Origin of the sequence: Corynebacterium sp. HMSC30G07 (assembly GCF_001806945.1) — a bacterium.
GTDB classification, from domain to species: domain Bacteria; phylum Actinomycetota; class Actinomycetes; order Mycobacteriales; family Mycobacteriaceae; genus Corynebacterium; species Corynebacterium riegelii.
In genome coordinates, this window is sequence record NZ_KV786460.1 from 1 (window position 1) to 57,671 (window position 57,671).

General features: G+C 59.9%; 49 protein-coding genes and 1 tRNA gene (1 of these 50 running past the window's edge). 30 read left to right on the top strand and 20 right to left on the bottom strand.

Translation table 11 applies throughout. The annotated features are described in order from the left end of the window. The first annotated feature begins 851 nt into the window (after positions 1–851). Positions 852–4,493, top strand: coding sequence for a hypothetical protein (locus HMPREF3104_RS12585; protein WP_141738136.1), 3,642 nt, complete (start codon positions 852–854; stop codon positions 4,491–4,493). A 900-nt stretch (positions 4,494–5,393) separates the two neighbouring features. Then, positions 5,394–6,071: a hypothetical protein gene (locus HMPREF3104_RS04920; RefSeq protein ID WP_070494637.1), complete on the top strand. Its 678-nt coding sequence runs from the start codon at positions 5,394–5,396 to the stop codon at positions 6,069–6,071. 200 nt (positions 6,072–6,271) lie between these two features. Here the strand turns inward: HMPREF3104_RS04920 and HMPREF3104_RS04925 are convergent, their stop codons facing one another. Both HMPREF3104_RS04925 and HMPREF3104_RS04930 read right to left on the bottom strand, forming a co-directional pair. Beyond that, positions 6,272–8,365, bottom strand: coding sequence for a YhgE/Pip domain-containing protein (locus HMPREF3104_RS04925; RefSeq protein WP_070494638.1), 2,094 nt, complete (start codon positions 8,363–8,365; stop codon positions 6,272–6,274). Next, positions 8,362–8,940 carry a hypothetical protein gene (locus HMPREF3104_RS04930; RefSeq protein WP_246816360.1) on the bottom strand — a complete coding sequence of 193 codons (579 nt, stop codon included), beginning with the start codon at positions 8,938–8,940 and terminating at the stop codon, positions 8,362–8,364. The genes HMPREF3104_RS04925 and HMPREF3104_RS04930 overlap by 4 nt, the downstream gene beginning before the upstream one ends. A gap of 46 nt (positions 8,941–8,986) precedes the next feature. Between HMPREF3104_RS04930 and HMPREF3104_RS04935 the strand changes: the two genes are divergently transcribed. Continuing rightward, entirely contained in the window at positions 8,987–9,610 is a 624-nt protein-coding gene (locus tag HMPREF3104_RS04935; RefSeq protein WP_246816361.1) for a TetR/AcrR family transcriptional regulator, read from the top strand. A gap of 7 nt (positions 9,611–9,617) precedes the next feature. On the opposite strand, the gene HMPREF3104_RS04940 is transcribed toward HMPREF3104_RS04935, so the two are convergent. Further along, positions 9,618–10,349: a hypothetical protein gene (locus HMPREF3104_RS04940; protein WP_070494639.1), complete on the bottom strand. Its 732-nt coding sequence runs from the start codon at positions 10,347–10,349 to the stop codon at positions 9,618–9,620. Positions 10,350–10,621: 272 nt separating this feature from the next. On the opposite strand from HMPREF3104_RS04940, the gene HMPREF3104_RS04945 reads away from it, so the two are divergent. Both HMPREF3104_RS04945 and metE read left to right on the top strand, forming a co-directional pair. Beyond that, entirely contained in the window at positions 10,622–11,611 is a 990-nt protein-coding gene (locus tag HMPREF3104_RS04945) for a methylenetetrahydrofolate reductase (protein WP_070494683.1), read from the top strand. A 1-nt stretch (position 11,612) separates the two neighbouring features. Then, on the top strand, positions 11,613–13,865 hold the full coding sequence (metE, locus tag HMPREF3104_RS04950) for a 5-methyltetrahydropteroyltriglutamate--homocysteine S-methyltransferase (RefSeq protein ID WP_070494640.1): 2,253 nt from the start codon (positions 11,613–11,615) through the stop codon (positions 13,863–13,865). A gap of 477 nt (positions 13,866–14,342) precedes the next feature. Here metE and HMPREF3104_RS04955 read toward each other — a convergent pair whose 3' ends face one another. From HMPREF3104_RS04955 to HMPREF3104_RS04965, 3 genes are all read right to left on the bottom strand, one after another. After that, a complete protein-coding gene (locus HMPREF3104_RS04955) occupies positions 14,343–16,172 on the bottom strand; it encodes a BCCT family transporter (protein WP_070494684.1) in 1,830 nt (609 codons plus the stop codon). A gap of 83 nt (positions 16,173–16,255) precedes the next feature. Next, positions 16,256–17,722, bottom strand: a complete 1,467-nt coding sequence (locus HMPREF3104_RS04960; RefSeq protein ID WP_070494641.1) for an NAD-dependent succinate-semialdehyde dehydrogenase — start codon at positions 17,720–17,722, stop codon at positions 16,256–16,258. A gap of 21 nt (positions 17,723–17,743) precedes the next feature. Beyond that, positions 17,744–18,700: a flavin reductase gene (locus tag HMPREF3104_RS04965; RefSeq protein WP_070494642.1), complete on the bottom strand. Its 957-nt coding sequence runs from the start codon at positions 18,698–18,700 to the stop codon at positions 17,744–17,746. A gap of 193 nt (positions 18,701–18,893) precedes the next feature. On the opposite strand from HMPREF3104_RS04965, the gene HMPREF3104_RS04970 reads away from it, so the two are divergent. From HMPREF3104_RS04970 to HMPREF3104_RS05005, 8 genes are read left to right on the top strand one after another with little or no spacing between them, the layout of a single operon-like run. Further along, the gene (locus HMPREF3104_RS04970; protein ID WP_210386486.1) at positions 18,894–19,574 is read left to right on the top strand and encodes a GntR family transcriptional regulator; all 681 of its coding nucleotides are present in this window, start codon (positions 18,894–18,896) and stop codon (positions 19,572–19,574) included. 1 nt (position 19,575) lies between these two features. Further along, positions 19,576–20,205: an amino acid synthesis family protein gene (locus HMPREF3104_RS04975; RefSeq protein ID WP_246816362.1), complete on the top strand. Its 630-nt coding sequence runs from the start codon at positions 19,576–19,578 to the stop codon at positions 20,203–20,205. Positions 20,206–20,207: 2 nt separating this feature from the next. Then, positions 20,208–20,759, top strand: a complete 552-nt coding sequence (locus tag HMPREF3104_RS04980) for an amino acid synthesis family protein (RefSeq protein WP_070494643.1) — start codon at positions 20,208–20,210, stop codon at positions 20,757–20,759. A gap of 18 nt (positions 20,760–20,777) precedes the next feature. Further along, positions 20,778–21,509: an alpha/beta fold hydrolase gene (locus HMPREF3104_RS04985; protein WP_070494644.1), complete on the top strand. Its 732-nt coding sequence runs from the start codon at positions 20,778–20,780 to the stop codon at positions 21,507–21,509. Continuing rightward, positions 21,509–22,990: an aldehyde dehydrogenase gene (locus HMPREF3104_RS04990; RefSeq protein WP_070494645.1), complete on the top strand. Its 1,482-nt coding sequence runs from the start codon at positions 21,509–21,511 to the stop codon at positions 22,988–22,990. The genes HMPREF3104_RS04985 and HMPREF3104_RS04990 overlap by 1 nt, the downstream gene beginning before the upstream one ends. A 25-nt stretch (positions 22,991–23,015) precedes the next feature. After that, a complete protein-coding gene (locus HMPREF3104_RS04995) occupies positions 23,016–23,210 on the top strand; it encodes a tautomerase family protein (RefSeq protein ID WP_070494646.1) in 195 nt (64 codons plus the stop codon). 25 nt (positions 23,211–23,235) lie between these two features. Then, positions 23,236–24,282, top strand: a complete 1,047-nt coding sequence (locus tag HMPREF3104_RS05000) for an LLM class flavin-dependent oxidoreductase (RefSeq protein ID WP_070494647.1) — start codon at positions 23,236–23,238, stop codon at positions 24,280–24,282. 3 nt (positions 24,283–24,285) lie between these two features. Next, positions 24,286–24,669 (top strand): riboflavin kinase, encoded by a 384-nt coding sequence (locus tag HMPREF3104_RS05005; RefSeq protein ID WP_070494648.1) that lies wholly within the window; start codon positions 24,286–24,288, stop codon positions 24,667–24,669. A 98-nt stretch (positions 24,670–24,767) separates the two neighbouring features. Here the strand turns inward: HMPREF3104_RS05005 and HMPREF3104_RS05010 are convergent, their stop codons facing one another. Continuing rightward, positions 24,768–26,279 carry a SulP family inorganic anion transporter gene (locus HMPREF3104_RS05010; RefSeq protein WP_070494649.1) on the bottom strand — a complete coding sequence of 504 codons (1,512 nt, stop codon included), beginning with the start codon at positions 26,277–26,279 and terminating at the stop codon, positions 24,768–24,770. A gap of 143 nt (positions 26,280–26,422) precedes the next feature. On the opposite strand from HMPREF3104_RS05010, the gene HMPREF3104_RS05015 reads away from it, so the two are divergent. Together HMPREF3104_RS05015 and HMPREF3104_RS05020 are read left to right on the top strand one after the other, a co-directional pair. Continuing rightward, entirely contained in the window at positions 26,423–26,944 is a 522-nt protein-coding gene (locus HMPREF3104_RS05015) for a peptidylprolyl isomerase (protein WP_070494650.1), read from the top strand. A gap of 99 nt (positions 26,945–27,043) precedes the next feature. Then, positions 27,044–27,634 carry a rhomboid family intramembrane serine protease gene (locus HMPREF3104_RS05020; protein ID WP_246816363.1) on the top strand — a complete coding sequence of 197 codons (591 nt, stop codon included), beginning with the start codon at positions 27,044–27,046 and terminating at the stop codon, positions 27,632–27,634. A gap of 53 nt (positions 27,635–27,687) precedes the next feature. Here the strand turns inward: HMPREF3104_RS05020 and crgA are convergent, their stop codons facing one another. The 8 genes from crgA to HMPREF3104_RS05060 are packed head-to-tail and all read right to left on the bottom strand — an operon-like array spanning position 27,688 to position 37,338. After that, entirely contained in the window at positions 27,688–27,963 is a 276-nt protein-coding gene (gene crgA, locus HMPREF3104_RS05025) for a cell division protein CrgA (RefSeq protein WP_052205656.1), read from the bottom strand. Positions 27,964–28,023: 60 nt separating this feature from the next. Next, a complete protein-coding gene (gene pknB, locus HMPREF3104_RS05030; RefSeq protein ID WP_070494687.1) occupies positions 28,024–30,024 on the bottom strand; it encodes a Stk1 family PASTA domain-containing Ser/Thr kinase in 2,001 nt (666 codons plus the stop codon). Positions 30,025–30,030: 6 nt separating this feature from the next. Continuing rightward, complete coding sequence (locus tag HMPREF3104_RS05035) at positions 30,031–31,653, bottom strand: serine/threonine-protein kinase (protein ID WP_070494652.1); 1,623 nt, start codon at positions 31,651–31,653, stop codon at positions 30,031–30,033. 14 nt (positions 31,654–31,667) lie between these two features. Continuing rightward, entirely contained in the window at positions 31,668–33,146 is a 1,479-nt protein-coding gene (locus HMPREF3104_RS05040; protein WP_070494653.1) for a penicillin-binding transpeptidase domain-containing protein, read from the bottom strand. Then, positions 33,147–34,514, bottom strand: a complete 1,368-nt coding sequence (locus tag HMPREF3104_RS05045) for an FtsW/RodA/SpoVE family cell cycle protein (protein ID WP_246816364.1) — start codon at positions 34,512–34,514, stop codon at positions 33,147–33,149. It lies immediately after the preceding gene. Beyond that, complete coding sequence (locus HMPREF3104_RS05050; RefSeq protein WP_070494654.1) at positions 34,514–35,890, bottom strand: PP2C family protein-serine/threonine phosphatase; 1,377 nt, start codon at positions 35,888–35,890, stop codon at positions 34,514–34,516. Before HMPREF3104_RS05050 ends, HMPREF3104_RS05045 begins: the two co-directional genes overlap by 1 nt. Then, on the bottom strand, positions 35,890–36,339 hold the full coding sequence (locus HMPREF3104_RS05055) for an FHA domain-containing protein FhaB/FipA (RefSeq protein WP_052205652.1): 450 nt from the start codon (positions 36,337–36,339) through the stop codon (positions 35,890–35,892). Before HMPREF3104_RS05055 ends, HMPREF3104_RS05050 begins: the two co-directional genes overlap by 1 nt. A gap of 21 nt (positions 36,340–36,360) precedes the next feature. Continuing rightward, a complete protein-coding gene (locus tag HMPREF3104_RS05060; protein ID WP_070494655.1) occupies positions 36,361–37,338 on the bottom strand; it encodes a DUF3662 and FHA domain-containing protein in 978 nt (325 codons plus the stop codon). A 232-nt stretch (positions 37,339–37,570) separates the two neighbouring features. Between HMPREF3104_RS05060 and HMPREF3104_RS05065 the strand changes: the two genes are divergently transcribed. The 9 genes from HMPREF3104_RS05065 (at position 37,571) to HMPREF3104_RS05100 (ending at position 46,025) form a co-directional block, all read left to right on the top strand. Then, positions 37,571–37,654 (top strand) — tRNA-Leu (locus HMPREF3104_RS05065). A 269-nt stretch (positions 37,655–37,923) separates the two neighbouring features. Continuing rightward, complete coding sequence (locus HMPREF3104_RS12460) at positions 37,924–38,082, top strand: hypothetical protein (RefSeq protein ID WP_157045345.1); 159 nt, start codon at positions 37,924–37,926, stop codon at positions 38,080–38,082. Between the two features lie 95 nt (positions 38,083–38,177). Further along, positions 38,178–39,620: an MFS transporter gene (locus HMPREF3104_RS05070; protein WP_070494656.1), complete on the top strand. Its 1,443-nt coding sequence runs from the start codon at positions 38,178–38,180 to the stop codon at positions 39,618–39,620. Further along, positions 39,617–41,236: a glutaminase gene (locus tag HMPREF3104_RS05075; RefSeq protein ID WP_070494657.1), complete on the top strand. Its 1,620-nt coding sequence runs from the start codon at positions 39,617–39,619 to the stop codon at positions 41,234–41,236. The genes HMPREF3104_RS05070 and HMPREF3104_RS05075 overlap by 4 nt, the downstream gene beginning before the upstream one ends. Before the next feature lie 5 nt (positions 41,237–41,241). After that, positions 41,242–41,913 carry a hypothetical protein gene (locus tag HMPREF3104_RS05080; protein ID WP_141738137.1) on the top strand — a complete coding sequence of 224 codons (672 nt, stop codon included), beginning with the start codon at positions 41,242–41,244 and terminating at the stop codon, positions 41,911–41,913. 34 nt (positions 41,914–41,947) lie between these two features. Beyond that, positions 41,948–42,652, top strand: coding sequence for a hypothetical protein (locus tag HMPREF3104_RS05085; RefSeq protein WP_070494659.1), 705 nt, complete (start codon positions 41,948–41,950; stop codon positions 42,650–42,652). A 45-nt stretch (positions 42,653–42,697) separates the two neighbouring features. Beyond that, a complete protein-coding gene (locus tag HMPREF3104_RS05090) occupies positions 42,698–43,459 on the top strand; it encodes a hypothetical protein (protein ID WP_070494660.1) in 762 nt (253 codons plus the stop codon). A gap of 123 nt (positions 43,460–43,582) precedes the next feature. Continuing rightward, complete coding sequence (locus tag HMPREF3104_RS05095; RefSeq protein WP_052205646.1) at positions 43,583–44,824, top strand: ATP-binding protein; 1,242 nt, start codon at positions 43,583–43,585, stop codon at positions 44,822–44,824. Between the two features lie 10 nt (positions 44,825–44,834). After that, on the top strand, positions 44,835–46,025 hold the full coding sequence (locus HMPREF3104_RS05100) for an alpha-amylase family protein (RefSeq protein ID WP_070494661.1): 1,191 nt from the start codon (positions 44,835–44,837) through the stop codon (positions 46,023–46,025). Positions 46,026–46,347: 322 nt separating this feature from the next. Here HMPREF3104_RS05100 and HMPREF3104_RS05105 read toward each other — a convergent pair whose 3' ends face one another. Both HMPREF3104_RS05105 and HMPREF3104_RS05110 read right to left on the bottom strand, forming a co-directional pair. Next, positions 46,348–46,974, bottom strand: coding sequence for a hypothetical protein (locus tag HMPREF3104_RS05105; RefSeq protein WP_070494662.1), 627 nt, complete (start codon positions 46,972–46,974; stop codon positions 46,348–46,350). An 86-nt stretch (positions 46,975–47,060) separates the two neighbouring features. After that, positions 47,061–48,431: a M20/M25/M40 family metallo-hydrolase gene (locus HMPREF3104_RS05110; RefSeq protein ID WP_070494663.1), complete on the bottom strand. Its 1,371-nt coding sequence runs from the start codon at positions 48,429–48,431 to the stop codon at positions 47,061–47,063. Between HMPREF3104_RS05110 and amn the strand changes: the two genes are divergently transcribed. Beyond that, positions 48,430–49,803, top strand: a complete 1,374-nt coding sequence (gene amn / locus HMPREF3104_RS05115) for an AMP nucleosidase (RefSeq protein ID WP_070494664.1) — start codon at positions 48,430–48,432, stop codon at positions 49,801–49,803. The genes HMPREF3104_RS05110 and amn overlap by 2 nt on opposite strands. 272 nt (positions 49,804–50,075) lie before the next feature. Here amn and HMPREF3104_RS05120 read toward each other — a convergent pair whose 3' ends face one another. Next, positions 50,076–50,996 carry a hypothetical protein gene (locus HMPREF3104_RS05120; RefSeq protein WP_141738138.1) on the bottom strand — a complete coding sequence of 307 codons (921 nt, stop codon included), beginning with the start codon at positions 50,994–50,996 and terminating at the stop codon, positions 50,076–50,078. 25 nt (positions 50,997–51,021) lie between these two features. Between HMPREF3104_RS05120 and HMPREF3104_RS05125 the strand changes: the two genes are divergently transcribed. Genes HMPREF3104_RS05125 through HMPREF3104_RS05135 form a run of 3 tightly spaced genes read left to right on the top strand, consistent with a single transcriptional unit; the run spans position 51,022 to position 53,937 of the window. Continuing rightward, positions 51,022–51,972 carry a Sir2 family NAD-dependent protein deacetylase gene (locus HMPREF3104_RS05125; protein WP_070494666.1) on the top strand — a complete coding sequence of 317 codons (951 nt, stop codon included), beginning with the start codon at positions 51,022–51,024 and terminating at the stop codon, positions 51,970–51,972. A gap of 5 nt (positions 51,973–51,977) precedes the next feature. Beyond that, on the top strand, positions 51,978–53,117 hold the full coding sequence (locus HMPREF3104_RS05130; RefSeq protein WP_168156358.1) for a glycosyltransferase 87 family protein: 1,140 nt from the start codon (positions 51,978–51,980) through the stop codon (positions 53,115–53,117). After that, positions 53,050–53,937, top strand: a complete 888-nt coding sequence (locus HMPREF3104_RS05135) for a CAP domain-containing protein (RefSeq protein ID WP_141738139.1) — start codon at positions 53,050–53,052, stop codon at positions 53,935–53,937. Before HMPREF3104_RS05130 ends, HMPREF3104_RS05135 begins: the two co-directional genes overlap by 68 nt. Before the next feature lie 381 nt (positions 53,938–54,318). Here the strand turns inward: HMPREF3104_RS05135 and HMPREF3104_RS05140 are convergent, their stop codons facing one another. Further along, positions 54,319–55,665, bottom strand: a complete 1,347-nt coding sequence (locus HMPREF3104_RS05140; RefSeq protein ID WP_070494669.1) for a dicarboxylate/amino acid:cation symporter — start codon at positions 55,663–55,665, stop codon at positions 54,319–54,321. Between the two features lie 115 nt (positions 55,666–55,780). Here HMPREF3104_RS05140 and HMPREF3104_RS05145 point away from each other — a divergent pair, with 115 nt between their 5' ends. After that, positions 55,781–56,302 (top strand): gamma carbonic anhydrase family protein, encoded by a 522-nt coding sequence (locus HMPREF3104_RS05145; RefSeq protein ID WP_070494670.1) that lies wholly within the window; start codon positions 55,781–55,783, stop codon positions 56,300–56,302. Here the strand turns inward: HMPREF3104_RS05145 and HMPREF3104_RS05150 are convergent. Continuing rightward, positions 56,286–57,347, bottom strand: coding sequence for an ROK family transcriptional regulator (locus HMPREF3104_RS05150; protein WP_141738140.1), 1,062 nt, complete (start codon positions 57,345–57,347; stop codon positions 56,286–56,288). The genes HMPREF3104_RS05145 and HMPREF3104_RS05150 overlap by 17 nt on opposite strands. 107 nt (positions 57,348–57,454) lie before the next feature. On the opposite strand from HMPREF3104_RS05150, the gene HMPREF3104_RS05155 reads away from it, so the two are divergent. Continuing rightward, on the top strand, positions 57,455–57,671 hold the beginning of the coding sequence (locus tag HMPREF3104_RS05155) for a DUF885 domain-containing protein (protein WP_052205634.1). The gene runs 1,454 nt beyond the window's last position; 217 of the gene's 1,671 nt are visible here — the first part of the coding sequence; its start codon is at positions 57,455–57,457; its stop codon lies off the right edge, out of view.

Genomic DNA, 57,671 nt, shown 5'->3' on the forward strand with positions numbered 1-57,671 from the left:
TCCAAAAAAGCACACATTTTGTCGCTTAACCCGCTGCAGAGCCGTTAGGGCATTCTTCGGCGCCACTGTACGTGATTGCACACAAACATCGGATAAGGCCCGCCGAGCGGCTATCCGATCTTTATCGTTATCGGACAACTCCACCACCCCGCCGCTCGGCCAGCGTTCCCTTCAGCCCATTGTTTCTGCAGGTAGAAGCGTTACAAAAACAGGCTGCTCGCTAAACCTCGTGGAGGCGGCTCACGGCGATACCTAAAGATCGGATAGCAAACATCGGATAGCGCCCATGCCCTTGCGGCAAGCCAGCTTCGTTTTCAACAAATATGCAGGGGAAGATATGCAGGTCTGCAGGTCACGGGCTATTTTCATTAACAGGCGTCTTATTGAAAAAACGCTCTGACCATTACTCCTGCATATCTTCCCCTGCATATTTGCGTTCGGGTACTGTTCGGGTACTGTTCGGGCACTGTTCGGTGGTCGGCCGTCGTCAAGGTCAAGCAGGCGATGCAAACGCTCAGGACACCCCCAAGACACCAACATCTAAGAATCCAGCAGCCAGAACCCCATGAAGTCTTAAGCTTAGTGCCAGATTACCCCCGTTATAGGGGAGATTTTGTTGATACGACCCCTATTTCTGAGAGTTTAATATGACGCATCACCATTCTGTTTAGCCAGAATATAGGGCTTTTTGCGTACCTTTAGGTTTGATTAGTTCTCCGGGGCTAAATTCTGGTCGCAAGCCTCGAGTCAGATAAGAGCAACCTTACTGTAGAGTTACTGACTGATATTTGAATGACGTGTTACAGAGTATTTTCTTAATGTTCTGTAACCCCAACACGGAGTAATCAGTCTTGTCTCAGAATTTGAAGAAGAAGATTCTCGCCGCAACCGTGGCGGGTGTCACTGCATTGAGCACGGTAACCGTTGCACCGTCCGCTCAAGCGTTTAGCTTTACCTCTACCTCTACTGTCACCCAGAAGCAGCAGCGGGGCGAAACCAGCCAGATTCTGTCCTACTACGAGAAATTCCCTCGAGAAGAAGAGCAGAAGATCCGTCAGGAGATTCAAAGCGCTGACGTGTTTGCCCCGGGTCTCATGCAGTCCGACATCGGTTTCGGCTGGTGCGTCGACCTTGGCCTGCACGCTCCTCAAAACTCACAGGTAAAAAACCACAGCTATGAGGTTCGAAAGCTCACCGGTCAGTCCGGTGCCTACGGCGATGGCCTAGGTCTGCACGACGATATCCGTGTAGCTGCAGTCAACGTGACCAAGGAGCTCCTGAAGGCTGCTGAAGCAGGCAATGATGGCCGCGTACAGAAGCTGAACCTGGTTCTCCAGGCGCTGCTGGGCAACAACCTGGGTCACTTGAACGGTGTTCGCGAGAACTTCTACTACAACAAGGGTGGACTGACCAACCGCGAATTTGAGTACCTGACCGGTTTCAAGGTTGATCATCGCCAGCAGGCAAAGCCTGGCAACCTGGAGACCAACTACTACTTTGTTAAGACCTCGCGTCACAACGAGATCAAGCGCACCGTGAAGTCTTACGAGTACATCACGGTTCTGGTGCCCACGAGCTACAACACCAAGTCCGCTGCGGTGAACTTCAAGGCTCCGCAGCGTCTGATCACGATTTACCAGCCGGGCCTGGAGATCACCCCGAAGCCGAAGCCGGAGCCGACCCCTGAGGTCACCCCGGATCCGAAGCCGACCCCAGAGCAGCCGACGCCGGATCCGAAGCCGACGCCGACCACTGAGACTGCAACTGAGACCACGACCAAGACGACCACTCAGACCACCACCGCCACCACGACGGTGACGCATGAGCCGTCCACCACCACGGTTGTTGTTCCGGGCGAGAAGGAAACCCGGATTGAGAAGCACTACTTCTACTCCTACTTCTGGTCCTTCGAGTCCTGGAACAACCAGTCCCGCAAGATCACGGTAGAGAACAACTCCAACGTCAAGGTCATTGGTGAGGAGTGGGTTGAGTGGCGCCGCGAGGGCAACACCATCATCATCACCCCGAAGCCGGGCTCCAACGGCAAGACTGTCAAGGTCATCGTGACCAACCCGGATGGTTCCCAGTCTGAGCACGTGATCAACATTGAGTACAAGACCCAGATCACCACTGGCGGCTCGATCGAGATCGTTTCCAACCAGCAGGCCGAGATCACCATTGAATCTGGTGATTCCTACCGCGTGATTGGTGGCGACAGCCTGATCCGCGTTGTGGAGCGCAACGGCAAGCTGATCATCGTTGGCGTTGAGGGTGCAAGCGGCACCGACACCATTGTTGTTACGGACAAGTACGGCAATGAGATCCACTACAAGATCACGGTGACCACCCCGTCCATCAAGAACAACACGTTCACTCTGGAGAACGGCTCCAGCAGCCGTATCACCATCGAGAACTCCAATTGGGAGTACAGGGTTGTTCAGGGCCAGGATCTTATCGACGTTTCCCGTAACGGCAACCAGCTGATCATCACCGGCAAGGAAGGCGCCAATGGTGCTGCGATCGTTGAGGTTGTAGACGCTCACGGCAACGTGATCTACCGCTACTCCATCAACGTCGTGTGGAACCAGCAGGATGCTGACGCTCCGGAGTTCTCCTACCGCGTTTCCAACCTGGGCAACCTGAAGGTCAATACCGAGTCCGGCCACAAGCTGACCATCACTGAGAATGGCCACCTTGTTGAGCTGACCCAGAACGGCACCCAGTGGATCATCGTTCCGAAGCAGGATGCTGAGGGCGTTGTGGTGGTTGAGGAGCGTGACGGTCAGGATCGCCTCGTCGCTACGCACAAGATCACCATCTTCAAGGCGCAGGTTCAGACCAGCTACCTGGAGATCTACAACACCCAGGAGATCAACGGCCTGCCGGGCAAGGACCTGACCATCGTCAGCGGTTCTGAGCACGCCGACCTGAACAAGAACGGTTCTACCTGGACCCTGACCCCGAAGAAGGGCGCTGAAGGCACCGTCGTCATCGAGGACCGTGATGAGCACGGCCGCGTGATTGGCAAGATCCAGGTCACCATCAAGGCACAGCCGGTTGTGGTGCAGGAGCTGAACAAGGACATCTTCAACAACGTTGAGCACAAGCTGACCTTCTCCGAGGGCTGGAGCTTCAACATTGTTGAGAACCAGGCTGACGTCACGGTTGAGCGCCAGGGCGACAAGCTTGTTGTTAAGCCGAAGCCGGGCAAGACTGGCCGCGTCTACATCGAGCTGAAGAACGAGCACGGCCAGCTGGTTGGCAAGGTCACCCTGAACGTGAAGAACCCGCCAGCAGGCAACCGGACCCGCGTGATTGAGAACTACTCCGTCATCGTGATCAACGTTCGCGGCAACAACAAGCTCGTTGTCCGCGAGGGTGGCGACCTGGTTGTTATCGACGGAAACAAGGTCACCCCGACCGGCAAGCCGGGCACCGTGATCATTGAAGAGCGTGACGCCAACGGCAACGTGGTCAACGTCCACACGATTGAGATCAAGCCGGGCAAGACCACGACCGAGACCAACACCAACACGGTTGTTGAGATCGAGATCACCGAGGGCAACACGCTGACCCCGAAGCCGGGTCAGGGCGGCGACCTGGTCATCATCGACGGCAAGGAAGTCAAGCCGAAGGGCAAGCCGGGCACCGTGATCATCGAAGAGCGCGATGGCAACGGCAACGTGGTCAACACCCACGAGATCGTGATCACCGACAATAACCCAGCTCCGAAGCCGGGCACCGTTGAGACCGATGACCGCGACGGCAAGACGCCGAACGACTACAACTCCGGCAACACCACGATCGAGATCACCGATTCCAACGTCAAGCGCAACCCGGACGGTTCCATCACCGTGACGGTTCCGGGCGGCAACAAGGGCAACGGCAAGATCGAGATCACCGACGGCAATGCGGATGACTACAACATCGTGCAGAACCCGGACGGCACCTGGACCATCACCCGCAAGGATGGCAAGCGGGTTGACGGTGTCAGAATGATCTGGGTCAGCAACAAGACCACCAACGTCAACATCAACGGTCTGTCTTCCCGTGAAGACGGTGAGGGTGGCTCCAGCAAGCTGGATGATAAGTGCATCTGGTCCATCGTTGGCCTGACCGCACCGCTGGCGCTGCTGATCCCGCTGGGCATCCTGTCCCAGGTCAGCATCCCGGGCCTGGAGCCGGTTCACCAGCAGCTGAACATGGCAGTCCAGCGTGCGAACACCTCGCTGCAGCGTGGCCTGGGTATCTACGACGAGGACAAGGCTGGACGCGCAGCTGGCGTTGACGCTGCACTGCGCGGCATTGACGCAAGCCAGCTGGCTCTCGCCGGCGGCGCCCTGGCTGCCGTGGCCGTAGGCCTGGCCATCCTGGACGGTGTGCTGCGTGCATGCGGCAAGGAAGAGGCAACCTCCTCCTACGCCATCCAGCAGGCAGTGGGCAAGGCCAAGGACAAGAAGGCCGAGAAAGAGGCAAAGCGCGAAGAAAACTAGCGCCTTAGCCCCTTGCAGTAGTACTTAGCGGGACCCCAACCGGATTCGTCCGGTTGGGGTTTCGCGTTTTCATACCCGCTCAAAGTCCCGTGCGCGTAGTTTTGTCGTAGTGATTCTGGAAACCAGGCGCATATCCAACCGTGGCACCTCAACCGCCGCCGAGACGAACTGGTCTCTTTTACCCTTGAGGTAGCCGATACTTCGCCGTTTCAGCCTGGAGTTCGACATCGTAAACGTTCCCTGATCCACAACACATCAAAGACCAACAGCGTGCAACGAGGATCCTGCGCCCCTCCCCGACCTTGGTGCCCCATCAGACGGAAAGGTCCTTTGCCCCAGATGCCAACAGCCAGTAATGCCGAACTTTCGTGCATCCACGATTCAAAAACACAAGCGCAAGTGGCCCAAAAGCAAAAGCGTCTGGGCCATCAGCTCCAGCTTGCCCGGACAAGGCAAGAAACGTTAACCCTTTAGCCCGGAAACCCACCCCCTCCCACCTGCGCATTTTGCGTTTTGAAATTTCGGGGGCACCCGCAGGCCCAGCCCCGCTCCAGCCCTGGCCTCGCCGCAACTGCACGCTGGGAGTAGCTCCGATTGAAGGAACCCGTTTGGAGGATCCCGTTTTCGCCGTCTTTTCGGGGTCTAAACGGGGTCCCGAAAACGGGATCTAGCCCACGATCTAGCCCACGAGGCGCATTTGGGCGCTCGCCCCACACTCTCGGAAACCCCGAACGCACAATCCCCGAGCGGAACACTACGGATACGCCGTGTTTTTGGGGCCTACACGTAGTGTTCCGCTCGGGGTTTAGCGCAAAGAGGCGCTTTCCGGGCCGGTTCATCCAACTTTCAGTACTATGACGCAACTAAGTACTAGCGATAGATGCGAGAGGACACGCCCTCATGAGCAAACACGCAAGGAACGTAGCGACAATCGCAGTCGTCGGGGCACTGGCCCTGGGGCTAGCCGGTTGCGCGGAGACAGAGTCAGCGCCAGAAGCGTCCCCTGAGACAACGCAGGAGACAACTGCGGAAGCAAGCCCAGAAAAGACCACCGAAGAAACCACCGCGCAGGCTTCCGACTTGGTGGAGGTCAGCTCCGGCCCGTTGACAATCAAGGTGCCGAAGAGCTGGGAAGTGTACGACCGATCTACTGATCCGGATGAGTTGCCAGACCCGTGGGTTGTTGGCGTGTTGGATGTTGAGACGGTGACGCAGATCCGCATGTCAGAGGACAGTGGTCAGGCTCCGCTTGCCGACGCCACGAATTACATCATCCTCGGCGGCAACGCGATCGCCCAGGCGGGCAAGGTTGAAGAGCGCGGTTCCGATGACGTGGACATCCAGGGTGCTGACAACGCGATGGTGTCCTTCTTCGAGTACACCGACAATGACGGTGACTTGTGGAATGGCCTGCTGCTTTCCGCAGGCACGCGTGCCACGGGCAACGTGGCCACCATGGAGCTGCTCAGCATCAGGGACGGCGGCCTGAGCCAGGATGAGGTGATGGAGATTGTTAACAGCGCCACCTATGACGTGTCGAAGGCCCCCGAAGTCGACGCCGTAGACCTCACGCAGTAGACCTCACGCCGTAAACGCTTAGCCAACCGCAACGCTAGACCCCGAACGGAAGACTACGGATAGGCCGGGTTTTGGGTATCTATCCGTACTCTTGTATTCGGGGTTTAGCGCAAAGAGGCGCGGTTCGGGCTGGTGGAAAGCCGCCAGCCGACGCCGTAGCCAGCCGACGCCGTAGCCAGCCGACGCAGCCAACCCAGCCGTTAGACGGCGATTTCGGGGTGGATGTCTTTTTCGCGGATGTTGCGTCGTAAACGAAGCGCCAGACACGACGCCACCCAAGCGCCGACGGCCAGGCACACGAGCACGATGATGCCGCGCATGAGGCGGGGGTCGGTACTCGTGGTGCCGAACATGGCGATGCGGGTGAGGTCCACCACGTACGTCATGGGGTCCAGCTTGTGGATCCATTGGATGAACTCCGGCTGCACCTCGGGCGGGTACAGGCCGTTCGATGCCACCAGCTGCAGGGACATCAGGGCCATAGTGGTCAGTCTGCCTATGGACGGCCCAAACAACGCATTCAACGCAAAAATCGTGGTGATGAAGGACCAGGAAGAAATCAGCAACACCGCGAACATCCAGACCGGGTGGACTGGTTCCACCTTCAGCACCAGCACCTGCACGACCCACAGCGCCACTACCTGGGCAAGGCCGATGAGGTAGGAGGGGATAAGGGTGTTGAGGGCGACTCGGTACGCACGCGCCCCGGAGTCGATGGCGCGCCGGGAAAGCGGCGGGAAGATCATGTAGGCGATCAGGCCGCCGAACCAGAGCGACAGGGCCAGGAAGAAGGGGGAGAGGCCGCGGCCGAAGTAGGTCACGGAGTCGCCAACCTGGTTGACCACCACGGGGCGCGAGGCGGCGTCCACAGCCTTGTTCAGGCGGTCGCCTTCCCAGCGGGGGGCTTGCTGGGCGCCGTCGGAAAGTTTGACGGAGAGTTCACCGGTGCCGTCGGAGAGTTGCACGAGGCCGTCGTTAAGCGAACCAAGCCCCACAACCAGCTGGTTGGAGCCGGCCGCAAGCTGGGAGGATGCGTCGGCTGCGGTGTTGGCGGCGACGACGAGCTGGCTGGTGCCGTCCTTCAGGCGCGTGATGCCGGCCATGAGGGTGCCGGAGCCGTTTTCAAGCTGCGCGAGGCCGTCGGCAAGCTGCTGCGCAGCAACGGCCGCGCGGTCCATGCCGGAGCGGAACTGGGCGGTCGGGTCCTGCAGCTGGTTCGCCAGGTCATGGGCGCCCTGCTGCAGCTGGTTCATCTGGGCGACCAGGTCAACGCCGGCAACGGTGGTCAGCGCCCCCGAGTTGAGCTGCGCGCGGGTGGCGCGAGCCTGGTTGGCAATGATCTCAGAGCCGGGGACGGGGGAGGCGTCCAGGTCGGCGATGACCTGGGCAAGGCCTGCGTCGATGTCGTTGAGTGCGGCCTGCGCGGAGCCTAGAGAATTAGCAAAGCCGGTGATCTGGTCCACGCCGCCGGCGATCTGGGCCGCGCCCGCGCCCAGGCGGTCCGTGCCTTGCTTTAGCTGGTTCAAACCATTCGACAACTGCTGCGAGCCGCCGGTTGCGGAGGTAAGGCCGGTGGAGAGGCGCTGCGCGCCGCTATAAAGCTGGCCCATGCCGTCGTCCAGCTGGCGTGCCGCGGGCGGCAACTCCTGGAGCTTGGAGTTGAACTCCTGCATGCCGCTGTCCAACTTGCCCGCGCCCGCGCCGAGCTGACCTGCGCCATCCTCGGCCTTTTTGGCGCCGGCGTCGAGCTGGCTGGCGCCATCGGCGGCCTTATCCATGCCTTCGCCGACCGTGTTGAAGCCGACGAAGAGCTGTTCAACCACCTCCGCGCCAACCGTGCTGGAGACGGCCTCAGCCACTTGGCCACTGGCCACGTTGCCCAGCATGGTTGGGATAAAGCCGTTGGTTTCATTCAGCGTGACGTTGATCTTGGCCTGGTGCGGGTTCTCATCGCGCACGCTGGTGGCGGCGGCGGTGAAGTCCTTGGGAATCTCCATGGCCATGTAATAGGTGCCGTTGTCCACGCCCTCGCGGGCTTCGTCGGCGCTGATCAGGTGGAAGTCCATCGGGGACTGCGCGAGCAGCTCATCGACCACCTGTTGGCCGGCGTCGCCCTCGTCAGAGTTGACCAGGGCCACGGGCACTTTGTGGAAGTTGCCCAGCGGGTCGTAGTAGCTCCAAACAAAGAGGCCGCCAAAAAGCAGCGGCAGCAACATGATGGCAATCAGCGCCAGTGGGGGAAGCTTGCCGTGAAAGAACTTCCGGAAGTTTGTTCCAATGTGTAGTCCGCTCATAGCTCCTCATTCACTGTGGTCACGATGACCGGTACGCGCGCCGCCACCTTGGTTAGGTCCTGCAGGATTTCGTGGCGTAGCGCCATCTTTTTCAGCTGGTCAATGTCGTCGACTACCAGCAGCTCCGCGTCCGGGCGCGAGATCAGTGCCAGCAGGATGCGAAGCCGGAAGCGGTCCATCACGCCAAGATCACCGACTGCTTTGTCTACGTCCAAGTTTTCTAGCCGCAGCGGTTCGAGCCAGGGTGCAACCAGCTTGTGTTCCATGATGTTTTTGGGCACGCGCGCGAAGAAGGGTTGCGCCCAGGCAACTTGTTCGCGGATGCATTCGCGTGCGCTGACCATGCGTTCGAGTTCGTCGATAAAATTCACCCCGGCAAGCGCGGTGCGCTTGAAGCCGGGGCCGTCGACTGAGCCGGACTGCGGTTTGTGCCGGCCGGCGAGTGCCATGGCGAGTTTTGTGCCGCCTACCTCGCGTTTGGTTTGGATGATGGTCATGCCTTCACCCGCTTCGAGGTTGATGGGGTTACCCCCGTCGTGCACCACTAGATCGTGTGCTGTGAGTACTGTTTTCATAATTCTCCAAGCGGAGGGTTTACTATCACTTATAGATGGTGATATCATGCTCGCGAAAACTAAAGCTGTCAAGAAGGGGGAGCCCTTGCGTGCCGACGCCCGTTTGAAACGCGCACAAATCATCACCACGGCCATGGAGCACTACCGCACAAAGCCGGCTTCTCAAGTGACGTTGGAGAGTATCGCTGCTGATGCCGGTGTGGGTATTGCCACACTGTACCGTCACTTTCCTTCGCGCGCGGCACTGCGTGAAGCCTGCGCAATAGGCTTCATCGAGCTTCTAGAGGAATACCTGCAGAAAACCGTGCAGGAGTTTGACTCGAACCCCGAAGAGAAGTGGGAAACCTTCGTACTCACGCTGATGGATTACGGCGTAGGCATGCTGGTGGGCGCGTTGGTGGCTGACCTGCCAAGCACCGATGACTGCGAGATGGAATCGGAGTACGAGGAGTTCTTCCAGCGCCTAGGCGAGCTGCTGCACAAAGCCGCCGCACACAAGCTGATTGACCCGGACCTGACGCCCATTGAGTTCGCCACCGAACTGATCGTGGTTACCCGTCCGATGGATGAGCAGTTCACGGCGCTGTTTCCTGACGTACGCCAGCGCCTCGTGCGCCACCTGCTGACCGCGTGGCGGGCAGCAGGTGCAGCGCAGGGCGCTGCGAACTAGTCGCGGATTAGTCCTCTTCGCGCAGCTGGTGGCGTGGGGCGGTGGCTTCACGCTGATCATCATCAAGCGCGTCGAGGGTGGTCAGCTGCTCATCAATAGAGGAGAGCAGCTCCTCGTCGCGGACTGTCGGCTCCTCACCAAGCGGGCCGGCAGCGTGCTTGCCGTAGTCATCCTTTTCGTAGTCATCTTCCGTGCGGGTGGAGTACACCAGCGTGGCGGTGCCAGCGGTGCCGGTTTCCGTGCGCGTGGGCTCCGGGGTGTAAGCGTGCTTGCCGGCAGCCTGCCTGTCCAGCTTTTCTGCTAGGACGAACTCCCACAGCGCCCAGCCCGCGGCGGCAAGACCCGCGGCACCCAGCAGGCCGCCGACAACCTTGCCGGCCTTGCCCTTCTTCTTTGCAGGCTTTTTGCCAACCTTCTCGGCAGCCGCGCTCTTGATGTTGTTGAGCGCCTCGCGCCGCGCCTTGCGGTCCGGGGCAGCCGCGGCGAAGGCGGCGCGGCGGCGGTCGAGGCGGTCGTGAATGTCCCGGGTGACGTCGCCAGCCTCAGCGCGCGCGTCAGTAAACAACTCTTCTAGCTGATCGATGTTGGCCTTTTCCGCGACCTCGCCAATCCGGCCGTTCTTCACGGCCTCCAACAGCGCGTCATACACTTCGCGCTCCCGTTTGTCCGCGCTGTTGCGCAGGTAGTTGTAGGCGTCCGTTGCGCCGCGCACGGCAAGCCTCAGCAGTGTGCTGTTCATGGGGGTGCTCCTTCTCATTGCAAATTTCTGTGACACAACAAGCGTAGCTAATTTGCACACGCATGAAATGAACCAAGCGGTTCATTTCGCCGAATATTATTCACCCGAGAAACCCCCGATAGCCTGCACGGACACAAAGTAGACCAAGAGGTACATTGTGTCGGTTATGAACGCGGAATAACTTTTCAAACCACCGTTGAAAAACGGTGCAGAGCGCAAGTGCCCTACCCGGCCAGCCGCCCCAATTGAGATCCGAAAGGCAGATGTTTTCCATGCGTGGAACTATTGCTTCGACGCGGCTGTCCGCCTCAGCGCCACTGGACACCGCAGAAGAAGCACTTGGCACAGGCCTCGAGACAGGCCCCGGTGCAGACCAGGGTGTGTCGCGGCGCAGCCGCACGGCGCTCAGCTTTGAGCTGATCCCGCCGCGCAACACCGCTGACACCGAGAAGCTCGACGAGCTGATCGGTGGCCTTGCCGCGTACCACCCGGATTACGTCTCCGTCACCAGCTCCATGCGCAGCGATTGGCTGGAGGGAACCTCCGCGCTGATCGCGCGCATCGCCAGCACCACCGATCTGCGCCCGATCGCTCACCTCGCCTGCACTGCCGGCACCAAGGTTGAGCTTGAGGGCTGGATCCGCCAGCTTATCGACGCCGGCGTGCGCGGCTTCCTCGCCCTGCGAGGAGACCTGCAGCCAGGCCAAAAGGCGCTGCCGGAAGGCTACCTGCCGTATGCCACCGACCTGTTGAACCTGATCAATGAGGTCCAGGAGGAAGAGGCGTTTCGCCTGGCAGCAGGCAAGTTGGCGCTGTCTGTGGCCTGCTACCCAAGCGGGCACGCGGAGAGCAAGAACTTCGACCATGACTTAGACGTGCTGTTGGCAAAGCAGCGTCTCGGGGCAGACTTCGCCATCACGCAGCTGTTCTTCGACGCCGCCGACTACCTGGAGTTCGTCGAGGTAGCGCGCATGGCAGGCGTGCGGATTCCCTTGATCCCCGGCATCATGCCGATCACTTCGCTCGCCAGGGCGAAGAGGATGGGTGAGTTGAGTGGGTTGGAGGTTCCGCGTGGCGTCGAAAAGCAACTGAGCTCCGCCGCAACCGGCGAAGAGGAGTATGAGCTGGGCATGGAGCTTTCGGCGGACCTGGCGCGCACGATTCTGAACGCGGGCACGGGCGGTCTGCACATTTATACACACAACAATCTCGCCGTAACGCGCGACCTTTTGCAGCGCATTGGCATCGAACACAAGGATTAACATGACGTTTCCCAAGGCAACCATCGAAGGCTACCCGCGTATCGGCGCGAACCGTGAGCTCAAGCGCGCGCTAGAAAGCTACTGGGCCGGGCGTATCGACGCTGATACGTTCCGCTCCACCACCCGCGCCCTGCGCATTGATACCTACAACCACCTGCGCGACCTTGGCCTGGACGAGGATTACGCAATCCCGGCGGATGTGGCGTACTACGACCAGGTGCTTGAAACCGCACTCACCGTAGGCCTGGTGCCGGGCGGCACCGACCTGGACGAGGAATTCGCCCTGGCCCGCGGCAACGATGAGCGCGTGCCGCTGGAGATGACCAAGTGGTTCGACACCAACTACCACTACCTGGTGCCGGAGATTTCCGCAGGCCAGGAGATTAAGGCCGTGCCGGAGCGCGTGCTTCGGCTTGTGGAGGAGGCCCGCGAGGCTGGCCACACCGTGCGCCCGTACCTGGTTGGCCCGGTCACGCTGATCGCCCTGTCCAAGCCGGCCGAGTGGTCGCTGTTGCCGGCTCTTGTGAACGCCTACGCTGAGGTTTTCAGCGCCCTGAAGGACGCCGGCGTGGAGTGGGTCCAGGTGGCAGAGCCCGCCGTGGTGGCAGACCTGTCCACCCCGGACGCTGAGATCGCCGGCTACCTGCGCGAGGCCTGGACTAAGCTGCTGGCTGCCGATGCTCGCCCGAACGTCTACCTGACCACCCCGTACGGCGCTGCCCGCGAGGCGCTGCCGGTACTCGGCTCCCTTGGCGTTGAGGCGCTCCAGGTGGATCTCGCGCCGTGGACCCTGGACGTGGACCCGGATTACGCAAAGCACGTCCGCGAGGCTGTTGGCGCTGGTACCACCCTGGTTGCTGGTGTTATCGACGGCCGCAACGTCTGGGCCGCCGACCTGCGCAAGAAGGTTGCGTTGCTGGAGGAGCTGGGCGTGGCCGACAACCTCCACGTGACCACCTCGACCTCGCTGCAGCACGTGCCGCACACGCTCAAGGCAGAGAAGAACCTGCCGGTGGACGTGGCCAACTGGCTCTCGTTTGCGGACGAGAAGATCGCCGAGATCAAGGCGCTCGTTGCAGGTGAAGAGGCCGCCGCTGAAGCCTTCAGCCGCTCCGACCGCGCAGTGCGCACCCGCGCCGAATCCGAGCGCACCCACAACGCCGCCGTTCAGGAGCGCGTCGCCGCCCTGCCGGAAGGTTCCGTGCAGCGCCAGCCGGTGTTTGAGGAGCGCATCAAGGTCCAGCACGAGGAGCTTGGCCTGCCGAAGCTGCCGATCACCACGATCGGTTCCTTCCCGCAGACCCCGGAAATCCGCAAGGCCCGCGCCGACCACAAGGCCGGTACGCTCACCGATGAGCAGTACAAGGACGCCCTGAAAGCCGAAATCAAGCAGGTCATCGAGCTGCAGGAAGAGATCGGCATCGACGTACTCGTCCACGGTGAGGCCGAGCGCAACGACATGGTCCAGTACTTCGCCGAGCTTCTGGACGGCTTCGTGGTCACCGAAAACGGCTGGGTCCAGTCCTACGGTTCCCGCTGCACCCGCCCGCCAATCGTGGTCGGTGACATCTCCCGCCCGAACGCGATGACGGTGGAGTGGGCCTCCTACGCCCAGTCCCTTTCCGACAAGCCGGTCAAGGGCATGCTCACCGGCCCGGTCACGATCCTGGCCTGGAGCTTCAAGCGCGACGATGTGCCTTTGTCTGTCTCCGCCGACCAGCTCGGCGTTGCCCTTGCAGACGAGGTTCGCGACCTTGAAGACGCCGGCATCAACGTCATCCAGATCGACGAGCCCGCACTGCGCGAGCTTCTGCCGCTGCGTGCCGACGACCGCGCCTCCTACCTCGACTGGGCCGTCCGCTCCTTCCGCCTAGTAGCCCTGGACGCCAAGCCGGCAACCCAGATCCACACCCACCTGTGCTACTCCGAGTTCGGCCAGATCATCGAGGCCGTCGCCGCGCTTGACGCGGACGTCACCTCCATCGAAGCCGCTCGCTCGCGCATGGAACTGCTTGAGGACCTGGATGAGACCTTCCACTCCGAAATCGGCCCCGGCGTGTGGGACATTCACTCCCCGCGCGTGCCTTCCAAGGACGAGGTTGCGGACCTCCTGCGCGCTGCGTTGCAGAACGTTCCGACCGAGCGCCTGTGGGTCAACCCGGACTGCGGCCTGAAGACCCGCGGCTACAAGGAAGTCGATCCGTCCCTGCGTAACCTGGTCGCTGCCCGCGACGAGGTCGTCGCTGGTCTCTAGTCCGGCTGGGGCGTTGTTGCCTGGCCGTTGGCTGGTGGCCTTCGGCGCTCGGCCCTTGCCCGTTAACCCCGTGACCTGGTGTTATTTGCCCAGGCCACGGGGTTTTCTTGAGCTCTTGCCCTGTTGCCCTAGCCCTGTTGCCTTAGCCCGTAGCTAATCCCACGCGCCACACCAGCCTCATTGCAACCAAGGCCGTTTGTTACGGATGTGACGAACGCGACCTGGGTTTTTGTAAACGACCCCCGGGTCGCTTACAGCCCAATGGCGTCAGCGCCAACTAACCCGCTGCAGTAATTTCCAAATTGCAGCATTCCGGCCCCTAAACGCCCAGGTGGCGACACGAGCTCCCCGAATTGCTGCATGTTGAATCCAGCTTGAAAGGTTTGCTTGTGACTGGTTGCTAACTAGATACAGATGAAGGTTGGATGGAGAACAGAGATTCTCCATCCAACCTTCATAGTTTCTTGAGGTTTGTAGCTAACGTTCCTCGTCGGCCCAAGTTCGGGTTTCTACGTCGAAGTCGATTTCCGACCCTTCAGAGTCAGTTCGTTTATACCAATCGGTGACCTTGCTGCTGGTGGAATCAAATCCCGTGCCTGCGCCTTTGCCCGAAGGTGCGACAGAAACTGCAATCTGGAAGTCGTCACCATGCTCTTTCAGGCCTTCTTGAACGGCCTGCTCGATGGCTCTTACCGCGTAGTCTTTTCTGATTACCGCTGGGTCTGTTCGGAGGTCAAGGACAAAACTCACTGCAATACCGATGAGGACTACAGCAAATGGAATTGCGACCAGGATAGTGAGGTTCTGGAGTGCGGTTAGTGTGGTTTTGCCGCCTGCAAGGAGCATTACGATTGCGATTCCCATCATGCAAAGGCCCCAGAACGCAACCACGAGCTTATTCGGAGCAGGGTCGCCCTTGGTGGAAAGTGTGCCCATGACCACAGAGGCGGAGTCGGCCGCCGTGATAAAGAACACTGCCAAAATCAGAATCAACAGAACTGGCATGATGCTGTTCAGCGGAAGCTGCTCGATCATTGCGAATAGCACCTGTTCGTTGGATGCAGTGCCGTCGAAACCCGCGACACCGTCACGGTGGAACTGGATCGCAGTTCCGCCAAAGACCGTGAATGCAAGGATCAGGAGTGAAGCGGGGACGATCGTGGTCACGAGGATAAACTCACGGAGGGTGCGACCGCGCGAGATACGGGCAATGAACATTCCTACAAACGGTGTCCATGCGATCCACCAAGCCCAGTAGAAGGCAGTCCACCATCCCTGGAACTCAATAGTTTCGGGGCCCCAGGACAAGGACTTGCTTGCCATGCTCAGGAAGTTATCAAAGAAGGCGATACCGCCCGACGGGATTAGGTTCAGCAGGAACAGCGTTGGTCCTGTGAAGAAAACGAATGCGATGACGCCGAGTGTTAGCGTGATGTTGATATTTGATAGGTAACGAATGCCACGCGCCACGCCGGAGACGGCACTGAGCACCACGCAAACTCCGAGAATGGCAATGACAATGACGATGAGGTTGTTGCCTGCAGGTCCAAGTCCGGCAACAATTTCGACGCCCCTGGTGATCTGGATCGCCGATAGTCCGAGGGTAGCTGCTGTACCAAACAGAGTTGCTGCGATAGCAAGCATGTCAATGATTCGGCCCAAGACAGTTTCCCCTGGCTCGGGACCGAGGAGTGGGCGGAAAACAGAGCTAATCAACGTCCGACGACCGCGGCGGTAAGTGGAATAGGCGATTGCGCCTCCCACCATTGCGTATAGACCCCAAATGAGAAACGCCCAGTGGTAGTGAGACTGCGCCATAGCTAGGTGGAGAGCTTCGGGAGTTTCGGGTTCTACAGTGTGTGGCGGGGGAGAGATGAAATAGGCGAGGGGTTCGGAAGGACCGAAGAAAAACACACCTACGCCAATACCTGCAGCAAACATCATCGCGACCCAGGAAAAGCGGGAGAACTCTGGTTTGTCGCCGTCCCTTCCCAAAGGCACGCTCCCGTATCGGGAAAAGGCGAGGTAGAGCATAAGAAATACGCCACTGACCATGACGGCGTTTAAGAGCCAAACAGCGTTCTCCATAGCCCAGCCGAATGCCGTTGTGGAGGCTGAAGAAACACCTTCAGGATTCGTAATTCCCCAGATAATGAAGGAAACGATGAGGATGCCCGTGACGAAGAAAATCACTCGATCTAGTCTGAACGAGCGGTAGTTTTGCTCAACACTGATTCCCGGGACTAAGCCCGGATGAAGATTGTGAGGGTACAGTCCGACTGCGGTACCTCGATGTCCTCCGAGTATCCGGGAGGGACCATTTCTGTTGTCGTTTTGTGTCGTCACTTGGTTTCCTTTCTTGAAGAGCCAAGTTTTGGCGGCGAACGTAGCTAACTCGTTGGTAGGCGGGTTCCGATGTACTGGAGGGTCGTGTAATCTTCGATTCCTTCGATTCCACCCTCGCGTCCAGTACCTGATTGCTTCACTCCGCCAAAGGGCGCAGCGGCGTTAGAGACGACGCCGGAATTCCAGCCCATGATGCCCGCTTCAATTTGGTCGGAAGCGGTCAGAAGTCGATCAAGGCTCTCTGTGTAGACGTAGGAAGCAAGCCCGTATTCAGTCTGATTCGCGATCTGCCAAGCCTCTGCATCATTTTCAAAGCTGACAATCGGAGCGACTGGCCCGAAGATTTCTTCATTGATAATTCGGGACTCTGGGGCGACGTTTGTGAGTAGCGTTGGCCGCATGAAGTGGCCTGGGCCATCGAACTGCTCTTCTCGGGTAATGCGCTTTGCGCCCCGTTGAAGCGCATCTTGAATCAGGGATTCGATATTTGCTAGTGAACGGCTATCGATCAGAGGGCCGCAATCAGTGCTCTCCAAGAGTCCATCGCCGACTGTCAACTGATCGAATCGCTCTGCCAGCCGGCGAGAGAACTCTTCATAGACACTGGAGTGCACGATAAAGCGATTTGCTGCAGTACAAGCCTCGCCATTGTTACGGAGCTTTGCGGCAACGGCACCTTCGATGGCTTGATCCAGATTTGCGTCCTCGAACACAAGGAATGGCGCGTTGCCTCCAAGTTCCATGGAAGATCGGACCACGTTATCTGCCGCAGCCTTCATCAGTATCTTGCCGACGTTGGTTGAGCCGGTGAAGGAGATCTTGCGCAGTCGACTGTCTGCAAGGATCGGACCAGAAATCTCAGATGCTCGTGAGCTGGGGACAATATTTAGGACGCCCGCCGGCAAACCCGCTTCCACGAACACTTCACCTAGCTTGAGAGCAGTGAGTGGAGTGAGTGCTGCTGGTTTAATCACCATCGTGCATCCAGCTGCGATAGCGGGACCGACTTTTCTTGTAATCATCGCCAAGGGGAAGTTCCACGGGGTGATGAGTAGGGAGGGACCAACAGGCTTTCTCCGAGTGATTAACCCGAGATGGCCCTCCGGTACCGACCCAGTTCGTCCTCCGATGCGAACCGCTTCCTCGCTAAACCAGCGAAGAAACTCATTGGCATAAGCAACCTCTCCACGTGATTCTGCGATTGGTTTGCCCATCTCAAGAGTTATGAGAGAAGCAAACTGCTCTGAATCTCGTTTCAGGATCTCGAACGCGTTTCGTAGGATCTCCGATCGATACCGGGGCGCAGTAGCGGCCCAAGCGTCCTGTGCCTTACATGCAGCCTCAAAAGCAGCGCGGGCATCGTTGCTGGTGGCATCACAAACTTCAGCGATGACTTCTCCATTGGAAGGGTTCTCAACTTGGAAAACTTCCTTGTGAGCTGCTTCCCGCCACTGACCGTCAATAAAGAGCCCAGATGTTTGGCCGTTGCTTTCAATCAAACTTTGTTTCATTGGAGCTTCACTTCCGACCCACTAGGAAAGTTCCGTCAGGTTTTGGCTGTCATAGAAGCGACCCGCGCGATAGATCAACGGTTCGTTCTCTGTGGCGGTTGCATTCACAACCCGTCCGATGAAGACGGTGTGAGTGAGGGCCTGGAAGCGCTCCTTAATCTCCACCTCGATTGATGCGGAGGATCCGGGGAGCAGTGGCGACCCGTTTGGCGCAGATTCCCAGTCGACCTTTGAGAACTTGTCTTCGCCCTTCGCTGCGAAGACTCCCAAAACATCTAGTTGATCCCGGCTCATGATGTTGAGTCCCATGTAATTCGACTTGAAGAGAGCCGGGTACGTCGAGGAAGTCTTCTGGACGCAAACGCTGATCAACGGTGGGTCTAGCGAGATGCTGTTGTACGAGTTCGCCGCAAGTCCTCGTGGCTTGCCGTCTTCATCCAGGGTGGTTACCACCATCACGCCTGTTACGAACTGTCGGTTGAAAGCCTTAAACGCTTCCTGTGGCGGGTTGCCGGTGAAGTTTGCAGTGACGGGTTCTACCTCATGCTGCTCGAAAGCCGAGTTCAGAGACTGCAATCCAAGGTCCGACAGAAGTTCACTGGCATCCCACGTTGCTTCTTCTCGTTTGATCTTATTGTCTTCGATTGTTAGCAAGTTGCAGCCGAAAGTCTCCACCTGGGCGCCAGTGGGTGGTACGCCATTGAGCGCCTCAGTGAAGGTTCCTTGAGACTTCCAGAAAACAGCGAAGGTGTTGTCTTCTTTCACAATTGCGTCGACTGTGGTTGTCAGGTCTGGAAAAGCTTGGCGAATATCAAGGATTTCTGCCTTGACCTGATCCAACGAGCTTCCTGCGCTCTCGCCACGGCGAAGCCTGACGTAATCCTCACAAACGATTGCGTCCAAAATATCGACGTTGCCCTTATCCCAAATCTGCTCCCAAACTTCCGCGAGTTTGGTCCGATCCAATAGTTCGCTCATTGTTCCTCCTGTCAGGCATCGCACATCTAAGCAAGTGATGTGGCGTGGGTTACATGCGGGGCCAATGCTAACGCTTGTATGCAACAGAGTCAATAGATTTCCAAAAAACCCGACAAAAACTCTGTTTATGCAAATGCTTGACAGCATTGGAGGCGAAATGTAGTTTCCCTGGTATACAAGAAAGGAGTGATTAGTGACCGCAACCGGAGACTTTCAACTGCCGCTGCTGGATCAGGTGCGTGCTCACGTGCTGTCCGGCGACTACGGACCGGGGGATCAAATACCGGAAGCAGTTTTGGCGTCTGAGTTTGGTGTCAGCCGTACACCGATTAGAGAAGTCTTTAAACAGCTCGAGTCAGAGGGCCTTGTTCAGATCCGGCCAAGAGTTGGAACTTTCGTATATGAGCCAACGAAGCGGGAGATTATTGAGCTTTTCCAACTTAAATCTTCCTTGGAAGGTCTAGCGGCCAGCCTTTTTGCTTCCCGTGCGCCAGAGCGAGAGCTTTCAGTTCTTGAGGCCAACGTTTCGAAGTCAGCAAACGCTGTGGACCATGGGGACTCTGAAACATACGCGAAGTTAGTTCATGAGTTCCACTGGACGATTGTCGAAGGCGCAGATAACAACAAGCTCTACGACATGTATGAGCTGCTAATGAACCAGCTTGTCTACCACAAGCTGGTGTTGAAGACGGTAAGTACCCGAGGGCGTCTTATCGCTTCGAATCAAGAGCATGAACGGGTCCTCCAAGCGTTCGTTGATAAGGACCCGATTGCCGCCGAGATTGCGATGAGGGAGCACGTTTCAGCATCCAGCAGAGCAGCACTCATCACTTCTCATGGGCCGTCGCTCTCTGAGCTGAAAGAAGAGGATTGATTTGAGTAATGACAGTTCCCACTTTGTGGATTTAGCTACCCAAATGGGTGTCCGGGAAACCAAGATTTATGTCGAGGAAACCTGGAGTGAAGCGCAATCTCAGCTGGAGAAGCCGGTTGTGCACATCGCAGCTACCGCCGTCGTGAAGAACCCGTGGGTTGGTGGCTCAACCGATGCGGACCTTTCTGAAGAAGTTCAAAAGCTTGCACCGGTATTGGCGAAGGTCTTGTGTGACAAGGTCCTTGCGAGCGCTGGTGGAGCCGAGAATCTCATTGCTTTTGGAAAGGCAGCTTTCGTCGGCGAAGCAGGCGAATTGGAGCATGCTGCAGCATTAATTCATACCCCCTTCTTCGGAAACCTAGTTCGCGAGATGCTGGGCGGTACCTCGGTGCTGTGCTTCACAGACGGCCGGATCGAGCCGGGAGCGGCAGTCCGTGTGCCGATGTGGCACAAAACTGAGGCCGGACTGCGTGATTTTTATCAGACGGTAGAGGTGCCTTTGGGTGCAGCTCCAAATCGAGACGAAATCTGCGTCGTGGTTGCAGCTTCGACTGGTTCTCGACCATTTCCCCGAATTGGTGACCGGACTACGGACCCATCGGTTACCAGCGAAATCTTGAAAGGATTCTAAAAATGGAAATTCGTAAGATCGTGACCACCGTTGAGGATGTTCTTCTTGAAGGAGGCTCCCCGGTAAAGCGCCCCTATAAGGTCGCAGTTGTTTCCGCAGTGATTAAGAACCCTTGGGCGGGTGCAGGTTTCGTTGAGGACCTTGCTCCGTTGATCGACGCCAACGCAAGCGATTTGGGTGCCCTGTTGGCACCGCGAGTAGTTGAGGCGCTTGGCCAGCCGGTTGAGGCCTATGGCAAGGCAGCGATCGTCGGCATGGATGGTGAGATCGAACACGGTTCGGCGCTGATTCACACTCTGAAGTTTGGAAATCACTACAGGGATAACGTCAATGCAACCACCCTGTTGCCGGCAGTGGAGAAGCGTGGTCCGGCTGGAATTATTTTCGACATTCCGCTCAAGCACATCACTGATGCAACAATCCGTTCGCACCACCAGACGGTTGAGTGCAGGATTTCTGATGCGCCCCATGCTGACGAGATCGTAATTGCACTTGCTGCGTCTGCTAGTGGGCGTCCGCAAGAGCGACTCGCTCCGATCTCCACCGAGCAGTAAGCGATAGGAGCCGCGGACATGTGCTCGAACGTTCTCCTATTACATGGGGTTGGACTCGACTCAAGTGTTTGGGATCGTCTACGGAAACGCCTGGACTATGAAACCACTGCGTTGGACCTTCTGGGGCATGGACAACGAGCTCCAATCAAAGAAGAGGTAAACCTCAAGGCGTTTGCCGACGATGTTGTTTCACAAATGCCGCAAGAGCCAGTCCATTTGGTTGGTTTTTCGCTTGGTGGACTGGTGGCGTCGAGAATTGCAATTGATCATCCTGATCGCCTCTTGTCGCTCACGATTGTCAATTCGGTATGCGAAAGAACCGAAGCTGAGCGTGACGCGGTTCGCGCCAGGTATGCACTGGCCGCAGAAGATCTTGATGCCAGCATGAATGCGGCTCTAGACCGCTGGTTCCCACCAGAGACGCCATCCTTCGAGGAACTCAGGAGTGAAACCGGAGAGGTTCTGGCCGCCAATGATCGTGAGTCCTACTTACACGCATACAAAGTCTTCACCTTCGGGGACCTCGATGTAGCGCAAGACCTGCGCAAAGTTCTGGTCCCAACACTCATTGTTACGGGTGAGGATGACCCTGGTTCAACCGTTGATATGGCCTATCGGATGCAGGAGAAGATTCCTGACTCGACGGTTGCAGTTCTTCCAGGGGCAAGACATATGACACCAGTTACCCATGTCGCAGAACTGGAAACGCTGTTGACCAACCACTTCGACACTGCAGAAAGGCGAGTTTGATGACCGAGAAAATCTATCACTTCATAGACGGTGCTCCGGCTGAACCGGCATCCGGGGAATATATCGAGAGCACCAACCCGGCGACCCTGGAGACTCTTTACAGTTTCGCCCGCGGCGGTAAAGAAGACGTTGAAAAGGCAGTTGCCTCAGCGAAGAAGGCTTTCGAATCCAGTGGATGGAGGGACCTTTCTGCTACTAAGCGAGGACACCTTCTTCGTAAGCTCGGGGAGCTCATCGCGGAGAACAGTGAAGAGCTCGCCCTACAGGAGAGCCTGGATAACGGAAAACTGCTTCGTGAGATGCGGGCGCAGCTCAAGAGCGTGCCGGAGTACCTCTACTACTACGGCGGTTTGGCCGACAAGATCATGGGCTCAACGATCCCTTCATCTAGCCCTTTCGTGTTGAACTACACGGTTCGGGAGCCGCTGGGTGTGGTTGGCGCGATCACCCCTTGGAACTCGCCCATCACTCTGACGATTTCAAAGCTGGCACCAGCGCTGGCGAGTGGAAACACAATTGTTATTAAGCCGAGTGAATACACCTCGCGAACCATTGTCCGAATCGCTGAGCTTGCACATGAAGCCGGCTTCCCACCCGGTGTCGTGAACGTTGTCACTGGCTACGGAGCTGAAGCTGGAGCGGCGCTCGTAGAGGACAAGCGACTTGCAAAGATCTCCTTCACGGGATCTACGCAGACAGGCTCATCAATCGCAGCTTCCGCAGCTTCGCGATTCATTGGGACCACCCTTGAGTTGGGAGGCAAGAGCCCCAATATCGTGTTCTCGGACGCAGACTGCGATAACGCCAGCATTGGTATTGTCGCCGGAATCTTCGCTGCTGCTGGGCAAACCTGTATTGCGGGGTCGCGAGTTTTTGCGCAGGAGGAGATTTACGACGAATTGGTCGAAAAGATCATCAACCGCGCAAGCAAGATCAAGATGGGCGACCCACTTAAGGACGACACCGAGCTTGGACCGCTGGCCTTCGCTGGCCAATTGGAAAAGGTGGAATCGTATGTCCAGCAAGGCATCGCGGAGGGGGCGAAACTGCAGTTTGGCGGCTCGCGCCCTGACGTCGGACTTCCCGGGTACTTCTTCTCGCCGACGGTCTTCACTGAAGCAACCAACGAGATGACGATCTGTCGCGAGGAGATCTTTGGCCCAGTTGTAGCCATCATGCCCTTCAAAACGGAGGAAGAGGTGTTAGCTAAGGCGAATGACACTTCGTACGGATTGGCTGCGGGCGTTTGGACTTCCAACCTTCAGCGGGCCATCCGAATGTCTGACCGCCTTGAAGCAGGCACCGTTTGGCTCAACATGTACCGCGCAATGTCCCCAACTTCACCCCGCCAGGGATTCAAGAACAGTGGTGTGGGGATTGAGCATGGCGTTGAGGCTATCAACGAGTACACGAGGTTGAAGTCCGTGTGGATCAATACCGATGAGTCTCCTATGCAGGATCCGTTCATCTTGCGCTCTTAAGAGCTGCAGATAAGGAGAAACCCAAATGCCACTCGTTCAAGTTTCTATTGGGAAAGGCCGGAGTACAGATCAGCTCCGAGATCTGGTCTCCGAAGTGCACAAGGCGGTGGAGCGAACGGTAGACGCGAAGCCGGACGATATCACCGTAATTGTCAATGAAGTTGAACCGAATCTCTGGGCTCGGGGCAACAGAACGATTGAAGAAATCCGGGCAACCTAAGTGCCCCTATCCGAAAGGAAATGAAATGCGTTTTTCACTGTTCATCCACATGGATCGTTTTGACACGTCTCAATCCCACGAAGAGGTTTGGGAGAACCTGGTCGAACTTGTGCAGCTTGCTGAAGCCGGCGGCTTCCACAAGGTATGGATCGGGGAGCACCACTCGATGGAATACACAATCTCCCCCAATCCGATGTCTCAGCTAGCAAACCTCGCTGCGAAGACCTCTACGATCCGATTGGGCGCTGGCACTATCATCGCTCCGTTCTGGCACCCAATCAGGGCTGCCGGTGAAGCTGCCTTGGTAGACGTCATCTCTGGTGGACGTCTGGAGTTGGGCATTGCCCGTGGCGCCTACCAGTTTGAGTTTGATCGCCTGAAGGACGGTATGCCAGCGGCAGAGGGTGGCGAGTATTTGCGTGAGCTAATCCCTGCAGTTCGTAACCTCTGGGCAGGGGATTACGAGCACAACGGTCAACATTACGCATTCCCAGTCTCCACTTCGGTTCCGAAGCCAAAGCAGCCGGAGATTCCAATTTGGGTAGCAGCACGAAGCCCCGAAACTCACGATTGGGCAGTTGCGAATGGCTGTAACGTGCAGGTCACGCCCCTCATGAAGGGTGATGAAGAAGTGCAGGACTTGATGGACAAGTTCAACAATGCCCGTGCAGCGCACCCAGAGATCACTGAGAAGCCTGAAATCATGGTTCTCCGCCACACGCACGTCCACTCGGCGGATGATCCAGAAGGCTGGCGTCCTGCTGCTGAATCGATCAGCAAGTTCTACCGCACGTTCTCCGCATGGGCGTTTGGCAAGGAAGCACCGGTGAATGGTTTCCTGGACCCTCAGCCGCTTGAGAAGTTCAAGGATCGACCGGAGTTTGAACTTGAGAGCATTCACAAGTCGGCCATGATTGGTACTCCAGATGAGGTTATTCCTCGCATTAAGGACTACGAAGCGATGGGGTATGACGAGTACGCCTACTGGATCGACAATGCCATGTCTTTTGAAGGGAAGCGGGATTCCCTGAAGCTCTTCATCGATCAGGTTGTGCCAGCATTCGGTGAGTAGACCATGCAGATCGAAGGAATTGTTCAACCAGGGGACCAACGAGGTCGTTTGCTAGGTTTCCCCACTGCCAATATTGCGTTGCCGACGGAGAACGAACAGCTCTGGGAAGAGCGTTCAGGGGTTTGGTCAGGGCTTGCCACGCTTGACGACGGCACGTGCCACCTCGCCACCATCTCAATCGGCCGACGGCCGACGTTCTACCGAAAAGATGGCGAGTTGCTAGCAGAGGCCTTTCTTCATGATTTTCAAGGCGACTTGTATGGCCGAAAGTTGGTCATCAACCTCGAACACTTCTTGAGAACGCAGGCCAAGTTTGACTCGGTCGACGAGCTTATTAGTGCGATGGAGGCTGACGCCCAGAACACTGAGAAGCTAGTAACACTCTAGCCGTGATGGGCCGGAAACTCCGGCCTTGTTAACCCCGTGACTTGGTGCTATTTGTCCAGGTTGCGGGGTTTTCTGGCGAGGAATCCCGCACGGGTGGCTTAACTATCGCCGAGTTGGCCGGAGAGGTGGTCGAGGCGCCACTTGCTCGGGCCGTCCAGGCCGATGATCTCCACGGTTTTGCCGCGTTGCTGGAACTTGTGGGTGATGGAGTCGAGGGTGGCTACGGTGGAGGCGTCCCAAATTTCGGCCGCGGAGAGGTCAATGATGATGTGTTCGGCCTCATCGTTGTAGTCGAACTGGTACACAAGGTCGTTGCTGGACGCCCAGAAGAGCTGGCCGTGGACTTTGTAGGTGCGGATGTTGGGGTGGCCGTCGCCAGTCGTGTCCAGCTCTTCGACCATCTCTAGGCGCACCAGGTGGGCGACGCGGCGGGTGAAGGTCACCATCGCCGTCAGCACACCCAGCACCACGCCGACGGCCAGGTTGCCGGTGCCCAGCGTGCCGACGACAGTGACCAACATCGCGGTCGTTTCAGACAGCGGCATGAACTTCAGCGTGCGTGGGTGGAGGGAGTGCCAGTCAATGGTGCCAAGGGAGACCACGATCATCACGGCAACCAAAGCGGCCATGGGGATTTGGCCCACCAGGTTGTTCAACGTGAGCATCAGCACCAAAAGGAACACGCCGGAAATCAGCGTGGACAGGCGGGTGCGCGCTCCGGATTCGCGCACGTTGATCATGGTCTGGCCGATCATGCCGCAGCCGCCCATGCCACCGAAGAAACCGGTGACAATGTTGGCTACGCCCTGGCCCCAGGATTCGCGGGTTTTGTCGGAGTGGGTGTCGGTGATGTCATCTACAAGCTTGGCGGTCATCAAGGATTCCATGATGCCGACTACTGCCATGCCCAAGGCATACGGTGCGATGATGGAAAACGTTTCGAGGGTTAACGGGACGTCGGGAAGCAAAAGCCCTGGTAGCGAGCTTGGGAGCTGACCCATGTCACCCACGTTGGGCACGGACCAGCCGAACGCCAGCACCATCGCGGTGAGCACGACGATGGCTACCAGTGGGGCGGGGACAACCGTGGTCAGGCGTGGCAGGCCGACCACAATGACCAGGCCGATGGCCACCAGCGGGTAGACCAACCACGGTACGTTGAACAGGTGCGGCAACTGCGCGGAAAACACGAGGATGCCCAGGGCGTTGACAAAGCCGACCATCACGGAGCGGGGGATAAACCGCATAAGGCGTGCGATGCCAAGGATGGCCAACAGGATTTGGAAGATGCCGCCGAGGATCACCGTGGCAATGAAGTAATTAAAGCCGTGATCGCGCATCACCGGTGCGATTACCAGGGTGATGGCGCCGGTGGCGGCGGTGATCATCGCAGGGCGCCCGCCGGTGAACGAAATCGTGATTGCCATGATGACGGTGGCGAACAGCCCCACCGCCGGGTCCACACCCGCCAGGATGGAAAAGGCGATGGACTCCGGAATCAACGCAAGCGCCACGGTCATGCCGGCAAACACTTCGGTGCGCAGGCGCGCCGGGGAGGAAAACGCGTAGCGGAAGGAGTCGATAACTCCGGAGGGGGCTTTTTCGGTCATGCGCTAACCGTAATCCTCGGGCGGCGGCAAGGCGAACCCTGAAAACAAATCGATTTGTTACGGATGTGATTTTAAAACCCCAGGTCGCTGAAAAATATCGCAAAATTTTTCAGGGTTTCTGAATACCGCGTACCCTAGTCACCATGACTATGAAAACGCAGACGATGACGTTGCACACCAACCACGGCGACATTGTGATTGACCTGTTTGGCAACCACGCACCGAAGACCGTGGCAACCATCACCGGCCTGGCAACGGGCGAGCAAGACTACACCACCAAGAACGCCTCCGGCACCAACGAGGGCCCGTTCTACAACGGTGCGATCTTCCACCGCATCATCCCGGGCTTCATGATCCAGGGCGGCGACCCGACTGGCACCGGCACCGGCGGCCCAGGCTTCCAGTTTGCTGATGAGTTCCACCCGGAGCTGCAGTTCGACCGCCCGTACCTGCTGGCCATGGCTAACGCTGGCCCGGGCACCAACGGTTCCCAGTTCTTCATCACCGTGGACGCCACCCCGTGGCTGAACAACCGCCACACCATCTTCGGTGAGGTTACCGATGAGGCATCGAAGCAGGTTGTGGACAAGATTGCTAACGTTAAGACCGGCCGCATGGACCGCCCGGTTGAGGACGTGGTGATTGAGTCCGTGGACGTTAACTAAGTGAACTAAGCGGACGTAACCATTAACGTATTCCGTAACGTTCTCCGCGGCGCACCGGCGACCACCATCATTGCCGCCGTGTGCGTCGCGGTTTTTTGCGTGTCTGCACTCCAGACGCGTTCGTTGACGCAGGTGGTGTGGGGGTCATCCCTTGCGGAGCACATGATTCTCTACGGCCCCGAGGTCACTGGCCTTGGCTACAGCCGCGCGTTGACGTCGGGCTTTTTGCACCTGGATGCCACGCACTTGTTCCTCAACATGCTCATGCTGGTGCTCGTTGGTGCGGAGGTTGAGCGCGCGATTGGGACGGGTCCGTTTGTGGTGGCGTATGGGGGGTTTACGTTGGCGTCGTCAAGCATGGTGCTCGTGGGTGCTTTTGGGGTGCCCACGGCGGGTGCCTCGGGGGCCCTGTTTGCGCTGATGGCGGTGCTAGTAGCTCTTGCTTATCGACGCCACGCCGACCTCATCGCCCCCCTCACCCTTCTGGCCGTGAACGTGGGCTATACGTTTGTGGCCACCAACGTCAGTGTGTGGGGGCACGTGGGTGGGTTGTTGGTGGGGGCGTTGGTGGCGTGGCCGTTGACGCATCCAAGCAAGAAAGCCCGATGGGTGACAGCTTGGGTGTGTTTGGGGCTATCGGTGCTGGCAGTGTGGCTGCCGACGCTGCCAACGGCCACCCCTGTGTACTAAATCCACAGGGTTGTCCACAGGGTTATCCACAGCCTGTGGATAGGTGTGGATAGTTAGCGCCAACCCATGGTCATCAGCAGACCAACGATCATGCCGGCGAAGCCGATGGCGTAGTTCCACGGGCCGAGCTCAGCCAGGAACTGGACCTGATCACCGAAGATGTAGAAGGCGACAATCCAGGCCAAACCGAGCAACATGAGGGCGAACATGATGACCTTGTACCAGGTCGGGGTGCCGCCGGTGTTGATCTTCACCGGGGTGCGCGACGTGCCGGCCGAGGTGGTAGATACCGGGCGAACGGCGTCCTTTGTCACTTTTGCCTTGGGCATGTGTGCAGTCCTTTCAACGCTAGAGCGCTAGCCTATCACCGGCCGCAGTGGGCCGGGTATTTACGGGATGAGGGCAGAGGCCTCAAATTGCCAGAGGTTGTAGCCAATGGCCTGGTCTTTACGGATAACCTCACCGGCGGCGACCTCCTGGTGGCCGATCAGGCCGCTGTCAATCGCCGCACCAGTCGGCACCGCGGGACCAGGGACAAGGCGCCCAGTCCAGCCGAGGTCACGCAGCGCCTGGTCCGCCTCCGTGGGGTACATGCGCGTGATCTGCGGCATGGTCATCAACATGTTGTTGGACACGCGCAGCTCCACCGTGGTGCCGGTCTCTACCTCGGTGTTCGCACCGGCCACGGCAAGTACCTCACCGTCCGGGCGATCCGAGTCCACGCGGGTGACCGTGGCGCGCAGATCAAGCTGCGCAAGCGTTGCCGTTGCCTGGTTCACGTTCAGGCCAACCAGGGACGGCACCTCCACCTTCTCCCGGCCTTCAGAGACCGTGATTATCACCTTCGAGCCCTTCGACAGCTGCGAACCAGCCGCCGGGTGCTGCGACGTAACCAGGCCCTCCGGGACAGTGTCGGAGGTTTCCTTCCGAATGTCCTCGTTGAGCTCCAGGCCCGCCTGCTCCAACGCCTCAAGCGCGTCCTGGGCGGTGAGGTTGCTCAGGTCCGGCACGTCTGTGAGCTCGCGGCCGGAAGAGACGATCACGGTGACCAGGGATCCCGGCGGCAGCTGCGAGCCAATCGCCGGACTGGTGCCAATGACGTCTCCGCGGGCGATGTCCGGGTTCGGCTCCTCAGAGGTCACGGTGCGAAGGCCAAGCGCCTCCAGCTGCCCGATCACTTCCGTACGCGGCTTGCCCACCACGTCCGGCACCATGATCATCTGCTCCTGCACCTGGCGCTGGTCAGAGAAGTATGAGTACGCAAACCAGCCAGCGGTGCTCAGCAGCGCGACGCCAAGAAACGCGGCGACAATCTTCATCCATGCGGACGTACCGGTCTTCTCGTTGGCGCGGCGGTGATCCTCATAACGGGAGTGCTCCTCACGGGCACGCGCCGCATCCGCACGACGGGCAGGTTCCCTGCGTACCGGCGCACGATCCGTAGCAACAGCAGTGCCGCCAACCACCGTCTGGTCTGTGGCGTTGGTGGCGTTGGACGCATCAAGGTCCGACTCCGCGGCAGCCAAGTGGTTGCGCGCGGCTTCCGTTACAGAGCCGCGCTCCAAACGCTCCAGGTCCGCACACATTTCGTCGGCAGACTGGTAGCGGTCCGCCGGGTGCTTCGCCATCGCCGTGAGAATCACCGAATCAATGTTCACGGCCTCATTCGGGCTCAACGTGTCCGCAATACGCTCGCTCGGCGGCACCGGGTCTTCCTGGACGTGCTGGTAGGCCACCGCAAACGGGGACTCGCCCTCAAACGGCGGCTGGCCGGTGACGGCCTCATACATCACGCAGCCCAGGGCGTAGATGTCACTGCGGGCATCCGCGGCCTTGCCGCGCGCCTGTTCAGGGGAAAGGTACTGCGCCGTACCAATCACGGCGGAGGTCTGGGTCATTGCAGACGTCGCGTCATCCAACGCCCGCGCAATACCAAAATCCATCACCTTCACCGTGCCGGTGTTGGTAACCATGATGTTCGCCGGCTTGATGTCACGGTGAATAATCCCGGCATCATGCGAAGACTGCAGCGCCTTGGTTACGGGCTGCATGAAGGTGGCGGCGTCGTGGGGGCTAAGCGGACCGTCGTCACGCACGATGTCCCTCAAGTTCCTACCAACAACGCGCTCCATCACAATGAACGGCACTTCCAAGCCATCGATGTCCTGGGAGCCCGTGTCATACACCGCCACAATGTTCGGGTGATTCAGGCGCGCAGAATTCTTCGCCTCCTGGCGGAAACGCTCACGGAAATTCTCATCACGCGCCATGTCAGACTTCAACATCTTCACGGCGACCTGGCGGCCAAGGACCGTATCCGTAGCCGCGTAGACGTCAGACATGCCGCCCGTGCCGATGATGTCCCCGAGCTCATAGCGGTCAGCGATCATCATGTGTTAGTTGTCACCTCCTGTGACAGATGGGTCAGCTTGTGATTCTAACTCACCGTTGTCCTGCGGCGTTGTCGGCGCCTCCTGCGCAGACGTCGCGGGCGGCTGATCCGGCTGCTGCGGCTGCGAAGGCTGAGAAGGCTGAGCAGGCTGGGACGGATGCGGCTGCGTGGGCTGCTCCGGGTGGGAAGGACGCGGCTGCGAAGGCTGCTCCCGCGTCGGCTGCTGGCGGGTAGTCGTGCTCGGCTGGCTGGTCTCCGGCTCAAACGTGATCGTGCCCGGGGCGTCCTGCGTAGGCACCTCGCGCTGCTCCGGCTCCGGCTGCTGCACCTGCGTCTGGGTCTCCGTCACCGTTTCCGTGGCAGCCGTGGCGGCGGTTGTAGGCGTCATCGGTGTGCTCGTCTTCGGAGAGGAGCTGCCAATCATGCCCGCCGACCACGCCCAAGCAACACCGCCGCCGATCAGCGCAAGCAGCAACAACGCCGCAATGATCGGTCCCGCAGCACCGCTCTTGCCGCCGCCGCCAGCACGCGCCGGTGCCGGCGGCGCCGACTGTGCGGAAAGCGCAGCACGCTGCGCCTGGGCCGCAGCCTGCTCACGTGCCGCCTGCTCAGCGGCAGCGCGCCGGGCTTTTTCCTGCACCGCCATCGCCGCGGACGGCGGGTACTTCCCAGCCGGGCGGGTGGTGCGCGCGTCAGCAACGTTGGCCAACATCTGGGTAGACGCGGTAGCCGACGGCTCCGCCGCAATCACCTGCGTACGCCCACCCGGCTGGGCCGGGCGCATACCGTTTCGCACCTGGCTGACGGCCAGCTGCATCTCGTTGCCGTCGCGGAAACGCTGCTCCGGGTTCTTGCGCAGGCCAATCTCAATGAGCTCACGCGCCGGAGCAGACACCGAAATAGGCAAAGCCGGCGGCTCGTTGCTCACGTGCGCAAGCGCCACCGACACGGAGGAGTCCCCGGTAAACGGACGTGTACCGGAGAGCATCTCGTAGCCCACCACGGACAGGGAGTACACGTCAGACGCCGGGGTGACCGACAGCCCTTGCGCCTGCTCAGGGGAGACGTACTGGGCGGTGCCCACCACCATGCCGGTGCGCGTCAGCGGCACTGCTGCCGCGGCCTTGGCAATGCCAAAGTCCGTGATCTTGATCTGCCCGTTCTGGGTGATCATGAGGTTGCCCGGCTTAATGTCGCGATGCACCATGCCCATGCGGTGGATCATGGCTAGGCCATGGGCGGCCTGCTCCAGCACGTCCAGCGCAACGGATTCCTCCAGCTGGCCCTCGCGGGCGATCAGGTCCGCCAGGGACTCGCCGCGGATGTACTCCATGGCAATGAAGCACATGCTGAAACCGGCTGGCGAGGTGACCTCGCGGTAGTCATAGGTGGCCACCACGTTGGGGGAGTTGATGCCTTCTGCAGCCAGTGCTTCGTTGCGGAAGCGGGCGAGGAACTCCTGGTTGCTGGAGAACTCCGGGCGCAGGACTTTCAGCGCCACCTCGCGCTCATTGACCACATCGTCTGCCAACCACACGGTGGACATGCCGCCGTGGCCGATGACCCATTGCAGCTGGTAGTCATCGCCGATAAGTTGTTGTAAATCTTCGCGGTTTTCCGTGTTCATGCTTACCAACTCACCTACCTATTTCCCTGCTCTTGCTGGGTGTTTTCCTCTGCCGGTGCCGGAGCGGGTGCCGCGGGTGCCGCTCGCAGGATCGCACGCCCCAGCGGCGAGGACACCTGCCCGCCGGTTGCTCCAGCACCCAAATTGCCGCCATTCTTTACAACGACAGCCACCGCCACATCCTTCGCGTCATCAAACGCCACATACCAAACGTGCGGGTCAGCGCCCTCGGCGTGCTCCGCGGTGCCGGTCTTGGAGGCGAAACTGTTGCCGTCATAACCCCAGGTCCAGCGCTCAGAGCCGTACATCAGCCCGGCAAGCGTTGCCGCTTCCTCCGGCGTCAGTGCCTCATTGAGCATCTCCGGCTCCGCTTTGTACGCCTCCGTCAGGTTGGGGCGTGTCACCCGGGAGACCACATACGGCTTCATACGCACGCCATCATTGGCCACAATGCCGGCCATCACTGCGGCCTGCAGGGCGGTCATGGTGACGTCGCGCTGACCGATGGCGGATTGCGCCACCTCCGGACCGCTGGGCAGGTCGCCCAGGCTGCCGGCCGCGTTGGGCATACCAAGGTCATAGCGCTCACCCACGCCGAAGGCGGCGGCGGCCTCACGCATGGCGTCCGCCCCAACCTCAAGACCCATCTGCACAAACGCCGTGTTGCACGACAGGGCAAACGCGGTGGACAGTGTGACTTGGCCGCCGCTGCCGCACACCTGGCCGCCGTAGTTGCTCAACGGGATGTCGGTGCCCGGCAGGATGGTCTGCGCCTCACCAGTCAGCAGCGAGTCCGGCGTGTAGCCGTTGCGCAGGCCCGCTGCCGTGGTGATGATCTTGAAGATGGAACCCGGCGGCAGCTGGTCCTGCGTCGCGTGATTCAACAGCGGCTTGCCGGGGTTGTTGTTCACATCCGCCCAGGTGCCTTCTGCCGTCGCTGGGTCAGCGATCAGGTTCGGGTCATAGGACGGGGTAGAGGCCAGCGCCAGGATCTCACCAGTGCTTGGGCGGATTGCGGCGATGGCGCCCTCGTACCCAGGGTTTGCCAGCAGCTCATAGGCCTGCGCCTGCAACTGTGGGTCAATGGTCAGCTCCACGTTGTTGCCCACCTGGTCCTCTTCCAACCCGGTGCGCAGGAAGCGGGAGGACGCCCCGGCGGTGTCCCCAGTCAACTGCCCGTTGAAGCCAGCCTCCAACTGGGCTGTGCCGTACTGGTCAGAGACGTAACCCACCACCGGGCCGAACGACAGCGGCATGTTGGGGTAGGAGCGCTGGTAGAACCCGTCCTCAGTACGGAACGACTCCGCCAGCACCAACCCGCCCGCGTTGATCTGACCGCGGTTAATCTGGCGCAGCTCCACAGTGGTGCGGGCGTTGCGGGGGTCTTGCGCATACACGTCTTCACGAAAGCCCTGTACAACGGTGAGGTTGACCAGCAAGGCCACAATGAGCAGCAGCGCAAACGATGCGCCGAGGCGAATGGACTTGTTCATTTACGCCCCCGTCCCTACAGCCTGTGCTGCGTGCCTGCGCACACTGCGCGGCGTTTTCCGCAGCGCGTCCTGGTCAAACTCCGTCGGGCGGTTCGCGGCGTTGGACACGCGAAGCAGCAGTCCGAGCAGGATGTAGTTGGCCATCACGGAGGAACCACCGGCGGACATGAACGGCGTGGTCAGACCAGTCATGGGCAGCATGGCGGAAATGCCACCAGCAACCACGAAGATCTGGATGGCAATCGTGGTGGCAAGGCCTGCGGCCAACAGTTTGCCGTAGGTGTCACGCACCTGTAGCGCGGAGCGGTAGCCGCGGGAAATAAACACCGCGAACAGGCACAGCACCGCACCCAGGCCAACCAGACCCAGCTCCTCACCAAGCGCGGCCAGGATGTAGTCAGACTCCGCAACCGGGATCATGCCCGGGTGCCCGTAACCAAGGCCGGTGCCGGTTAAGCCGCCCCAGCTCAAGCCGAACAGGGCCTGGGAGGGCTGGTAGCCAATGGTTTCGAAGTTTGCCAGCGGGTCAAGGAAGTTGGCCACACGCTGCTGGATCTTGGTGCTGACTTGGTAGACGGCGTAGCCGCCAACAGCCACCAGGCCAACGCCAATCAGCAGCCAGGAGGTGCGCCCAGTGGCGAAGTACACCATGGCCAACACGGTGGCAAACAGCAACAGGGCCGGGCCAAAGTCGTCGGAGATCCCCATGATCAAAATGGCAATCGCCCACACCACCAGGATCGGCGCCAAGTCACGCAGGCGCGGGAAGGTCAAGCCCAGGAAACGCTTGCCGGCCACCGTAAACAGCGCACGCTTTTGGGTGAGCAGCTGCGCGAAGAAGATCAGCAGCAGGATCTTGGAAAACTCACCAGGCTGCAGCGAAAACGGACCAATCCAGATCCAAATCCGCGCATTCACATTCGGCGGCTGCGGCCACACCAGCGGCAACGCCAGCAGGATCAAGCCAAGGATGCCCAGCAGGTAGGAGTAGCGCGACAGCGCTTTGTGGTCACGCACAATCGCCAGCGTGAGCACCATCAGCACCACGCCAACGAGGGACCAGATCATCTGCCGTGACGCCAACCCACTTGAGCTATCCGCAAAGCCGAGGCGATACAGCATGACCAGGCCAATCGCGTTGAGCAGACTGACCACCGGCAGCAGCAGCTGATCCGCGTACGGCGCGAGCCAACCAATCGCCGCGTGCGCGATGCCGTAGACCAAAATGAAGCCGCCTACCAGGTACAACAGTTCCCCGGTCAGGGTGCGGCCCTGGCTCAGCTCAAGGCTAAACAGCATCAACAGCAACAGCCCTGCGGAGCACAGCAGCAGCACCAGCTCCTTGGTCCGCCCAAATACGCCGCGCACTACTTCACCTCCCGGCACTTCGGTTGCTCAGCGTCCGGCTTGTCAGTCTCAGTCTTGTCAGTCTTGTCGCCGTCTACGCACACCGGCAACGCTTCGTCTGCAAGCCTGCCCAACATCCCCAGCACCTCGTCATAGGTGCCCGAGGGCAGACGCTCCGCCGCATCCTGCTGGCTTTCCGGCAGGTCGCTTTGAGAAAACAGGTGGCAGTCCGACGTGCTCTTCGCACCCTCCTCATACGGCTGGGTGCGCATCGTGTTCTTCGAATCCAGGCACACCTGTTGCACCGGCTCACCACGACCGGTCTCAATCACAAAAACGCCCTGCTCATCGGTGGTCAGGTTGTAGGTCTCCGGCGTCTTATTGCGCATCCACATCGTCGCCGAAAACGCCAGAATCAGCGCCAGCAGCAGCGCACCGATCACCCACGGCCATGTGCTTCGTTGGGGACCCTCCGCATCATCGCCCGCGGCGTCCGCAGGCTGCAGCTTCGCACGGTTGTGGTCCGGCTCAATCGTCTCCGACTTGCGCAACAGCGCCGCCGCCCGCCCCGCCGAAGAATCCGGGTGGGTGGACTCAAAGCTGGGTGCCAAAGCACCGGCCTTCACAGGGGCTTCATTGCTTATCGACGCCCCTGCGCCGCCACCCACAACCTCCGCCACCACCACAGTGACGTTATCCGGGCCACCGGAACGAAGCGCCAGCTCAATCAAACGATCCGCCGCGTTTTGCACCGTGCCCTGGCCAAGCGCCACACCGATGGTCTCTGCCGTGACTGGGTCCGACAAGCCGTCCGAGCACAGCAGCAGGCGGTCGCCCTCTTTAACGTCCACCATCTCCAAATGCGGTGTGACATCCCGGCCCGTGTACGCCTTCAAAATCAAGGACTTCTGCGGGTGCGAGGACACATCCTCCGGCGCCAGCTTGCCCTCGTCAACCAAAGACTGCACGAACGTGTCGTCGACGGTGAGTTGCTTCAACGTGCCGTCGCGAAGCAGATAGCCCCTGGAATCACCCACATGGATCAGGCCAAGCTGCTCACCGTTAAACATGACCGCCGTCAGCGTCGTGCCCATGCCCTCCTGCTCCGAGTGCTCACGCACCGAAGCAGCAATCGCCGCATTGGCATCATCCGCCGCAGCACCCAACAGCGCAAGCATGTCCGCATCCGCCGGATCCTTATCCAGGTGCTCCAGATGCTCAATCATCATCTGCGAAGCAACCTCGCCAGCGGCATGACCACCCATGCCATCTGCAAGCGCCAACAAATTCGGGCCAGCATACGCCGAATCCTCATTGTTGCCACGCACAAGACCGCGGTCAGACGACGCGACGAAATCAAGGCGCAAATTCTTCGAAGATCTCTTTGCGGAACTCATTACGGCACCAGCCTCACAATCGTGCGTCCCATTTTGATATCAGTGCCCACAGACACCCGTTCCGGTTGATCAATGCGCATACCCTGCACAAACGTGCCGTTGCGCGAATCCAGATCCTCAACAAACCACTCACTGCCGCGACGGAACAACCGCGCGTGCCGTGCCGAGGAAAAATCATCCCCCAGCTGGAAATCATTATCCGGGCCACGGCCAATGGTCAGCTCCTCCAACGAGGACACATCCATATGGGAGCCCTGCAACGGACCCTCAACCACAGTCAGGTGCCGCGGCTTCTCACGCTTGACCGGCGCTTGCCGCGCCGCCTGCCTAGGCACCATCCCCGCCGCGCGTACAACATCCTTACGCTGGATAAACACCACCAGCAGGATGAACAGCCACAACAGGGCGAGCAGCCCAAAACGGGCGCTCAGAATCACAGTGGCATCCATCGGCTTCCTTCCGGCAGGGGGTTATTGGTTATTCGTCTGGCCCGGCTGATTGGGCTGGGCTGGCGGTTGGAAAAACTCAGTGCCCGGGTAGGGAACCGGCTCAGCCGGCGGCTCCACAGCCTCCGGGAAATGCGGCGGCTGAGCGTTTGCGGCACCCTGGCCAGCGCCGTTACCGCCCTGCGGGTTCACAATGCGCACCTCAATATTGGAATGGCCCACCGTGATCACGTCACCATCCGCCAACATCCAGTTATCAACCTGCTCATCATTGACCGTGGTGCCATTCGTGGACTCCAAATCCACCAACACCGCGATCTCCCCATCCCACGTGATCTCCGCGTGCTGACGCGACACGCCAGTATCCGGCAGCCTGAAATCAGCATCGTTGGAACGGCCCAAAATGTTGGACCCTTCGTGGACAAGGTAGGTCCTCGACGAGCCGTCTTGAAGCAGCAAGCTCACCATCGGCTGCCCACCACCGGAAACAGGCTTCATAGCATTTGGTTCGGACACAGCATCCTCCTGTTCATGTGCCGATGCTTCACGACGCCGCGCAAACGCAGCCACCGCCGCCGGAGAAGGCTCCGCATCGATAGCGTCAAACCCACTCCCCACATCGGGCACAGAATCAATGTAAGACGACACCCGCAGCTGGCCCGTACGCAAACCAGACTCCTCGGCAATACGCACAACAGCCGGCCCATCCAAGAACCAGCCCTGATTACGCACGAAACGCATCAACTGCTCAGCAAGGTCAACGGGCAAATCACGCTGCTTAGACAGGTTCTCCAGATCCTTCGAGGACACACCAACCGCGTACACGTTCGGTGCCACAACCTCATCCTGGTCCGTAACAACCAACGAATCCTGCGCCTCCTGGCGGATCAGCTCCTCCAACTCAGCGGAGACAACCTTGCCGCCAAACACCGCAGCCATGGAGTTATCCAAACCGCGCTGAATAGAACTATCCAGCTTGGCCAACCTGTCCATAAATGACATTCCCGTTCACCTCCTTTACTGGTGCTGCTCGTGCGTTTGCTCGTGCGCTTGCCTGTGCGCGCGTGCGCACGGGTGTCTTATGACGCAGTAAGTATAGGTGCCGATGCCACACGAACCTAGAAACCACGATGGGGCGACAGCATTAAACTTTGAATAGTTGCCAGAAAAATGAGTGTTTAACTGGCGATTTGTTGTTGTGCCCGCGTGAGGTGCTATGGTTATCAAGTCCCAAGCCCGGGTGGCGGAATTGGCAGACGCGCTGGCTTCAGGTGCCAGTGTTCGCAAGAACGTGGGGGTTCAAGTCCCCCCCCGGGCACAGACAGACACCCCGTGCGAGAAATCGCGCGGGGTGTTTTCGTTTCCGCCGAGCTTAGCCCGTTTAGAACGCGTTTGTAGCTACCTACACTCGGCTACCTTTGCAAAAAACGCCTGGTAGCTGCGTGTAGGTAGCTACAAACTTTCCCGGGGTAGACGTTGTAAACGGGGGCCCTGATAAATATAATTCCCGAAAATCAGGACGCTTGGCTTAACTGAAAGCAAAGCTGTGACCGTCATAAACATCTCCGGTCGTAAAGGATTCAAAATATGGTAGCCACCGCACTCTCCGCAGTCTTGGGTACTCTTTCTTCCATCGCTCTGATTTGGTCCGTTCTTGAAGTTTTCACCGTGACTCAGCAGCGCCCGGGCATCGCTATCCCGGACGCCGTTCGTGTTGCAGCTGCGAAGTACGGCATCCACTTCTAAGCATTCGTACCCGCGAACGTAAATAGGTCCTGCTTTCTGGCAGGGCCTATTTCTTATTTGCGGCACGCCGAAACAGGGACGAAAATACTCCCACTATGAACACGCCTTCACCATTTTCCGACGCTTCCGAAAAGCGCCAGCGCTGGATGTTCTTTGCCATCATTTCGCTGGGTCTGTTCATGATCAGTTTGGACAACTCGATTATGTATACGGCGTTGCCGTCGATTACGGAGCAGCTTGGGGCGTCGCAAAGCCAAGCCCTATGGATCATTAATGCCTACCCGCTGGTGCTCTCCGGCCTGCTGTTGGGCACGGGCACGCTGGGGGACCGGGTGGGGCACCGCCTGATGTTCATGGTGGGGCTGATTGTGTTCGGTGCGGCCTCGCTTATGGCGGCGTTTTCGCCGACGCCGGAGATGCTGATCGCGGCTCGCGCCTTCCTGGGCATCGGTGGGGCGACGATGATGCCGGCAACGTTGGCGCTAATCAGCCTGACATTTCCGTACGGCCAGGAACGCAACACGGCGATTGGTTTGTGGAGCGCGGTCGCAGTGGTGGGTAATGCCATGGGCCCTGTGATTGGTGGGCTGCTGTTGGCGAAGTTCTGGTGGGGCTCGCTGTTTCTGATCAACGTGCCGGTGGTCATCATCGCGTTGGTGGCTACGGCGGTACTCGCGCCGCCGAATGTGGCGAATAAGGCGAAGAAGTGGGACGCACCGTCTTCCATTTACTCCCTGATCACGCTGCTTGGCCTGACCGTGGCCATTAAGCAGGCGGCGAATCCGGAGCGCACGACCGTGGTCATGGCGGCTGCTGTGGTGGCGATGCTCTTGTTCGGCCTGCTGTTCCACTACCGGCAGCAGCGCCTGACGGATCCGCTGCTCACACTGGATATTTTCCGTTCCCCGATCTTTTTAGGTGGCGTGATTGCGGCGGGCGGAAGCATGTTCGTCTTCATCGGTGCGGAGCTGCATACAGTGCAGAAGCTGCAGCTGATTAATGGCTATTCGCCGCTGCACGCCGGCCTTGTCATCATTGCGATGGCGCTTGGTGCACTGCCCGCGTCCATCCTCGGCGGCGCAAACCTGCACCGTGTTGGTTTTCTGCCGTTGATTGCGGGTGGGTTCGTGGGCGGTGGCGTCGGTACGCTTCTGCTCATCGCTGGGGAGAAGTCCGGCTCCCTGCCGCTGGAGATCCTCGCGCTGGCGCTGCTTGGGTTCAGTCTGGGTTTGGTGATGAGCGTGGCGTCCACGGCAATTATCGGCTCCGCACCCGCGCACCGCTCCGGCATGGCCGCCGGCGTGGAGGAGGTGGCCTACGAGTTCGGCGCGCTGATCACCGTGGCCATTACCGGTGCGCTGATGGCACGCTGGCTGGCGCTGGGGGAGCCGACCATGGGGTACGAGGCGGCGTACGTTGACGCATACCAGGACGTGTTGTGGCTGGTTGCAGGAATTTCGCTGCTGTTCGGCCTCATCACCTGGGTGTGTTTCTATAAAAACCCGAAGACGGCTTCGGACCTAGACTCGGCTACATGACATCGCCGGTAACGCAGTACCTTCACACCATGTTGGATGCGGTGCGCGACCAGGATTCTGGTGAGCGCGCCGATTACATCGAGAAACTCAAAAACGCCGACCCAGACAAGTTGGCGTTGGCGCTTTGTACTATCGACGGCCACGTGTACTCCGCCGGCGACACCGACTATGAGTTCTCCATCCAGTCCATTTCCAAGCCCTTTGTCTACGCGTTGGCGTTGGACATGTACGGCGCGGAAGAGGTGCACAAGTACGTCGGCGTGGAGCCCAGCGGTGAGGCGTTCAACCAGCTGTCCCTGGACAGCAAGGGGCGTCCGGCGAATCCGCTGATCAACGCGGGTGCCATTACGGTTAATCAGTTGATTGGCGGTCCTGAGATGGCCGTGGATAAGAGAGTGGAAAAGATCCGTGACTACTTCTCCCGTCTGGCGGGCCGCGAGCTGGCGGTGGACCAGGAGATCTTTGAGTCTGAAATGTCCACCGCGGACCGCAACATGGCCTTGGCGCACCTGCTGCGGGAGGCGGACATGGTTACTGACCAGCCGCATGAGGCCGTGTCCAGCTACATCAGCCAGTGTTCCGTGCTGGTCACGGTGAAGGATCTGGCGCTGATGGCCGCCACCCTGGCAAACGGAGGTACGCAGCCGGTGACGGGGGAGAAGATCCTGACCGCTGAGGCCTGCCGGGTCACGCAGGCGGTGATGGTCTCTGCCGGCATGTACGACGCTTCCGGCCGCTGGATGGTCAACGTGGGTATCCCGGCGAAGTCCGGCGTTGCGGGCGGTTTGATTGGCACGATGCCGGGACAGCTTGGCATTGCCTCGCTCAGCCCCCGGCTGGATGCGCAGGGCAATTCGGTGCGCGGCGTGAAGCTGTTCCGGGAGCTGTCCAGCGCGCTGGATCTGAACCTGGTGTCTTCGAACTTCTACTTCGCGCCGGGCATACGTTCCGTGTCCAGTGTGGACGGCGCGACGGTGGTGGAGCTGCAAGGCATGATCAACTTCGCTATTGCAGAAAAGAACTTGTATGCGTTACGACGCATGCGTTTAGCCCCCCGCCTCGTCCTGGATGTCTCCCGCGTGACCTCCTTTAACAAGGCGGGCCGCGACCTGATCAAGGATGGCCTGATGCAGTTTAGGGACCAGGGCGTGGACGTGTCCATCTACGACCCAGACCAGGCGATGAGCGACTACGAGTTTTCCGACGGCACCACCGCGCGTGCCATCCGCGAATTCACCACGTCGTTTTCCGTACCCGGCTCACGCGACGAGGTGTTTAGCGCCTTTACCAAGCCGAACGAGTGGTTCGACGGCGAGGACAGTGAGTTTGACGGGTTTGACGGGTTTGCTGAGTTTGAATCTGCGGATGTGGAGGAGTCCGACGACGGCACCCGCGTGGTGTGGAAAGCCGACGAAGACGATGACGCCGAGCTGGTTTTCGACTTCCACGACGACGAGTCCGGCTCCGGCCAAACCAAAGTCAGCCTCACGCGCAGAGGTGCCGGATCGGAGGAGAAAGGCTATGCGGATGCGGCGAAAGGCTGGCGCGAGCGTCTAGCCAAGGGGCTGCAGCCTTGGCTGAAGCGTGGCGAAGACGCCGATGCTGGTGGAAAATAGGGCGCATGCTTCCTTCCCGAACGCCCAACATGCTGGGGGCGACCGTCGTCGCTTCTGCGTTGCTGCTTGCTGCCGGTTGCAGCGTTGGTGGGGAAGGCGCTGTGCCGTACTCGCAGCTTTTTAACGGCGTCACGTACAAAGGCGAGCCGATTATTCCAGCTCCACAGGAAGACATGGAAGAGATGCTAGAAGCCTTCCTCGCCTCGGAAGCGGAAGGGTATGAGGAGCAGCTTGACCCACCCGAATGTGCCGAGCTGTATAGCGACCAGGGCCACGAGCTTGATCTTGAAAACCTGTCTCTAGATAAGACCGCGTTCGGTGCAGTCAAGCTCGACACCTTTTCCGTCAGGGTTTACAGCGAGAACGTATACGTCAACCCCGAGGCGAAAAAGACACCCCAAGATGACCCTGAGTTAGCGGAAGCATGCCAGGACTTCTCCGTCACATCGGATCAGGGCACCATACATATCCACGTTGAGCCGATTCCGTTTAAGGGCAATACGGACAGAGGTTATGCCCACAAGCAGGTGACCGAAAGCGATGGCATGGAGTATGAAGGCTTCTACACAGCCGCTTGGAAAAACGACGCTTTTGTCACGCTCTACCACTCGGCGGTTGACCAGGAATCTATCGACGCTGGGTTTGAAACCCTGAACATGGTCCTCGACCGCCTGTAGACCGCTTGTAACCTCCAGAACCCAAAGGAGCAACATGTCCACCATCCGCCAGTGCAAAAAGTTTGGAAGTGTCCTCGTAATATCCTCGCTGCTGCTTGCGGCCGGATGCAGCACTGGTGGGGAAACGGGTGGCGAAGAATCTGCCGCACCTGCCGCCTCGGCTGTGCCTTACCCGCAGCTTCTTGAGGGCATCACGTACAAAGGGCAGCCAGTTGTTGTGGCTTCGCCGGAGGAGCTGGAAGAGACGATACAAACTTTCGGTGAATGGGGACCGGGCGGGTTCGAAATACAGCTTGACCCACCCGAATGCGGACCGCTGTATGGGGGCGATGGCCTGAAATATAATTTTGAAAAGCTATCCCCAGAAACGTTCACAGTTGCTACTGCTGAGACCGATGGGTTTTCCGTCAGGGTGTACAACAAGGACGCCTACCTCAACCCGGAGGCGAAGAAGCTGCCCCAGGATGATCCGAAATTGGCCAAAACATGCCAGGACTACTCCATTACAACGCAGTACGGCACCATACAGAGCCACATTGAGGCGCTTCCGTTCAAGGGCGATAGCGACAGAGGCTACGCCCATATCCAGACCAGCCAGAGCGACGACATGGAATATGAAATGTTCTATACAGCCGCGTGGAAGGACGACGCCTACGTCACGCTGTCTCATACGGCAGTGGACCAAGAATCCATCGACGCCGGGTTTGAAACCCTGAACATGATCCTCGACCGCTTGTAGACCGCTTGTAACCTCCAGAACCCATCCAGAACCCAAAGGAGCAACATGTTGACTTCCCGCACGTTCAAGAAGATTGGAAGCACCCTCTTTACAGCCTCGCTGTTGTTCGCGGCGAGCTGCAGCACTGGTGGCCAAGAAGCTGCAGCGCCAGAATCCCCGGAAGCGCCGGCAGTGTCTGCTGAAACTAGTGCAGCGGACGCCGCAACAACCGAAACATCTGCCGCCCCGGATGTGGATTTCTCGCAGCTTCTAGACGGCGTTACCTACAAAGGCCAGCAAGTCCTCGCAATTTCGCAGGAGGGGATTGAGGACTACATACGACAAGCGCGGGAAACAGAGGTTGATTATGACGCGCAGTTTGATCCACCCGAGTGTGCGGAGGCGTTTGAAAGCAACGCAGAGGATTACGACCCCGAAAAGCTGAGCTTGGAAACGATGACTATTGGTGACCTGCAGACGGACGGGTTCTCCCTCGTCGCGTTCAGCAGGGACGCACTCAAAGACGGCATCGACGCTACGTGGGACCCGTCAGACTTCTCCAAGTGCCAGCAGTACTCCTACACCGCACCGGAGCTTGGGACGATGCACGTGAGCATCGAGGAGCTTCCGTTTGAGGGCAACGTGGAGAATGGGTACGCGATTATCCAGCGAATTGAGGATGATGGTTCAGGCCTTGAGCCTCTTGACGTCTACAACACGGTCGCTGTGAAAAACGGTGCGCAGGTCAACGTCAACCTCACCGTGGTCACCGATGAAAACATCGCGGCTGCCAACGAAACGCTGAACATGGTGCTAGACCGCTTGTAGGCAGCTTGTGGGCCGCGAACGGGCTGTGTGCGGAACATAAGTAGTCTTCAACCAGGAAAATAAGTAGCGTTCACGACGGAAAATAAGTAGCGTTCAGAACGGAAAATTGGTAGCGTTCGCGCTATGGGTTACTTGACAAGAGTTGTGGACATGCAGCTTGACCAGCTCTTACCGTACGTTTCTGCGATTGCCATCGAGGGTCCAAAGGGCGTCGGCAAAACAGAGACAGCCGCGCGCCGGGCGAAGACGGTGCTGAGGTTGGATGAAAGCGCGGATGCCGCTGCGTTGGCCTCGGATCCTTCGTTTGGCTCGTTTCCAAAACCGTTGCTCATTGATGAGTGGCAGGTAGAACCACAGTCCTGGAACCGGGTGCGTAGAGCGGTGGATGATGGCGCGGAGGCAAGTAGCTTTCTGCTGACGGGTTCCGCGACTCCGGTGACAGGCACTGATACGCATAGTGGCGCCGCTCGAATCATTTCGTTGCGCATGCGCCCGCTGGCTTTGTTTGAGCGCCCTGGATGGCAGGCAACTATTGGTTTGCGGGACCTCTTTCAAGGGACGGCTGAGATCAGCGGTTCCACGGAGAAAACGCTGACTGATTACATCGAAGCCATTGCCAGCGGTGGTTTCCCTGGCTTCATGCAGGCACCCCAGCTGGTGAGGGAACAGCAGCTGGATTCCTATTTAGCGCGGATTGTGGATAGGGACTTGCCGGATCAGGGATATACGGTGCGCAATGCGGCGTCGTTAATGAACTGGCTGGCGGCGTACGCGGCGGCAAGCTCTACCACGACGAGCTACCAGGAGATTCTGGACGCGGCTACGCCTGGGGACGCGGACAAGCCAGCAAAGACCACCACCATGAAGTACCGCGAAAAACTTGCAGAGATTTGGATGCTTGATCCGGTGCCTGCATGGGATTTCCGTCGATCACCGTTTGCCGGTTTGGCACGTGCGCCGAAGCACCAGCTGGCGGACCCTGCGTTTGTGCTGCGGTTGTTGAAGATTCCGGCGAAGAAATTAAGCACCCGCTTTAACTACATGCTGGGGCCGCTGTTTGAGTCGCTTGCTACATTGTCGGCTCGGGTTGCTGCGCAGGCAGTGTTTGGCAATGTATCGCATTTCCGCACGTCCAAGGGGGACCGGGAAATTGATCTGATTGTCCAGAACGCGGACGGGGACATCATTGCCATTGAGGTCAAGCTCAGCGTGGATGTGGATGATGAGGATGTGCGACACCTGCTGTGGTTCCGCGAGCAACTTCCAGAGGATGTGGTGGACACCGTAGTGTTGACTACCGGGACGCGGGCGTATCGGCGCGCGGATGGAGTTGCGGTGATCCCGCTGGCTATGTTTGGCCCCTAGACTGGCCAGCATGATTGACAACACAATTTGGTGGCACGTCTATCCTCTCGGTGCGACGGGGGCGCCGATTCGTGATCGCGGGGACAACCCGCAGGATGCCGCCCACCGCCTGCCCAAGTTGGAGGCGTGGCTGGATTACCTGATTGAGCTGGGCTGCAACGGCCTGCTCCTCGGCCCGATTTTTCAGTCAGTGGGCCACGGTTATGACACGTTGGATTACTACACAATCGATTCCCGCCTGGGCACTAACGAGGACTTCGATCACCTCATGGCCGCCTGCAACGAGCGCGGCATCCGCGTGATGTTGGACGGCGTGTTCAACCATGTCGCCCGCACACACCCGTGGGTGGCAGAGGGCTTGGCGGGGGATACGGACTGGGAGGGCCACGCTGAGTTGGCCACGCTTCACCACGCTGACCAGCGGGTCAAGGACCACGTGGTGGACATCATGTGCCACTGGCTACGCCGCGGTATTGCGGGTTGGCGTCTGGACGTTGCGTATTCCGTCCCGCCCGAGTTCTGGCGCGAGGTGCTCGCCCGGGTCCGCGAGGAGTTCCCGCATGCGATGTTTCTTGGCGAGGTCATCCACGGCAACTACGCCGAAATCACCCAAGCCGGCACCCTGGATGCCGTCACGCAGTATGAGCTGTGGAAGGGCATCTGGTCTTCGCTGGTAGATGGGAATTTTTGGGAGCTTGCGCATGCGCTTGAGCGTCATAACGCAATCGCCCAGCAGGTGCTGACCAACACGTTCATTGGCAACCATGACGTGGACCGGATCGCGTCCAAGGTGGGGCAGGACAAGCTGCCGCTGGCCATGGCGATTCTCATGATGGTGCCGGGCATGCCCAGCATCTATTACGGCGATGAGCAGGGCTTCGAGGGCCTGCGCACGGAGGGTTTCGCCGCCGACGACAGCGTCCGCCCGCCGCTGCCCGACAACCCAGGTGAGCTCTCCCCGATGGGTTGGTGGATCTACAGGCAGTGGCAGGAGCTCATTGCTTTCCGACGCCAAAACGCCCCCCTCACCCACGCCACCCTCGAAGTCCTCGACAAAACCAACGAAACGATCAGCTTCGTCTGCCGCACCGGCGCCGACGCTGGTTTCGACGAGCGGCAGATTCAACTCGACGCGTGGCTCACGCCAACCCCGGGCGTGCGCATCCACGCAGACGGCAACACCCTCTACGAGTGGACCTAGCCAGCGCGCTAACACCCGCGTTAGGTCCCGGTGTCCTGAACGTTCTCACCGTGCAACTCGGCCGTACCACCCGGCCGTGCCGCCCTCTCGGAACAAATATGCAGGGGAAGATATGCAGGAGTAATGGTCAGAGCGTTTTTTCAATAAGAGGTCCGTTAATGAAAATGGCCCGTGACCTGCAGACCTGCATATCTTCCCCTGCATATCTGTGTTTCCCGAGGTGCCGCGGGCCGCGCCCGAGGCCGTGCCATCGGGCCGCCGGGGAGATTTCCGCGGGGTCCGGGTTAGTTGAGCGGTTAGTTGAGCCGGTTAGTTGATGCGGTTAGTTGATGCCAGGCACCTTGACGTTGAAGAAGTCGAGGATGGCGGCTAGGGCTTGGCGAAGCATCGCCAAGACATCCGGCAACACCACAGTGCCAACGCCATTGACCGGGACCTCGAAGGACGGCGCGCCGGCAGGGGCGAGCACGATGGTGTTCTGTGCCGCCGGTGCCGCAGGTGCGGGGGCTGCCGGTGCGGGGGCCTGCTGCTGCGGCTGACCCTGCTGGCCTTGGCGCGGTGCCTGCTGCTGCGGCTGGCCCTGGTTGTTCTGGGGTGCGCGCTGGTTGTTCTGCGCGGTGCCGCCGCCTGCGTTGCCGGAGCCACCAGCGTTGTTGCCGCTGCCTTTGAGGCCGCAGCGGTTGGCGGCTTCGTCGACACGCGCGAGCGCATTCAGGATCTGTGGACCGCGGCTGTCAAAGCGGGCGACGGTCTGCGCCTGGCGGACCTTGGAGTTGTAGTCCGCCTCGTTGGTCCAGTAGCGCTTCGCTTGGTCGCAGGAGATGGGGCCGGAGGGGAGTTTCGCCAAAGCGTCGTCAATCATGTCGGCCTGGGCGGCCGGTGCCAGCGCAATCGTGCTGGCCACGGCGGCGCCAAGGGCAAGGGTGCGTGCAGGGAAAGGATTTCGCATGCACGACAGTATGTCACGGAAGTGGCGCAAGTGTCACCTGTGACAGCGCGCAAACGCGCTAAAGTGCGCGAACGCGCTAATGCACGCTAGAAGCAGAACCGCTCCACCAAAGAGCGGTAGGCGCGGGCGGTGAGGCGGACGTCTTCAACCTCCACGTATTCGTCGTGACTGTGCAGCGTATCCAGCACACTGCCCAACGTCTGGTGGCGCTGGTGCATGGCAAAGCCGTACCCCACACCGCCTTTACGGCGGCCAAAGCGCAGGTCCGAACCACCCGCCGCCAACGTGGGCACCACCGGTACGCCGGGGAAGAATTCCGCAAACGTGTCCAGAATCGCCTGGTAGAGGGGGCCGTCGGTGGGGGAGACGGTGGCGTCTTCAGTAATCAGGTGGGTGATGTCCACTTCATCGGCCATATCACCCAGCGCCTCGACCAACAGCGCGTCAATATCCTCCTGCGTCTGGCCCGGAAGCGGGCGGATATCCATCTCCAACCACGCCACCGACGGCAGCACGTTAATCGCCTGACCTGCGCGAAGTACCGTCTGCGCCAACGTTAAGTGGCTCATGGCGTGTGAGTAACGGGCCAGCCCGCCGAGCGCCTCGTAGCCCTCGCCGCGAAGCAGCGCCGCTTCCGTCTCCGGATCAAACTTGAATGCGCGGACGTATCCGGGCCACGGCTCGTCGCGAGTCACCGACGGCTCCAACGCCGCCACGCGCCGGGCAACCTCCGCAATCTTCACCACCGCGGACTCGCGCCCATGCGGCGCCGAGCCGTGCCCGGCATCCCCATGCACCGTCAACCGACGCTGACCAGCACCCTTTTCTCCCACGACCACGATCAACGCGTCGCTGCCGTCCTCCACGGGCAGGTGGGACCCGCCCTCCTCGGACAAACAGTTGCGCCAGGAAAACGCCTCCGGCTCATGCTCCGCAATCCATCCGGCGCCCAGGCCGCCGCGGGCCTCCTCGTCCGCCAACCCCACAAACGTTAGGGTCCCGCGTGGCGGCACCCCGCGCATCGCCACGTCACGAACCGCCGCGGCCATGGATGCCGTGATGTACAACATGTCCGTCGCACCACGCCCAAAAATCTTGCCGTCTACCTCTTCGGCACCGAACGGATCGCGCGTCCACTTCGGCGCATCCACCGGCACCACATCCGTGTGCCCCAGCAGGGTCAGCGGCTCCACGGAAGGATCCGAGCCCTCAATCGTAAACGCCACGGACACGCGCCCCGGGTGGGGTTCGAAGTGGCGGATGTGGATGGACAACGGGGCGTCGGCAAGCAAAAGCCCCTGGCGGAAAAACTCCTCCAACGTGTCCGCATTGCGGACCTCCTGGCCGGAATCGGGCGTGAGATCATTCACGCACGCGTTGCGGATCAGGTCTTTGAGCAGGGCAAGTGCGGCATCCTCGGGCGAAGGGAGGCCCGCAGTAACTACGGTAGGTTTCATGGACACAGTGCAGGAGCTTAGCTCGCTTTACGACGCCTCCGTCACCCTCGCCCACGACACCCTCAGAACCGGCGAATGGCACAGGTACGCCGACGTGCGCTACCCAAAACTGTCCGTAACCGTCAAACACTGGCAACCAATCGACCGCCTCGAACCCTTCGGCTACGTCGACGAAGCCGGCACCTACTCCGCCGTGCTGTCGCGCCCCGACCTCATGGCCGGCTACCTGCGCGCCCAACTTGACGCCCTGACCTCTAACTACGACTGCGACGTCACCGTCACCTACTCCGACGTGTGCATCCCACCCGAATACATCCCCGGCCTGGAGGGGTTCGGGGAACTACCTGCTAAAGCGCGCGAATACGTGCCGCGGCCCGCGCTCGACGCTGTTGATGACGCGATCGTGGACGGCCACTGGGACGCCTTCCACGGCCACGAAAAACCCCTGTTCCACTTCAGCCCCCAACGCTTCGACCTGGCGATTGCCCGCCTGCGCCACTACACCGGCATCGACGTGGACACCCTGCAGAAATACATCCTGTTCACCAACTACGCCATGCACGTCACCGAATTCGTGCGCTTCGGTGTGCGCGAACTGGCCAGCCAGGATTCCCGCTACACCCGCCTGGTACTGCCGTCGGGCGAAACCATTTCCGACACCGTCGCCGTCGAAGACCTCGAACTCGGCTCCAAATTCCAAATGCCACGCTACGACCTAGTCACCGAGGGTGGCGACGGCATCACCATGATCAACATCGGCGTCGGCCCCTCCAACGCCAAAACAATCACAGACTGCCTGGCAGTACTGCGCCCAGAGGCCTGGATCATGATCGGCCACTGCGCCGGCATGGACGCCCGCATGCGCATCGGAGACCTCATCCTTGGCAACGCCTACGAACGCCACGACCACCTGCTGGACGGCCATTTACGACCCGAACTTCCCATCCCCGCCGTCCCCGAAATCCAACGCACGCTGGAGAAATCCGTCGCCCGGGTCTACGGCGACGACACCTCCCTCATGCGCACCGGCACCGTCCTATCCACCGGCGACAGAAACTGGGAATGGAAAGCGCCACGCGACCTTTGGAACTGGCTCCGCGGCTCCACCGCCGCCGCCGTAGACATGGAATCCTGCACCATCGCCGCCAACGGATACCGCTACCGCATCCCCTATGGCGCGCTGCTGGCCGTCTCCGACCTGCCACTCCACGCCGTACCGAAACTGCCCGCCGGTGCCCAGGCCTTCTATGCCAACTCCAAAGAAGCCCACGTCATGTGCGCCGTGCGCGCCATGGAGAAACTAGCCCGCCGCCCCGAACGCCTGCGCACCCGCAAGTTACGACGCACCATCGGCGAAGTCCCGTTCCGGTAGGGGTGCCGCGTGGGTCCTCCCGCGCGGTGCTCTCGCGCGGTGCTCTCGCGCGGCGCTCTCGCGCGGTGCTCTCGCGCGGCCACGGGACCCTCCGAGAACAAATATGCAGGGGAAGATATGCAGGTCTGCAGGTCACGGACCGTTTTCATTAACGGCCACCTTATTGAAAAAACGCTCTGACCAGGGAACCTGCATATCTTCCCCTGCATATCTGTTGAAAAGCGGCGCGAGCGAACGCGCGAACGCTCCCGCGACCGCCGGCGCGAATCAAGTTACGGCACCGCGTCGGGCCCGAAGATGCGGCTAACGGCGGCGTTGAACATGGCAAGGAAGCGTTCGGGTTCGCGCTCCACAAGCCAGGGGGCGACGCGGAGGAAGTCGATGCCGTGGTTGGTGATGTAGTCCTGCCGGAATTTTTCCTTGCGAAACGCCTGGTCGGTGGGGCCGTAGGTGGCGCCGTCCATTTTGACTAGGCCGTCCATTTCAACAGCTAGGCGGTGTCGGTGGAGGAGGTCGACTCGGTAGCGTTTGTCGGTGACTACGGGGTTGACTTCAAGGTCGGTGTAACCGGCGTGGATAAGCAGGCCGCGCATGAACGCTTCGGGTGCGGATTCGGATCGGGTGCTGGCGTGGGCGGCGGCGCGGGCTGCCACGCCGATGCCGGGAACGCGCGGTGACATGGCTACTTCGCGTTGCAAACTGGCCACGGAGAATCCGCCAGACTGCACGAGCCAGTCGGCGGTGGTGAGGGCGTGGGGGAAGCCGTCGAAACGCGCGATGTGCAAAAAGGTTTGGAAGGGGCTGGTGGTGGACATGTGGTCGCCACGCACGATGTCGCGGGTGGTGGTTTGGATGTAGCGCACACCGGCGGGCCAGCTGGGACGCGGCGGGACGGATTTGAGCACTACCTGCACTTCGTGCAGTGGTGTGTTGGCCACCCACATGTCGTTGAGGTAGGCGGAGGCGCGACCGGTTATGACGGCGTTGCGCATGGACAGTCCCACGCAGTAGGCGCGCAGCCAGTGTTGCTGGTTGACGGGCAGCGACAGGTAGGCAACCGCGTCGATGGCGTGCGAAGTGGATAGCGTTTGCAGGCGCCCGCGCTGCAGCGCCTCGTGTGTCTCCCGCGGCAGCGTTCGGTGTACGCGGATGTCTATGAGTTGTCCCCGAAGTTCCTTTTTCCAATCCCCCATGCCCAACACACTAATCTGAACAACGATGCACCGTACAGATTTCACCGATTTTGATGACCCGGCCGTGGCCATGGCGCACAAAAGCGCCGTGCGGTCCATTGAGCGGGTGGTGCATGAGACGGTGCCGGCGACCCCGCCACAGGAGGCGCTGGAGCAAACCATCAACCAGCTCCAGAACCCGAAAAACCTGGTGATCACGGGTGCGGGCGTGTCCACGGCGTCGGGGATTCCGGATTATCGCAGCAAGAATGGGCGGCTGACCAAGGGCCGGCCGATGACGTTTCAGGAGTTCGCGCATTCGCCACAACAGGTCAGACGTTATTGGGCGCGCGCGTTTGTGGGCATCCGCATGATGCGCGCCGCCGCGCCGAACCGCGCGCATTTTGCGTTGGTGGAGCTGGAGCGCGCCGGGCTGCTGACAGGGCTGGTCACGCAGAATGTCGATGGCCTACACACCCAGGCCGGCAGCCGAAACGTCATTGCGCTGCATGGGGACATGGATCATGTGGTGTGCCTGGATTGTCATACGTTGCATGAGCGTTTGCTTATCGACGCCCTCTTAACCCACGCCAACCCCCACTTCCTCACCCTGGTTGAAAACGAAAACCTAACCATCAACCCAGACGGTGACGTGGAGTTGCCCGCACACTACGTGGAGCAGTTCACCATGATTGGGTGTCCGACCTGCAGAAGTGAACGCCTGAAGCCGAACGTGGTGTACTTCGGTGAGAACGTGCCGAAGGCGCGCCGGGCGCAGGCGGATCGATGGCTGGCGCAGTCTACGGGCGTGATTGCCATCGGCACGAGCCTTGCGGTGATGAGCGGCTACAAGTTCATCATTGACGCTACGAAGCAGGGCAAACCCGTCACCGTGATCAACGGCGGGCCGGGGCGTGGGGATGTGAAGGCGGATACGGTGTGGCGCACCGATGTCGGCGAGGCGTTGGATGAAATCCTTGACGGCGTGGGATTATGACGACCATGACCGTCATAAACGCTGTGATTCTGCTTGCCGCAATTGCGTTTTGCGGTTGGCGCTACAGCGTGAACGCTGGCACGTTGGAAAGCGTCTTCACCAAAGAGGTGCCCTCTGACCTGCAGGTGTATCTGCTTGGTGGGCAGAAGGTGGCCAACCACCAGGATCTCTATGACGGGGATCTGTTGCCCGGGTTGCCGTTTACCTATCCGCCGTTTTCGGGTGTGGTGTTTTCGTGGTTCGGGCTGCCCACGCCGACCCTTGCGTTTTGGTGGAATGCGCTGGCTGTGGTGTTGCTGGGGGTGGTGTGCTACGGGGCGTCGAGAAGCATAAATGCTCCCTTGCTTGCGGTGTTTTTCATCCTGGCTACGGAGCCGGTGCACGCGACCTTGTATTTCGGCCAGATCAATATTTTCCTGATGGCGTTGGTGTGCCTGGATTTTCTGCCGCGCAACCGGCTGCCCGGCATTGGTACGGGCCTGGCCGCGGGGCTGAAGCTCACGCCCGCGTATTTCCTGCTGCTGCTGGCGGTGCAGGGCCGGTGGGGCTCGATCGCCATTGCCGGTTTCACCTTCCTGTGCACGGTGGCGGTTGGGTTTCAGCTGGTCCCGGACGCGGCGCGTTTTTGGACTGAGTCCATGTTCAACTCGGATCGCGTGGGCGTGGCGGACAACCCCGGCGCCCAGGCGCTGCGCCAGGTGCTCAGCCGTGAGCTGGGTATTGACTCCACCGCCCTGTGGTTACTCTTGGCGGTTCTGGTCACGGCGATCGCGGCGTTTGGAGCCTATTTTGCTTATCGACGCCACGATCTCCCCCTCGCCGTCGCCCTCACCGGCATGGCGTCCTGCCTGGTCAGCCCGTTTTCTTGGCATCACCACTGGGTGTGGATCGTGCTGCTGGGGTGTGTGGTGTACCGCTGGTGGGGCGCGGTGCCGATGATCGTGCTTATGCTGCCCTTTGTTGCGGACAACGTTGCCTACGGGCTCTTTAGCGTCCCCAACATCGCGTTCACGTTAGTGCCGTTGTGTTTCATGGTTATTTACGCAGGCTACGGTGCCTATCAGCTACAGTTGGAATATGCGCAAACGTCTTCTCGCGGCAACGCTGACCGCCGCCCTCATCGCCGCCCCTCTCCAAACCGCTAACGCTGAACCCGCCCCCGTCACGGGCGTGGAACTTGGCACGACTATTGACGGTGCTGTAGCCGTGAACTCACGTTTTGATTTCACCGAGGCCTACACCATCGGCCTGCCACAGCTGAAGAAGCTGCGCGGCGAGATGTGGGACATCAACCCGCCGTTCAACGGTGTTTCGCTGCGCGAGGCCGCGGGGAGGGCTGGTTTGAAGACCAAGGAGCAATACGTTAACGCCGTCAACATTGATGCGAACTTGACCCGCATCGCCGTCCAGCGCGCAGCGGAGCAGTACGCAACCGGTGGATACTGGGGCGAGCTTTCGCACGATCGCGTAAGGCCTAACGATACTTGGACTGCCACCATTGACGGCAAGCAGTCTTGGGCGGAAATTCTTGCGGCTGGCAAAATGGCTGACGCCATTTCCCAGGGTTGGGGCTATGGCGAGCTGGACGCGTTGAAGAGGGCCAACGGGAAATCCAACCCGAGGAACGGCCACCTTCACACGCTACTTAACCCCAGATACCACTACTACGGATTTGGCACAGTCAACGTGTACGAGGGACGCCATTTCTATGACTTCTCCGCAGGTCAAGCAAGCGAACATACCCTGGGTGGCGCAGCGCTTCCGGAAGGCAAACAGGCGCTGAACCTGTACCGCCCAGCCCGAGATGGCGAGAAGCCGACGGGCATCCAGGAATACAAGGAGCCGCCGACCGGCCCGCTTGGCGGTGGTTCGAGCTCTGGCGCTCGGACGATCATCGGCATCATCGTCTCGATTGTCTCGCTGCTGAGCGTGCTCGCGGGGTTCGCGCAACAGTTCATGCGCTAGGGCTTGAAACGCCCAGGGCACCCGAAACCGACTGCACCAATTTCCAAATTGGTGCAGTTTTGCTTTGAAACGCCCAGGTGGGTGCAACTGCTCGGGGAATTACTGCACTGGTGCAGCCGGCACGGTCGGTGCGGTCGGCGCAGCCCGGCCTGGCGGGCGTCCCGGCGATCCACGCCGCGGCCCCGGGCAGGGTCCGCAGCACCCCGGAAACACAGATATGCAGGGGAAGATATGCAGGTCTGCAGGTCGCGCACCATTTTCATTAACGGGTGCCTTATTGAAAAAACGCCCTGACCAGGGAACCTGCATATCTTCCCCTGCATATTTGTTACATGTGGGCCAGATTCAAGACCCAGATTCAAGACCAGATCGAATTCATGGTTACTCGGAGGCTTGATTCACCGGCTCAGCCGTGGCTACCGGCTCAACCGCGGCAGTCGGCTCAGCCTCAACGCCGCTCTCGGCGGCGTCCCAAACCTCCTGGTTCAGGATGCCTTCGCGCTTGGCCACAACGGCGGCAACAAGTGCTTGGCCGGTGACGTTGACGGCGGTGCGGCCCATGTCAATGATCGGGTCCACGGCCAGGAGGAGGCCAACGCCGGCAAGTGGCAGGCCAAGGGTGGATAGCGTCAGGGTGAGCATGACGGTTGCGCCGGTGGTGCCGGCGGTGGCTGCGGAGCCAAGCACGGCGACGATGGCAATCAACAGGTAGTCGCCAAACCCAAGCTCAACGCCGTAGAACTGGGCGACAAAGATCGCGGCGATTGCCGGGTAGATGGAGGCGCAGCCGTCCATTTTGGTGGTGGCGCCAAGCGGGATGGCAAAGGACGCGTATTCACGCGGCACGCCCATGGATTCCTCGGTGGTGCGTTGGGTCACCGGCATAACGCCCATGGAGGAGCGGGTGACAAAGCCGAGCGTGGTCACCGGCCAGACCCGCTTGAAAAATCCGAGCACCGGTAGACCAACCACGGCCAGAACCGCGGGGTACAGCACGAAGATGACAAGTGCGAGGCCGAGGTAGATGGCAAAGACGAACTTGCCCAAAGAACCCAAGGCGTCCCACCCGTAGGAAACAACGGCGTTACCAATGAGTGCGGCGGTGCCGATTGGGGCGAGGCGGATGACCCACCACAGCACTTCCTGGATGACCTTCAGCAGGGATTCGGAAACGTTGATGAACGGCTCCGCGGCCTTGCCCACGCGTACGGCTGCGATGCCGATGAGCAGGGAGATCACCAGGATTTGGAGGACGTTGAAGTTGATGGAGATGGCGTTGGCGTCGTTAAGCTTGGCGCTCAAGCCCAAAATGTTTGACGGCACTACCGAGTTGATGAAGCCCATCCAAGAGCCGGTGGAGGAGGGGTCGGCGGCGTTGGCGGCGTCCACGGTGGAGTTCACTCCGGGTTTGACCACCAGGCCAACGATGATGCCGATGATCACGGAGAAGAACGCGGTGATGGCGAACCAGACCAGCGTTTGCACTGCTAGGCGTGCGGCGTTGGTGACTTGGCGCAGGTTGGCAATGGAGGTGACCACCGCGGTGAAGACGAGGGCGGGGATGAGCAGTTTCAGTAGCTGCACGTAGGTTTTGCCAACCCAGCTCAAGGCTGCGGCGAGCGCGTTGTCGTCGCCCATGCCGGCGGCGATGAATCCGAGGATCAGGCCGATGATGAGGCCTGCGATGACTTGGGCGCCGAAGCTAGTGGCCCATTTTGGTAGATGCATTGTAACTCCAATAGACAGATCGGTTCATCAGAAACCGGGAATACGCAGTTAACCTACACCATTAGCCGTGGCGTGTCCCAAATCGAGATGAACAGCTCTGTCTTATTCTGGTGGCATGATCTACAGTTTCGAAGGCCACACGCCCCAAATCCATGACACCGCCTGGGTGTCCCCAGAGGCCACGGTGATCGGGCAGGTCACCCTTGGCCCCCATGTCAATGTTTGGCCGGGGGCTGTGCTGCGTGCCGACGTCGGCGTTATCACCATCGGCGCCCACTCCAACATCCAGGACAACTCCGTGATCCACGTAGATACCGGTGGCGAGACGGTCTTGGGGGAGTACGTCACCGTCGGGCATATGGCAATGCTGCACTCCTGCACGATTGAAGACGCCTGTTTGATCGGCATGTCCGCCACCGTGCTCAGCCGCTCAGTGGTGGGGGAGGGCACCATCATCGGCGGCGGCGCTGTGGTGTTGGAGGAGCAGGAGATCCCTGCGTTTTCCATCGCGGCGGGCGTGCCGGCGAAGGTGAAGCGTGAGCTGGATCCGGAAACTCGTCAAGCACGCATCAAGCACGCGGAAGGCTACGTTGAGCTGGCCGAGCGCTACCGCACCGGGCTCAAGCGGATCGACTAAGCGGATCGGTCAGCACCAGGTCGAGGGCCACGGCGCGGGCGATGTCGCGGACCATCTCGCGGTGGCCGGGCAGCATGCGCAGGTCAATCTTTGCGTGGTCGCCGGTTGCGCGTACCGCTTGGGCGAAGGGGGCGGGGGACAATGGGTCATCAATAAACGCACTGCCCGCGATGACCACCGTGGAGGGGTTGTGTTCCGTGCACAGCTCACCAACCAGCTGGCCTAGGTTGCGGGCGCGCTTGTCCAGCGCCGGGCGGGTCACGGTCTGGTACTTCGAGTCCGTCACCGCCTGGCGCAGCGTCCGAATCTCCGGCTTGTTAATGGTGCTGAGCAGGCCAAAGGTGGTCAGGTCGTCGCGTTCGACGTTGATGTTGTGCACGCCGTCGTTGGTAGTAATGGCGCACGCTAGAGAGTCATCCGCGAACAGCGCCATCACTGAGGGAGTGGCCAGGTCGCGGCTGGACTGCATCTCAGAGCCGACGATGGCCGCGGACACTGAGCTGACCTGGACGGGCACGGAGAATTGTTCGCGGAGCTGATCGCCCAGCGCAACATTTTTCCAGTTGAGGTTGGGGGCGGTCACCCGGCCGTCCGTAGTCACGGTGCCCGAAGCCGTAACGCCAACGGTGGCCAGGGGGCGGTCGATGGTGGCGGTGAGTTTGTTCAGCTCGGCCATGATGTGCTGGATAAAGTCATCTTGGTCCAGCTTTGCCACGGGCAGCTGCGCATCAACGAAGCGCAGCGTGCGGCCTTTCAGGTCAAACAGGGCGATATAGGTGGCGTCGGTGCCGATGGAGATGCCGGCGTGGACGGTTTCCAGCTCCGCCAACTCGAGCGGGACGGTGGGGCGTCCGCGGCCGCGCGTTTTGGCTAGGTCGAAGCGTTCGGTGACGTAGCCGGCCTGCGAAAGTGCGGCGATTGCGCGGGTAATTGTGGGCTGGGATAGTCCGGTGGCCTCTATGAGTTCGGCCCTGGTGGTCAGCTGACCAAGCCGCACGAGGTGCAAGCACTTGGCGGCGGGGGTCTGAGGGCGGAGGAAAGCCATGCATAATGAGTACACCATTCTAGACCGCTTTGTCCATTCGGCGCGTAGTAAGCTGTGCAAGGCTGGATTCGTGGTAAAACACGCGATTTGGGCTAGACTGCCTTCCCATGACTGCAACATCCGAGCCCTTGCGTAAGCCATCTCTGCTTGACGCTACCTGCGAGGACTTCGTGTACGACATTGCGGAGCTCGTGCCCACCCTGGGCACGCAACTAGGCATGGAGGGCCTAGACGGTGAGCTGCAAGATTACAGCCCGGAATTCTGGAACTCCGTGGCTGAGCGCATGCGTGACTTGGTCCAGGACATTGACGCCCTGAATGACT

Coding starts and splice junctions, on each gene's coding strand:
- HMPREF3104_RS05120 (WP_141738138.1), bottom strand. CDS start 50,996: ATGGGGGATTGGAAAAAGGAACTTCGGGGACAACTCATAGACATCCGC.
- HMPREF3104_RS05010 (WP_070494649.1), bottom strand. CDS start 26,279: ATGACCGAAAAAGCCCCCTCCGGAGTTATCGACTCCTTCCGCTACGCG.
- HMPREF3104_RS05015 (WP_070494650.1), top strand. CDS start 26,423: ATGACTATGAAAACGCAGACGATGACGTTGCACACCAACCACGGCGAC.
- HMPREF3104_RS05105 (WP_070494662.1), bottom strand. CDS start 46,974: ATGCGAAATCCTTTCCCTGCACGCACCCTTGCCCTTGGCGCCGCCGTG.
- HMPREF3104_RS05090 (WP_070494660.1), top strand. CDS start 42,698: ATGTTGACTTCCCGCACGTTCAAGAAGATTGGAAGCACCCTCTTTACA.
- amn (WP_070494664.1), top strand. CDS start 48,430: ATGGACACAGTGCAGGAGCTTAGCTCGCTTTACGACGCCTCCGTCACC.
- HMPREF3104_RS05070 (WP_070494656.1), top strand. CDS start 38,178: ATGAACACGCCTTCACCATTTTCCGACGCTTCCGAAAAGCGCCAGCGC.
- HMPREF3104_RS05130 (WP_168156358.1), top strand. CDS start 51,978: ATGACCGTCATAAACGCTGTGATTCTGCTTGCCGCAATTGCGTTTTGC.
- HMPREF3104_RS05075 (WP_070494657.1), top strand. CDS start 39,617: ATGACATCGCCGGTAACGCAGTACCTTCACACCATGTTGGATGCGGTG.
- HMPREF3104_RS04990 (WP_070494645.1), top strand. CDS start 21,509: ATGACCGAGAAAATCTATCACTTCATAGACGGTGCTCCGGCTGAACCG.
- HMPREF3104_RS04920 (WP_070494637.1), top strand. CDS start 5,394: ATGAGCAAACACGCAAGGAACGTAGCGACAATCGCAGTCGTCGGGGCA.
- HMPREF3104_RS04985 (WP_070494644.1), top strand. CDS start 20,778: ATGTGCTCGAACGTTCTCCTATTACATGGGGTTGGACTCGACTCAAGT.
- HMPREF3104_RS04995 (WP_070494646.1), top strand. CDS start 23,016: ATGCCACTCGTTCAAGTTTCTATTGGGAAAGGCCGGAGTACAGATCAG.
- HMPREF3104_RS05110 (WP_070494663.1), bottom strand. CDS start 48,431: ATGAAACCTACCGTAGTTACTGCGGGCCTCCCTTCGCCCGAGGATGCC.
- HMPREF3104_RS05005 (WP_070494648.1), top strand. CDS start 24,286: ATGCAGATCGAAGGAATTGTTCAACCAGGGGACCAACGAGGTCGTTTG.
- HMPREF3104_RS05135 (WP_141738139.1), top strand. CDS start 53,050: ATGCGCAAACGTCTTCTCGCGGCAACGCTGACCGCCGCCCTCATCGCC.
- HMPREF3104_RS05060 (WP_070494655.1), bottom strand. CDS start 37,338: ATGTCATTTATGGACAGGTTGGCCAAGCTGGATAGTTCTATTCAGCGC.
- HMPREF3104_RS05055 (WP_052205652.1), bottom strand. CDS start 36,339: ATGGATGCCACTGTGATTCTGAGCGCCCGTTTTGGGCTGCTCGCCCTG.
- HMPREF3104_RS05095 (WP_052205646.1), top strand. CDS start 43,583: ATGGGTTACTTGACAAGAGTTGTGGACATGCAGCTTGACCAGCTCTTA.
- HMPREF3104_RS05050 (WP_070494654.1), bottom strand. CDS start 35,890: ATGAGTTCCGCAAAGAGATCTTCGAAGAATTTGCGCCTTGATTTCGTC.
- HMPREF3104_RS04965 (WP_070494642.1), bottom strand. CDS start 18,700: ATGAGCGAACTATTGGATCGGACCAAACTCGCGGAAGTTTGGGAGCAG.
- crgA (WP_052205656.1), bottom strand. CDS start 27,963: ATGCCCAAGGCAAAAGTGACAAAGGACGCCGTTCGCCCGGTATCTACC.
- HMPREF3104_RS04925 (WP_070494638.1), bottom strand. CDS start 8,365: ATGAGCGGACTACACATTGGAACAAACTTCCGGAAGTTCTTTCACGGC.
- HMPREF3104_RS04930 (WP_246816360.1), bottom strand. CDS start 8,940: ATGAAAACAGTACTCACAGCACACGATCTAGTGGTGCACGACGGGGGT.
- HMPREF3104_RS04940 (WP_070494639.1), bottom strand. CDS start 10,349: ATGAACAGCACACTGCTGAGGCTTGCCGTGCGCGGCGCAACGGACGCC.
- HMPREF3104_RS12460 (WP_157045345.1), top strand. CDS start 37,924: ATGGTAGCCACCGCACTCTCCGCAGTCTTGGGTACTCTTTCTTCCATC.
- metE (WP_070494640.1), top strand. CDS start 11,613: ATGACGTTTCCCAAGGCAACCATCGAAGGCTACCCGCGTATCGGCGCG.
- HMPREF3104_RS05140 (WP_070494669.1), bottom strand. CDS start 55,665: ATGCATCTACCAAAATGGGCCACTAGCTTCGGCGCCCAAGTCATCGCA.
- HMPREF3104_RS04945 (WP_070494683.1), top strand. CDS start 10,622: ATGCGTGGAACTATTGCTTCGACGCGGCTGTCCGCCTCAGCGCCACTG.
- HMPREF3104_RS05040 (WP_070494653.1), bottom strand. CDS start 33,146: ATGAACAAGTCCATTCGCCTCGGCGCATCGTTTGCGCTGCTGCTCATT.
- HMPREF3104_RS05035 (WP_070494652.1), bottom strand. CDS start 31,653: ATGAACACGGAAAACCGCGAAGATTTACAACAACTTATCGGCGATGAC.
- HMPREF3104_RS04960 (WP_070494641.1), bottom strand. CDS start 17,722: ATGAAACAAAGTTTGATTGAAAGCAACGGCCAAACATCTGGGCTCTTT.
- HMPREF3104_RS04980 (WP_070494643.1), top strand. CDS start 20,208: ATGGAAATTCGTAAGATCGTGACCACCGTTGAGGATGTTCTTCTTGAA.
- HMPREF3104_RS05145 (WP_070494670.1), top strand. CDS start 55,781: ATGATCTACAGTTTCGAAGGCCACACGCCCCAAATCCATGACACCGCC.
- HMPREF3104_RS05080 (WP_141738137.1), top strand. CDS start 41,242: ATGCTTCCTTCCCGAACGCCCAACATGCTGGGGGCGACCGTCGTCGCT.
- pknB (WP_070494687.1), bottom strand. CDS start 30,024: ATGATCGCTGACCGCTATGAGCTCGGGGACATCATCGGCACGGGCGGC.
- HMPREF3104_RS05125 (WP_070494666.1), top strand. CDS start 51,022: ATGCACCGTACAGATTTCACCGATTTTGATGACCCGGCCGTGGCCATG.
- HMPREF3104_RS05085 (WP_070494659.1), top strand. CDS start 41,948: ATGTCCACCATCCGCCAGTGCAAAAAGTTTGGAAGTGTCCTCGTAATA.
- HMPREF3104_RS05100 (WP_070494661.1), top strand. CDS start 44,835: ATGATTGACAACACAATTTGGTGGCACGTCTATCCTCTCGGTGCGACG.
- HMPREF3104_RS05000 (WP_070494647.1), top strand. CDS start 23,236: ATGCGTTTTTCACTGTTCATCCACATGGATCGTTTTGACACGTCTCAA.
- HMPREF3104_RS05150 (WP_141738140.1), bottom strand. CDS start 57,347: ATGGCTTTCCTCCGCCCTCAGACCCCCGCCGCCAAGTGCTTGCACCTC.
- HMPREF3104_RS04935 (WP_246816361.1), top strand. CDS start 8,987: ATGCTCGCGAAAACTAAAGCTGTCAAGAAGGGGGAGCCCTTGCGTGCC.